49 protein-coding genes and 2 tRNA genes (1 of these 51 running past the window's edge) are annotated in these 57,377 nt (G+C 73.7%); 29 read left to right on the forward strand and 22 right to left on the reverse strand.

All coding sequences use genetic code 11. The features are described from left to right. Positions 1–671 precede the first annotated feature (671 nt). The gene (locus ACWEPX_RS13105) at positions 672–2,117 is read right to left on the reverse strand and encodes an alpha/beta hydrolase (protein WP_451897354.1); all 1,446 of its coding nucleotides are present in this window, start codon (positions 2,115–2,117) and stop codon (positions 672–674) included. 102 nt (positions 2,118–2,219) lie between these two features. Beyond that, entirely contained in the window at positions 2,220–2,930 is a 711-nt protein-coding gene (locus ACWEPX_RS13110; protein ID WP_451897355.1) for a hypothetical protein, read from the reverse strand. A 92-nt stretch (positions 2,931–3,022) separates the two neighbouring features. Here ACWEPX_RS13110 and ACWEPX_RS13115 point away from each other — a divergent pair, with 92 nt between their 5' ends. From ACWEPX_RS13115 to ACWEPX_RS13135, 5 genes are all read left to right on the forward strand, one after another. After that, on the forward strand, positions 3,023–3,298 hold the full coding sequence (locus ACWEPX_RS13115) for a DUF397 domain-containing protein (protein ID WP_451897356.1): 276 nt from the start codon (positions 3,023–3,025) through the stop codon (positions 3,296–3,298). 48 nt (positions 3,299–3,346) lie between these two features. Further along, complete coding sequence (locus tag ACWEPX_RS13120) at positions 3,347–4,099, forward strand: hypothetical protein (protein ID WP_451897357.1); 753 nt, start codon at positions 3,347–3,349, stop codon at positions 4,097–4,099. Between the two features lie 852 nt (positions 4,100–4,951). After that, positions 4,952–5,260, forward strand: coding sequence for a hypothetical protein (locus ACWEPX_RS13125; RefSeq protein WP_451897358.1), 309 nt, complete (start codon positions 4,952–4,954; stop codon positions 5,258–5,260). A 131-nt stretch (positions 5,261–5,391) separates the two neighbouring features. Continuing rightward, positions 5,392–6,987 carry a phosphoglycerate dehydrogenase gene (gene serA / locus ACWEPX_RS13130; protein ID WP_451897359.1) on the forward strand — a complete coding sequence of 532 codons (1,596 nt, stop codon included), beginning with the start codon at positions 5,392–5,394 and terminating at the stop codon, positions 6,985–6,987. Positions 6,988–7,150: 163 nt separating this feature from the next. Further along, positions 7,151–8,188: a 3-isopropylmalate dehydrogenase gene (locus tag ACWEPX_RS13135; RefSeq protein WP_451897360.1), complete on the forward strand. Its 1,038-nt coding sequence runs from the start codon at positions 7,151–7,153 to the stop codon at positions 8,186–8,188. 257 nt (positions 8,189–8,445) lie between these two features. Here ACWEPX_RS13135 and ACWEPX_RS13140 read toward each other — a convergent pair whose 3' ends face one another. Beyond that, on the reverse strand, positions 8,446–9,030 hold the full coding sequence (locus ACWEPX_RS13140) for a CGNR zinc finger domain-containing protein (protein WP_451897361.1): 585 nt from the start codon (positions 9,028–9,030) through the stop codon (positions 8,446–8,448). 70 nt (positions 9,031–9,100) lie between these two features. Here ACWEPX_RS13140 and ACWEPX_RS13145 point away from each other — a divergent pair, with 70 nt between their 5' ends. The 5 genes from ACWEPX_RS13145 (at position 9,101) to ACWEPX_RS13165 (ending at position 14,876) form a co-directional block, all read left to right on the forward strand. After that, on the forward strand, positions 9,101–9,838 hold the full coding sequence (locus tag ACWEPX_RS13145) for a class I SAM-dependent methyltransferase (protein WP_451897362.1): 738 nt from the start codon (positions 9,101–9,103) through the stop codon (positions 9,836–9,838). A gap of 45 nt (positions 9,839–9,883) precedes the next feature. Next, complete coding sequence (locus ACWEPX_RS13150; protein ID WP_451897363.1) at positions 9,884–11,878, forward strand: hypothetical protein; 1,995 nt, start codon at positions 9,884–9,886, stop codon at positions 11,876–11,878. Between the two features lie 211 nt (positions 11,879–12,089). Further along, a complete protein-coding gene (gene cimA / locus ACWEPX_RS13155; protein WP_451897364.1) occupies positions 12,090–13,718 on the forward strand; it encodes a citramalate synthase in 1,629 nt (542 codons plus the stop codon). A 57-nt stretch (positions 13,719–13,775) separates the two neighbouring features. Next, entirely contained in the window at positions 13,776–14,552 is a 777-nt protein-coding gene (locus ACWEPX_RS13160; RefSeq protein ID WP_451897365.1) for a fumarylacetoacetate hydrolase family protein, read from the forward strand. A 72-nt stretch (positions 14,553–14,624) separates the two neighbouring features. Then, positions 14,625–14,876, forward strand: coding sequence for a hypothetical protein (locus ACWEPX_RS13165; protein ID WP_451897366.1), 252 nt, complete (start codon positions 14,625–14,627; stop codon positions 14,874–14,876). A gap of 91 nt (positions 14,877–14,967) precedes the next feature. Here ACWEPX_RS13165 and ACWEPX_RS13170 read toward each other — a convergent pair whose 3' ends face one another. Further along, on the reverse strand, positions 14,968–15,543 hold the full coding sequence (locus tag ACWEPX_RS13170; RefSeq protein ID WP_451897367.1) for an NUDIX domain-containing protein: 576 nt from the start codon (positions 15,541–15,543) through the stop codon (positions 14,968–14,970). 56 nt (positions 15,544–15,599) lie between these two features. On the opposite strand from ACWEPX_RS13170, the gene ACWEPX_RS13175 reads away from it, so the two are divergent. Then, entirely contained in the window at positions 15,600–16,826 is a 1,227-nt protein-coding gene (locus ACWEPX_RS13175; protein WP_451897368.1) for a helix-turn-helix domain-containing protein, read from the forward strand. A 591-nt stretch (positions 16,827–17,417) separates the two neighbouring features. Here the strand turns inward: ACWEPX_RS13175 and ACWEPX_RS13180 are convergent. Both ACWEPX_RS13180 and ACWEPX_RS13185 read right to left on the reverse strand, forming a co-directional pair. After that, positions 17,418–18,581, reverse strand: a complete 1,164-nt coding sequence (locus ACWEPX_RS13180; RefSeq protein ID WP_451897369.1) for an aKG-HExxH-type peptide beta-hydroxylase — start codon at positions 18,579–18,581, stop codon at positions 17,418–17,420. Beyond that, the gene (locus ACWEPX_RS13185; protein ID WP_451897370.1) at positions 18,578–19,666 is read right to left on the reverse strand and encodes an FxsB family cyclophane-forming radical SAM/SPASM peptide maturase; all 1,089 of its coding nucleotides are present in this window, start codon (positions 19,664–19,666) and stop codon (positions 18,578–18,580) included. Before ACWEPX_RS13185 ends, ACWEPX_RS13180 begins: the two co-directional genes overlap by 4 nt. A 167-nt stretch (positions 19,667–19,833) precedes the next feature. Here ACWEPX_RS13185 and fxsA point away from each other — a divergent pair, with 167 nt between their 5' ends. The 4 genes from fxsA (at position 19,834) to ACWEPX_RS13205 (ending at position 26,146) form a co-directional block, all read left to right on the forward strand. After that, the gene (fxsA, locus tag ACWEPX_RS13190) at positions 19,834–20,022 is read left to right on the forward strand and encodes an FxSxx-COOH cyclophane-containing RiPP peptide (RefSeq protein ID WP_451897371.1); all 189 of its coding nucleotides are present in this window, start codon (positions 19,834–19,836) and stop codon (positions 20,020–20,022) included. Positions 20,023–20,137: 115 nt separating this feature from the next. Further along, entirely contained in the window at positions 20,138–23,857 is a 3,720-nt protein-coding gene (gene fxsT, locus ACWEPX_RS13195; protein WP_451897372.1) for an FxSxx-COOH system tetratricopeptide repeat protein, read from the forward strand. Further along, entirely contained in the window at positions 23,835–24,782 is a 948-nt protein-coding gene (locus tag ACWEPX_RS13200; protein WP_451897373.1) for a hypothetical protein, read from the forward strand. The genes fxsT and ACWEPX_RS13200 overlap by 23 nt, the downstream gene beginning before the upstream one ends. Beyond that, positions 24,779–26,146, forward strand: a complete 1,368-nt coding sequence (locus ACWEPX_RS13205; RefSeq protein WP_451897374.1) for a cation:proton antiporter domain-containing protein — start codon at positions 24,779–24,781, stop codon at positions 26,144–26,146. Before ACWEPX_RS13200 ends, ACWEPX_RS13205 begins: the two co-directional genes overlap by 4 nt. A 459-nt stretch (positions 26,147–26,605) precedes the next feature. On the opposite strand, the gene ACWEPX_RS13210 is transcribed toward ACWEPX_RS13205, so the two are convergent. The 5 genes from ACWEPX_RS13210 to ACWEPX_RS13230 form a co-directional block, all read right to left on the reverse strand. Beyond that, positions 26,606–28,774, reverse strand: coding sequence for a hypothetical protein (locus ACWEPX_RS13210; protein WP_451897375.1), 2,169 nt, complete (start codon positions 28,772–28,774; stop codon positions 26,606–26,608). Positions 28,775–28,796: 22 nt separating this feature from the next. Next, on the reverse strand, positions 28,797–29,735 hold the full coding sequence (locus tag ACWEPX_RS13215) for a hypothetical protein (protein ID WP_451897376.1): 939 nt from the start codon (positions 29,733–29,735) through the stop codon (positions 28,797–28,799). After that, positions 29,732–30,412, reverse strand: a complete 681-nt coding sequence (locus tag ACWEPX_RS13220) for a hypothetical protein (RefSeq protein WP_451897377.1) — start codon at positions 30,410–30,412, stop codon at positions 29,732–29,734. Before ACWEPX_RS13220 ends, ACWEPX_RS13215 begins: the two co-directional genes overlap by 4 nt. Positions 30,413–30,780: 368 nt before the next feature. After that, positions 30,781–31,902 (reverse strand): aminotransferase class V-fold PLP-dependent enzyme, encoded by a 1,122-nt coding sequence (locus ACWEPX_RS13225; protein ID WP_451897378.1) that lies wholly within the window; start codon positions 31,900–31,902, stop codon positions 30,781–30,783. A gap of 114 nt (positions 31,903–32,016) precedes the next feature. After that, positions 32,017–33,243: an FAD-dependent oxidoreductase gene (locus ACWEPX_RS13230; RefSeq protein ID WP_451897379.1), complete on the reverse strand. Its 1,227-nt coding sequence runs from the start codon at positions 33,241–33,243 to the stop codon at positions 32,017–32,019. Positions 33,244–33,344: 101 nt separating this feature from the next. Here ACWEPX_RS13230 and gltX point away from each other — a divergent pair, with 101 nt between their 5' ends. From gltX to ACWEPX_RS13250, 4 genes are all read left to right on the forward strand, one after another. Then, on the forward strand, positions 33,345–34,829 hold the full coding sequence (gltX, locus tag ACWEPX_RS13235; RefSeq protein WP_451897380.1) for a glutamate--tRNA ligase: 1,485 nt from the start codon (positions 33,345–33,347) through the stop codon (positions 34,827–34,829). Between the two features lie 135 nt (positions 34,830–34,964). Further along, positions 34,965–35,765, forward strand: coding sequence for an HAD family hydrolase (locus ACWEPX_RS13240; RefSeq protein ID WP_451897381.1), 801 nt, complete (start codon positions 34,965–34,967; stop codon positions 35,763–35,765). A gap of 99 nt (positions 35,766–35,864) precedes the next feature. Beyond that, positions 35,865–35,936 (forward strand) — tRNA-Gln (locus ACWEPX_RS13245). A gap of 73 nt (positions 35,937–36,009) precedes the next feature. Further along, positions 36,010–36,082: transfer RNA gene (locus ACWEPX_RS13250), tRNA-Glu, on the forward strand. A gap of 1,181 nt (positions 36,083–37,263) precedes the next feature. Here the strand turns inward: ACWEPX_RS13250 and ACWEPX_RS13255 are convergent. Then, the gene (locus ACWEPX_RS13255; protein WP_451897382.1) at positions 37,264–37,965 is read right to left on the reverse strand and encodes an IclR family transcriptional regulator; all 702 of its coding nucleotides are present in this window, start codon (positions 37,963–37,965) and stop codon (positions 37,264–37,266) included. A gap of 51 nt (positions 37,966–38,016) precedes the next feature. On the opposite strand from ACWEPX_RS13255, the gene leuC reads away from it, so the two are divergent. The 3 genes from leuC to ACWEPX_RS13270 all read left to right on the forward strand — a co-directional run bounded on the left by leuC (position 38,017) and on the right by ACWEPX_RS13270 (position 40,967). Beyond that, the gene (leuC, locus tag ACWEPX_RS13260; RefSeq protein ID WP_451897383.1) at positions 38,017–39,420 is read left to right on the forward strand and encodes a 3-isopropylmalate dehydratase large subunit; all 1,404 of its coding nucleotides are present in this window, start codon (positions 38,017–38,019) and stop codon (positions 39,418–39,420) included. Positions 39,421–39,433: 13 nt separating this feature from the next. After that, a complete protein-coding gene (gene leuD, locus ACWEPX_RS13265) occupies positions 39,434–40,027 on the forward strand; it encodes a 3-isopropylmalate dehydratase small subunit (protein ID WP_451897384.1) in 594 nt (197 codons plus the stop codon). A gap of 256 nt (positions 40,028–40,283) precedes the next feature. After that, positions 40,284–40,967 (forward strand): HU family DNA-binding protein, encoded by a 684-nt coding sequence (locus tag ACWEPX_RS13270; RefSeq protein ID WP_451897385.1) that lies wholly within the window; start codon positions 40,284–40,286, stop codon positions 40,965–40,967. Between the two features lie 277 nt (positions 40,968–41,244). Here ACWEPX_RS13270 and ACWEPX_RS13275 read toward each other — a convergent pair whose 3' ends face one another. From ACWEPX_RS13275 to cofC, 3 genes are read right to left on the reverse strand one after another with little or no spacing between them, the layout of a single operon-like run. Next, the gene (locus ACWEPX_RS13275) at positions 41,245–42,117 is read right to left on the reverse strand and encodes an NUDIX hydrolase (protein WP_451897386.1); all 873 of its coding nucleotides are present in this window, start codon (positions 42,115–42,117) and stop codon (positions 41,245–41,247) included. A gap of 5 nt (positions 42,118–42,122) precedes the next feature. Then, complete coding sequence (locus ACWEPX_RS13280; RefSeq protein ID WP_451897387.1) at positions 42,123–44,285, reverse strand: RNA degradosome polyphosphate kinase; 2,163 nt, start codon at positions 44,283–44,285, stop codon at positions 42,123–42,125. A gap of 44 nt (positions 44,286–44,329) precedes the next feature. Next, on the reverse strand, positions 44,330–44,926 hold the full coding sequence (gene cofC, locus ACWEPX_RS13285) for a 2-phospho-L-lactate guanylyltransferase (RefSeq protein ID WP_451897388.1): 597 nt from the start codon (positions 44,924–44,926) through the stop codon (positions 44,330–44,332). Between the two features lie 86 nt (positions 44,927–45,012). Here cofC and ACWEPX_RS13290 point away from each other — a divergent pair, with 86 nt between their 5' ends. From ACWEPX_RS13290 to ACWEPX_RS13300, 3 genes are read left to right on the forward strand one after another with little or no spacing between them, the layout of a single operon-like run. After that, a complete protein-coding gene (locus tag ACWEPX_RS13290) occupies positions 45,013–45,732 on the forward strand; it encodes a lysophospholipid acyltransferase family protein (protein WP_451897389.1) in 720 nt (239 codons plus the stop codon). Further along, positions 45,729–46,730, forward strand: a complete 1,002-nt coding sequence (locus tag ACWEPX_RS13295; RefSeq protein ID WP_451897390.1) for an NAD(P)H-dependent glycerol-3-phosphate dehydrogenase — start codon at positions 45,729–45,731, stop codon at positions 46,728–46,730. Before ACWEPX_RS13290 ends, ACWEPX_RS13295 begins: the two co-directional genes overlap by 4 nt. Next, positions 46,727–47,806, forward strand: a complete 1,080-nt coding sequence (locus tag ACWEPX_RS13300; protein ID WP_451897391.1) for a cystathionine gamma-lyase — start codon at positions 46,727–46,729, stop codon at positions 47,804–47,806. The genes ACWEPX_RS13295 and ACWEPX_RS13300 overlap by 4 nt, the downstream gene beginning before the upstream one ends. A gap of 18 nt (positions 47,807–47,824) precedes the next feature. On the opposite strand, the gene ACWEPX_RS13305 is transcribed toward ACWEPX_RS13300, so the two are convergent. Both ACWEPX_RS13305 and ACWEPX_RS13310 read right to left on the reverse strand, forming a co-directional pair. After that, positions 47,825–48,562: an anti-sigma factor gene (locus ACWEPX_RS13305; protein ID WP_451897392.1), complete on the reverse strand. Its 738-nt coding sequence runs from the start codon at positions 48,560–48,562 to the stop codon at positions 47,825–47,827. Continuing rightward, on the reverse strand, positions 48,559–49,161 hold the full coding sequence (locus ACWEPX_RS13310; RefSeq protein ID WP_451897393.1) for a sigma-70 family RNA polymerase sigma factor: 603 nt from the start codon (positions 49,159–49,161) through the stop codon (positions 48,559–48,561). The genes ACWEPX_RS13305 and ACWEPX_RS13310 overlap by 4 nt, the downstream gene beginning before the upstream one ends. Positions 49,162–49,501: 340 nt before the next feature. Here ACWEPX_RS13310 and ACWEPX_RS13315 point away from each other — a divergent pair, with 340 nt between their 5' ends. After that, on the forward strand, positions 49,502–49,930 hold the full coding sequence (locus tag ACWEPX_RS13315) for a cysteine dioxygenase (protein WP_451897394.1): 429 nt from the start codon (positions 49,502–49,504) through the stop codon (positions 49,928–49,930). Here the strand turns inward: ACWEPX_RS13315 and ACWEPX_RS13320 are convergent. Beyond that, on the reverse strand, positions 49,917–50,585 hold the full coding sequence (locus tag ACWEPX_RS13320) for a pyridoxamine 5'-phosphate oxidase family protein (protein WP_451897395.1): 669 nt from the start codon (positions 50,583–50,585) through the stop codon (positions 49,917–49,919). The genes ACWEPX_RS13315 and ACWEPX_RS13320 overlap by 14 nt on opposite strands. A 37-nt stretch (positions 50,586–50,622) precedes the next feature. On the opposite strand from ACWEPX_RS13320, the gene pdxR reads away from it, so the two are divergent. Further along, positions 50,623–52,008: a MocR-like pyridoxine biosynthesis transcription factor PdxR gene (pdxR, locus tag ACWEPX_RS13325; protein ID WP_451897494.1), complete on the forward strand. Its 1,386-nt coding sequence runs from the start codon at positions 50,623–50,625 to the stop codon at positions 52,006–52,008. Between the two features lie 107 nt (positions 52,009–52,115). Further along, positions 52,116–53,192: a D-alanine--D-alanine ligase family protein gene (locus ACWEPX_RS13330; protein ID WP_451897396.1), complete on the forward strand. Its 1,077-nt coding sequence runs from the start codon at positions 52,116–52,118 to the stop codon at positions 53,190–53,192. A gap of 1 nt (position 53,193) precedes the next feature. On the opposite strand, the gene ACWEPX_RS13335 is transcribed toward ACWEPX_RS13330, so the two are convergent. Then, entirely contained in the window at positions 53,194–54,816 is a 1,623-nt protein-coding gene (locus ACWEPX_RS13335) for a DAK2 domain-containing protein (RefSeq protein ID WP_451897495.1), read from the reverse strand. Positions 54,817–54,951: 135 nt separating this feature from the next. On the opposite strand from ACWEPX_RS13335, the gene rpmB reads away from it, so the two are divergent. Further along, entirely contained in the window at positions 54,952–55,143 is a 192-nt protein-coding gene (rpmB, locus tag ACWEPX_RS13340) for a 50S ribosomal protein L28 (RefSeq protein WP_189213385.1), read from the forward strand. A gap of 29 nt (positions 55,144–55,172) precedes the next feature. Here rpmB and ACWEPX_RS13345 read toward each other — a convergent pair whose 3' ends face one another. The 3 genes from ACWEPX_RS13345 to ACWEPX_RS13355 all read right to left on the reverse strand — a co-directional run. After that, positions 55,173–56,357, reverse strand: coding sequence for an MFS transporter (locus ACWEPX_RS13345; protein WP_451897397.1), 1,185 nt, complete (start codon positions 56,355–56,357; stop codon positions 55,173–55,175). A gap of 66 nt (positions 56,358–56,423) precedes the next feature. Further along, a complete protein-coding gene (locus tag ACWEPX_RS13350) occupies positions 56,424–57,095 on the reverse strand; it encodes a uracil-DNA glycosylase (protein ID WP_451897398.1) in 672 nt (223 codons plus the stop codon). Positions 57,096–57,193: 98 nt separating this feature from the next. Next, a protein-coding gene (locus tag ACWEPX_RS13355) for a GNAT family N-acetyltransferase (RefSeq protein WP_451897399.1) crosses the window boundary here: on the reverse strand, positions 57,194–57,377 show its 3' portion. Its footprint extends 290 nt past the window's final position; only the last 184 of its 474 coding nucleotides appear in the window; its start codon lies beyond the right edge, outside the window; the stop codon is at positions 57,194–57,196.

Genomic DNA, 57,377 nt, shown 5'->3' on the forward strand with positions numbered 1-57,377 from the left:
GCACCTGCCCCGGCGAGGCACCTGCCCCGGTGAAGCGCCTGCCCCGGTGAAGCGCCTGCCCCGGTGAAGCGCCTGCCCCGGTGAAGCGCCTGCCCTGGCGAGGCACCCGCCCTGGCGAGGCACCCGCCCTGGCGAAGCGCCTGCCCCGGTGAAGCGCCTGCCCCGGCGAGGCACCCGCCCCGCGGCGGGCTTTGCCGTCCTGCCGGTGCCGCATCCCGGCAAGGCACCAGCCCGCGGTGGAGCGGTCCCCTGCTTGCCCTGCCCGTGGGGCTCCTTGCGCGAATGTCCGCCCGGGTGGGGCTGGTTCCTTGCTGCTCCTGCCGGTGAGCGATCGCGGGGAGTGCCCGCCTGTCGCGGGACGGTCCCTTGCCCTGCCGGTGGCTCGTCACAGGGAGATGGCCGCCCAGAGCGGGGCGTCCCTGCTGGGCGGCTCGTCCTGGGAAGGTGTCCCACCTCGCCTTCAACCACGGCCCCCTCCCGCGTCGGCGGCCGCCCGCGGTGGGGCGGTGCCTTGCCGCCCTGCCGGTGGGTTGTCCCGGGAGGTGCCTGCCCGCGACCGGAAGCGCTCTTGCTGCGCCGGCGGGGATCCTCGCCCGGCGAAAGGGGGCGTCCCGCCGTGGTGGGACGCCCCCTTCACCTGCTCCCCGGCCGCATCAGCCGGAGCGCCCTTCTCACCAGCCGAGACCCGTGGACGGGTCGACCGCCAAGGTGGTGGTGGCTGAGGGCGGGACGGCGGGGCAGTGGGTGCCTCGCGGTGGGGTGGTGCCGTCGAGCAGGTAGCGGGTGAGGGCACCAGAAGTGCACGGGCTGCGGTCGTGCACGCCGTGGCCCCAGCCGTCGTACGTGAGCAGGGCGCTGTTGTCGATCTGGCGGGCGACGCTGGTCGCCCACTCGTGCGGGGTCGCCGGGTCGTGGGCGGAGTTCATGAGCAGGACGGTCGGCCCGCCGTTGATGTCCGTGCGGTGCTGGGGGTTGCCGGTGCGGGCGGGCCACTCGGCGCACAGGGAGATCAGGGCCCAGGAGAAGTGGCTGCGCATGGTCGGGGCCTCGCGGTTCATCATCCGCCACGCCGAGGTCCACGCGCCCTGGGAGCCGATGGTGAAGTCGTGGTCGCCGCAGAACGACGCGATCGGCAGCGGGACCAGGTCGGGCTGGGCGGCGACCCGCGGCCCCTCCGCCGACAGATCCCGCAGGGCCGTCGCCAGCTCGGCCCAGCTCGGGAGGTAGAACCCGTCGATGGTCGCGCCGATCAGCTCCATCGGCCCGATCAACGTCGACGGATCACCCGGCGCGTGCAGCTCGCCGCGCACCGAGCGCTCGTAGAGGGACGTGAACACCGCGGAGACGTCCTGCCCGTGCAGCGCGCACGACGCATCCCGCCCGCACCACGCGGCGAACTCGGCGAAGCCGTCCTCCGCGGCCCGCGCCTCGCTGGCGAGGAAACCGCGGGTCGACAGGCTGTGGTCGAACACGCTGTCGAGCACCATCGACCGCACCCGGTGCGGGTAGCGCTCGGCGTACATCTGGCCGGTCAGCGTGCCGTAGGAGATCCCGTACAGGCTGAGCTGCCGCTCACCCAGCGCCGTCCGCAGGGCATCCATGTCGCGGGCGACGCTGGCGGTGTCGACGTGATCGATCAGCGGCCCGGTGTGCTCGCGGCAGCTCTGCCCGAGTCGCTTCGCGTACGCCTTCACCTCCGCGTAGCGGGCGCCCTTGTCCGGGACCATCTCCGGCATGGCCGTGACCACGTCCGCCGCGCACACGACCGGGTGGCTGCGGTTGGTGCCGCGCGGGTCGAAGCTGACGATGTCGAACCGTGAGCTGATCTCGGCGGGCATCCGGCCGCCCGCCAGCACCGCGTTGACCCCGGAGCCGCCCGGCCCGCCCGGCAGGAACATCAGCGTGCCGACGGGGTCGACCGCCTTGCGCCGGGCGACGGCGATCTCGATGGTGCCCCGGTCCGGCCGCGCCCAGTCGATCGGCACGGTCAGCTCGGCGCACTCGACCGCGGCGTCCTCCGGGCACGGCGCCCAGTCCAGGCCGCGGTCGGCGGCGGCTGTCCCCGCGCCTGTCAACCCGATGCCTGCCACCAGCACGGCGACGGCTGCTATTCGCATGGTGTCCTCCCCGCGGATGTGGATCATCCTCGGCACCGAGTATTGCCGCGGCGCGGACCGGGGGAGGGTTCGCCGAGGTCAGCGCGGCGGACCGGGTTTCGCCTAGAAGTCCGGCTCGGCGCGCAGGGTGATCAGGGCGTGCGGGGCGAGGTCGGGGTTGAGGCTCCAGCCCGCGAACCCGCCCCACCGGATCGACTCGCGCAGGTACTCCACCAGCGTGGTGCCCGGTTTGCCCGCGACGCCCAGCAGCGGCGGGTCGGCGAGGTCGCTGGGCAGGGCGATGCGGTGGTCGCCGCCGTCGAGGTTGGCCTTGCCCAGCTCGTCGGGGGCCAGCGGGAAGGCGAAGGCGGTCTGGTCGTCGCAGTGCTCCCACTCGTAGGCCAGGGAGTAGGCGTTGCCCAGGCACAGCGGGTCGGGGAACTCCGGGCCGGGCGGCAGCGACCGGGGGGTGGGCTCGGCGTGGTAGGTCAGGTCGAGCACCGGGCAGTCGCCCGCGAACCACACCTGGCCGACCCGGCGCAGGCAGGCGTCGAGGGCCAGCGGGAGGCCGCCGATCTTCTCGGTGAGGTCGTCGACGAGGGCGTCGTCGTCGGGGGGATCGTGCGGCGGCACCAGCGGGTCGGCGGCGACCCAGCCCAGCTCGGGCAGCGCCGCGGCGATGCGCGCCACGTGCTGGGCGACCCGGATCATGGTCTCGTCGGCGACCGCGGCGGCGTCCTCGACCAGCGCGTCGGGCACCGGTCCGAGGGCGCGCAGCTCCGCCCAGACGGCCTCCCGGTCGCCGCGCAGGTACCGCCGGTAGTACGAGGTCACCCCGCTACGCTACTGAGCGCGACCGGCCTGGCGCGGGATCGACACGACCGCTGCGGTATACCTGAAACCGACCTAGCGAGGAGATTCTGCTTATGGACAGCGCCCCCATCTACGACGACAAGGCCGAGGTCCGCGGCAACCTCGACCTCACCAACGCCGAGTGGCAGCGCGCCGCCGAACCCGACGCCGACCCCGACGGCGAGTACGTCGAGATCGCCTTCGTCCCGCACACCGACGGCAACACCTACGTTGCGATGCGCAACAGCAAGTACACCGGCCCCGACGACACCGTCCTGGTCTTCACCATGTCGGAGTGGGACGCCTTCGTCGAAGGCGCCAAGGCAGGCGAATTCGACGAGCCGTGGTGACCCCATGACCGACGGCCCGGTCTGGGTCCCCCCGGAACACACCACCCCGTGGACCGAGGAATCCACCCCCACCCGCGCCCTCCACCCCGGCCGCCCCACACCCCACCCCACAGCCCCGCCCCCCGCGCCACGCCCGCCAAGCACGCCACCCCCCACCGCTGCGCCACCCCACTCGGCCGCGCCACCCCACTCGGCCGCGCCACCCCACCCGGCGGCACCAACACCCTCGGCCGCGCCACCACCGCGCCCGACCACACCCCCGGCAGCGCACCTGACCACCCCCTTGGCCCGTGCCCCGGCGACACCCTCAACCCCCGGTCCGGGCACGCCCTCGGCACCTGGCCCCGCCGCACCTTCGGCACCCGGTTCGACCGCGCCTCCGGCGGGCGGTCCGGCCGCACCTGCGGCAGGCGGTCCGGCCGCGCCTCCGGCAGGCGGTTCGACCGCACCTTCGGCACCCGGTTCGACCGCGCCTTCGGCAGGCGGTTCGGCCGCATCCCCGGCAGGGGGTTCGCCCGCACCCTCCGCCCCCGGCTCGGCTGGACCTTCGGCCGCCGGTCCGGCTGCGTCTTCGGTCGCCGGTCCGGCTGTCCCCTCGGTCCCCGGCTCGGCCGCACCTCCAGCCCCCGGCCCGGCCGCACCATCAGCGTTCGGCTCAGCCCCGCGCCCCACCACACCACCGGGAGCGCCGCAGGCCTCGCACTCGGGCACGCTGCTTCCGGTCACCGCCGCTCCGCAGCCGCCCTCCCCGCCACGCCCAGCCACGCCAGGCCCGACCCCACCTTCAGGCGGCGTGCATAGCGGTGGTTCGACGCCACCGGCCGCCAGCGCGAACGGCTCGATGCCGCCTCGGAGCGCGCTGTCCGGGGGCGGGGCGGTGCCGCCACCAGCTCCGCAGGCGAGCACCCCGTCGCCCGCGGCTGGTCTCCAGGGCAGCCCAAACCCACATGGACCGCAACCGACCGGGCCGTCCCGAATTCCCCCGTCCGGCGCGACATCCGCGAACTGGCCGCGACCGGCCGGAGGCGGGCCAGGCGGTCCGATGACCGGAGGTCCCCGGTCGCCGCAGGTCGACTCGGGTGCTGGGCAGGTGTCGCCGCGACCCAACGGCATGCCCTCAGCCGCGCCGCACCCCACTGGGGCGCATCCGTCCCCGCCGCGGCCCACCGGGACACATCCCTCCCCGCCGCGACCCACCCCGGCATCGCCGCGGTCCGCTGAAGCGCCCCCGGTTTCACGGCCCGCTGATGCGCCCCCGGTTTCACCGCGGCCCGCTGAATCCACCCGGTCTCGCCGCGGCCCACTCCAGTCCCGCCGCGGCCTACCGAAGCGCACCCGGACTCGCCGCGCCCCGCTGAAGCGCGCCCGACTCCGCCTCAGCCCAGCGGGGCGCATCCCTCCCCAACCCGGCCCGCGGCGCACCCGGCCTCGCCTCAGCCCACTGGGCCGCACCCGTCCCCGAGACCCACCGGCACGCACCCGTCCCCACCGGGCACCACCGGGACGCCCCCGTCCCCTCCGCGCACCACCGGCACGCACCCATCCCCGCCGCGCACCACCGGGACGCACTCGTCCCCTCCGCGCGCCACCGGCACGCCCCCGTCCCCTCCGCGCGCCACCGGCACGCACCCCGCCCCCGGAACCATGGGACGTATGCCGTCCGTGGCGCCTCCGCCCCGCCCCGCCGCCCCACCCCCACCCGACCGCCCGACCCCCTGGTCCGCCGAACCCGGCTTCGGCCCATCCGGCAGCACCTACGTCCCCCCACCCCCGCGCACCATCCCCCCGACCACCAGCGGTTTCGGCCCCGCCAGCGCCACCCCCGCGCCCCCACCGGAGCCCCAGCCGCAGGCCCCGTCGCAGCCGTCGGCACTCAAGCGGCCGTCCTACCTAGTGGAAGGGGACGACGACGAGATGTTCGGCAACGACACCTTCACCGCGCCCCCCGTCATCGGTGAATGAACCTGACCGGAACCTGACATGTCACAAGGGTCACCCTCCGGGTGGAACGGTTCAGCCCCGGCCATAGACTCAGATCCGGGTTACAGCGGCGTAACCGCATCCCCATTCGCACCCACCCCGGGAGACGTAGCGTGACAACGAACCGTCCCGTCGTCCTGATCGCCGAGAAGCTCGCGCCGTCCGTGCTCGACGTGTTCGGTTCCGAAGTGGAGGTCCGGCACGTCGACGGCACCGACCGGCCCGCGCTGCTGGCCGCCGTGGCCGAGGCCGATGCGCTGCTGGTGCGGTCGGCGACCCAGGTCGACGCCGAGGTGCTCAAGGCCGGCGACCGGCTGAAGGTCGTCGCGCGCGCGGGTGTCGGGCTCGACAACGTCGAGGTGCCCGCCGCGACCGAGCGCGGGGTGCTGGTCGTCAACGCGCCGACCTCGAACATCGTCAGCGCCGCCGAGCACGCCGTCGCGCTGCTGCTGGCCGTCGCCCGCCAGATCCCCGACGCGCACGCCACCCTGCAGAACCACGAGTGGAAGCGCGGCTCGTTCTCCGGCTTCGAGATCCAGGGCAAGACCGTCGGCGTGGTCGGCCTCGGCAAGATCGGGCAGCTCTTCGCCCAGCGGCTGGCCGCCTTCGGCACCACGCTGATCGCCTACGACCCCTACGCATCGCCCGCCCGCGCCGCGCAGCTGGGCACCGAGCTGGTCTCGCTCGACGAGCTGCTCGCCCGCGCCGACATCATCTCCGTGCACCTGCCCAAGACCAAGGAGACCGCGGGCCTGATCAACGCCGACGCGCTCGCCAAGGCCAAGAAGGGCGTCATCATCGTCAACGCCGCCCGCGGCGGCCTGATCGACGAGCAGGCGCTGGCCGACGCCGTGCGCTCCGGCCACGTGCGCGGCGCAGGCGTGGACGTCTTCTCCAAGGAGCCCACGACCGACAACCCGCTCTTCGGCGTGCCCGGCATCATCGTCACCCCGCACCTGGGCGCCTCGACCGCCGAGGCGCAGGACCGCGCGGGCACCGACGTGGCCCGCTCGGTGCTGCTGGCCCTGCGCGGGGACTTCGTGCCCGACGCGGTGAACGTGGCCGCCGGTGGCGTCGTCGGCGAGGAGGTGCGCCCGTACCTGCCGCTGGTCCAGAAGCTGGGCGCGGTCGTCTCCGCCCTCGACGGCAAGGCCCCCTCGGCGCTGCAGGTGATCGTCCGCGGTGAACTGTCCTCTGAGGACGTCAGCATCCTGCCGCTGGCCGCCCTGCGCGGGGTCTTCTCCGGCATCGTCGCCGACCAGGTGACGTTCGTGAACGCCCCGCGGCTGGCCGAGGACCTGGGCGTGGCCGTGGAGCTGAGCACCGAGACCGAGAGCGCCAACCACCGCAGCCTGGTCACCCTGCGCGCGGTCTACCCCGACGGCGCGGTGGTCACCGTCAGCGGCACGCTCTCCGGCCTCGCGCAGGTGGAGAAGCTGGTCGAGGTCAACGGCCGCCACTTCGACCTGCGCGCCGAGGGCAGCGTCCTGCTGCTGGAGTACCCCGAGCGCACCGGCGTGATGGGCACCGTCGGCACGCTGCTCGGCGAGGCCGGGGTCAACATCGACGCCGCCCAGATCAGCCAGACCAAGGACGGCGCGGACGCGGTCATGCTGCTGCGCGTCGACCGCGCGGTGGACGCGGCCGTGCTGGAGTCGATCGGGGCCTCCGTCGGCGCCCGCGTGGTGCGCCGCATCGATTTCCACTGAGCGCCAGGACGCGGACGGTGCCCGGTGCGGGCACCGTTCGTGTGCATCCGCGCCTGCGAAAACCACCCCTAGGGGTGGCGAGGTGCGGAGGTGGTCCGGCAAACCGGTAGCCTTCGATCGACTACCAGGCCCCCTTCGGGCCGATACCCCGGGAGGTGTGTGCATGCGGCTCGCGGTGATCCCAGGTGACGGGATCGGGCCGGAAGTGATCGCCGAGGCGCTGAAGGTGCTCGAGGAGGTCGTTCCGTCCGCCGAGACGACCCGCTACGACCTCGGCGCGGCGCGCTGGCACGCCACCGGGGAACTGCTGCCCGAATCGGTGCTCGGCGAACTTCGCGAGCACGACGCCATCCTGCTCGGCGCGGTCGGCGACCCGTCGGTGCCCAGCGGCATCCTGGAGCGCGGCCTGCTGCTGCGCCTGCGGTTCGAGCTCGACCACCACGTCAACCTGCGCCCGGCGCGGCTCTACCCGGGGGTGAAGAGCCCGATCGCCGACCCCGGCGAGATCGACATGATCGTCGTGCGGGAGGGCACCGAGGGCCTGTACGCGGGCAACGGCGGTCTGTTGCGTAAGGACACTCCGCACGAGATCGCCACCGAGGTCAGCGTCAACACCTCCTTCGGCGTCGAGCGCGTCGTGCGCGATGCGTTCGCCCGCGCGGCCGCCCGCCCGCGCAAGCACCTGACGCTGGTGCACAAGACCAACGTGCTGACCCACGCGGGCTCGCTGTGGTCGCGCGTGGTCGAGGAGGTCTCGCTCCAGCACCCGGACGTGACCGTCGCGTACCAGCACGTGGACGCCACGACGATCCACATGGTCACCGACCCGCAGCGCTTCGACGTGATCGTCACCGACAACCTCTTCGGCGACATCCTCACCGACCTCGCCGCCGCGGTGACCGGCGGCATCGGCCTGGCAGCCAGCGGCAACCTCGACATCACCCGCCGCAACCCGAGCATGTTCGAGCCGGTCCACGGCAGCGCCCCGGACATCGCGGGCCAGGGCATCGCCGACCCGACCGCCGCGGTCCTCTCGGTGGCCCTGATGCTCGACCACCTCGGCGAAACCGAGGCGGCCCGCCGCATCGAGGCCTCCGTCGCCTTCGACCTGGCGACGCGCGACCACGCCTCCCCCGGCGGCACCTACGCCATCGGCGACCGCCTGGCCGCCCTCGTCTCCTCCAACGCCAAGGCGTTCTGACCCACCGCGTCCCAGGCGCCCGTCTCCCATCCCGGGAGGCGGGCGCCTTCGCATACGGCGAAAGGTTGTACGCGCAAGCGATTCGGTGGCTGGGGGAGCGCGGCGCGAGTCAGAGGGTGCTGGGGTTGGCCGAATTGCACGCGGCGGCCGGGGTGCCACCAGGCTCGGGCGCGTTCGCAAGCGGGAAAGGTTGTGTGCACAAGCGATTCGGCGGGGTGCCCTTCACGTAAAGGTTGTGCGTGCAAGGAATTGGCGCACTATAGGGCTTCCGGGTGGCGGGATCCCTTGCGGGCGCGGAAAGCGGCGGTTTTGACGCGGTTCTGGCAGGCGGTGGAGCAGAAGCGGCGGGTGCCGTTGCGGGAGGTGTCGAGGTAGGCGCGGTCGCACGCGGGGGCGGTGCAGGTGCCCAGGCGGTCGATGGCTGCGGTGCCGAGGACGGTGGCGAGGGCGGTGGCCATGGAGGCGGCCCAGCTGGTGTCCCAGGGGGCGTCGGGGGCGTGGAAGTGCAGGTGCCACGGTTCGCCGTCGTGGCGGGCGAGGACGGGGGTCGCGTCGGTTTCGCGCATGATGCGGTTGATCTCCGTGCAGGCCGCGTCCGCGTCCGCGCTGGCGATGGCCGCGTGCATCCGGACGCCGTAGGCCGCGAGGGTGTCGGCCGCCTCCTGGGTCGGCGGGCCGGACCAGGCGGGGTTGCGCTGGCTGAGCACCTCGCCGATGGCCGCGACCAGCGCCGGACCCGTCGGCGGCTGGTACGGCCTGCCGCGGCGGCAGCCGGGGGTCACCGCGTTGACCAAGCCCAGGGCGGCGTCCACCACCACGCTTGAGTGACTGTCGAAGTCCACTTGACCAGTCACGTCCTCGTCTCATAGCTTGTCACTGTCGACATCATCGTAGACAGTTACCGGAGGGGTCATGGACACCGCGAGCGCCCGCGCCTGGCTGGATCGCTGGGATGCCCAGCAGGAACGCTACGTCCCCGACCGCGAGGAGCGGTTCCGGGTGGTGGTCGACGTCGTGGCCGCCGCGGTCGCCGGGGTCGAGCGGCCCCGGGTCGTCGACCTCGGCTGCGGGCCCGGGTCGCTGGCCGCGCGCCTGGCCGCCGCCCTGCCGCACGCGGAGATCGTCGGCGTCGACGCCGACCCGCTGCTGCTGGACCTGGCCACCAGCGCGGACCAGGCCGGGGTCCGGTTCGTCCGCGCCCACCTCGGCCGGCCCGGCTGGGAGTCCTGCCTCGACGGCCCGTGGGACGCGGTGGTGTCCAGCACGGCCCTGCACTGGCTGGAGCACGAGCAGCTGGCCGCCGTCTTCGCCACCGCCGCCGACCGGCTGCGCCCCGGCGGGGTCCTGGTCAACGCCGACAACATGCACCTGGCCGGACCCCTGCGCGCCTACGGCAACCTCGTCCGCAAGGCCCGGGCCGAGCGCGCGGGCGTGACCGGCAACGAGGACTGGGGTGCCTGGTGGGAGGCCGTCCTCGCCGACGTCGACGACGCCACCGCCGCCGAGCGCAGCGCGATGGCCATCTCCCACGACTCCGCCAGCGACCTCACCGTCGGCCAGTACACCGAGCTGCTGCTCAAGGCCAGTTTCCCCGCCGCGGGCCCGGTCTGGCAGTTCGGCGACGACCACGTCCTGGTTGCCGTGCGCTGATCTTGCCGTTACGACCCCGCCTCCACCGGCGATGCAGCGGGCAGGATGCATGAGCGGGCGCGGGCTCCTGGTGGAGCGGGGCTGTTCGGCTGGTGGCGGCGGGCGACCGCCGCCACCCTGCCGTCCCAGGAGACCGCGTCCCTCAGCGCCGAGCTTCAGGTGATGCTCGTCGAGTACCAGGCGCTGCGCGACGACGAGCGGGCCACCGCCAACAGCCAGGCCGCGCTGGCGAGCGTGTTCGTCGCCCTGCTCGCGGGCCTGTTCGCCATCCTCGTCGGCGACTGCCGGTTCCGGGCCGCCACCCGGGGCGAGGCGTCCTGCTACGAGCTGAACCAGGCCGTCTACGTCGTGGCCCCCGCGCTGCCGTTCGCGGTGCTCACCTACATCGTGATGCTGGGCCTGCAGATCACCCTGAAGAGCTTCTACCTGCGCGGGATCGAGAACGAGATCCGCAAGCAGATGACCCGCGAGCTCGACGCCATCCCCGAGGTGAGCGTGGCCTCGGGCACCGAGCTGCTGCTGGCGCTGACCAGCCCGCGCCGGGGCCGGGTGGGCTACCGCGCCATGCTGATCTTCCTCGCGGTCAGCTTCATCATCGCCATGGGCGGCTGGATGACCTTCGTGGTGGTCGAGCTGGAGGGCGTCGTCGCGCGGGTGGTGCTGCTGGCCATCTACGGCCCGCTCCTCCTGCTGCTGGTGCACGAGGGCATCGCGGGCAACCACGGCGGCCGCACGCTGCTCGGCGGCGCGGCCCGGCGGCTGGCCCGCAGCCCCGAGTACCCGAGGCTGTCCCGGTTCGCCCCGGACCCGGCCCGGCGCACGGGCAGACGCACCTGGCCCTACCTCCTGCTGCCGCGTCCGGCCGATCTGGTCAAGTGGCTGTTCGTGCCGATCGCCGCGGTCGTCGGCGTGCTGCACGGGGCAGCCGACCCCGCCACGCGCGTGCCCCTGCCGTGGGCCGTGGCGACCTGGTTGGTCTTCGAGTACCTGGTCTACCAAGCCAGGTACCAGTGGAACGACATCCGGGGCGTCGGCGACGACATGGCGCACCCGGCCGCAGCTGCACGGTCGAGGCTGCCCGCAGGGGACCGGGGACCACGCGCGGCGGTGCTGATCAGCGCGGTCGTCGCCCTCGTCCGGCTCGCGCTCGCCGCCGTCTTCGCCCTGGTCATCGCCCCACCTCAGGTCGCCCACCTGCTCGCCCTCGCCGCCGCGGCGGTGTGGGCGCTCGCCGCGGTGTACGAGTGGCTGCGCGCCCGCCGCGCCGGGTGGGCGCTGTGGCTCGTCGTCGGCGGCGGGTACGCCATCCGCACGGCGGTCGGCCTGGCGCTCATGGGCCTGGTCCCGAGCGGCGACGGCCTGCGGCCGTTCCTGGCGTACGTGGTCGCGGCGTGGGCCTTCGGCGTCGTCTTCGTGACGATGACGTGGGTGATCGAGGCCGTCGGCCACTGCTTCGGCGTCCTGCCGGGCGGGCTCGTCCACCCGGGGCAGCCGCTGTCGGGCAAGCCCCACCTGCTCCGCCTGCTCCCGCTCGCCGGGATCCGGGCAGGCGTGGGCGCGGCGAACAGGCCCAGCGCGGCCAGCCAGCGCCCGCTGGACCGCCGTTGCCCGGTCCTGAGCCCGTGGAACCTCGCGCTGCTCGTCGCCCTGGCGGCAGGCGCCGCCGCCGCAGCGCCCACCGTGCGCGCGTCCGCCTGGCTCGCCCTCGCGGTCGCGGTCCCGGCGATCGCGGTCGTCCTGCCCGCAGGAGCCCTGGCGCGCTGGCTGGCCGCCGCCTGCGTGGTCCTGATCGCGGGCGGCGCGGGCGCGTGGACGCTGGAACCGGGCGGGGCGGTCGGCCTCGTGGTCACCGTCGCGCTGTTCCTGGCGGTCTACTGCGGATTCCGCGGATTGTCTTATGTGGATCTGACCGGGTTCGTCCCCGCGCTGCGGGCCGTCATCGCCGTCATCGCCCGCCTGCCCGTGCGGGCGTTGCGGTTTGCGGCGCGCTGGGCGGTGGGCAGGCGCACCTGGGACCTGCTCGCCGGCCGGGAACCGTAGCCCTTCCACGATCTGGGAGCACCTGCCCGTGCGTTGGACGGGCGCGGACGGGTGTGGCACCATCGTCGCCGTGGCCGACTTCGTCGTGATCATTATTGACGAGCGCGCTGGCTAGCCGAAGCACTCCCGGCCCCAGCGCGCAGACCTCTCGCATCCTCAGGCGGGGGGTCTTTTTGTTTCCCGGCCACCGACCCATCACCTAGGAGCCCACGTGACCCGCACGACGCCCGCAGGCACACCGCTCGGTGACGCCTTCCACGTGTACGACACCACGCTGCGCGACGGGGCCCAGCGGGAGGGCATCTCCTACTCCGTCGCCGACAAGCTCAACGTCGCGCGGCTGCTGGACGGGCTGGGCGTGGGGTTCATCGAGGGCGGCTGGCCGGGCGCGCTGCCCACCGACACCGAGTTCTTCGCCAGGGCCGCCGCGGGCGAGCTGGACCTCAAGCACGCCGCCCTCGTCGCCTTCGGCTCCACCCGCCGCGCAGGCGCGAAGGCGCACGAGGACCCGCAGGTCAGGGCGCTGCTGGACAGCCAGGCGCCGGTGATCACGCTGGTCGCCAAGTCCGACCGCCGCCACATCGAGCTGGCCCTGCGCACCGACGTCGCCGAGGCCGCCGCGATGGTGTCCGACACCGTCGCCTTCCTCACCGGCGAGGGCCGCCGGGTCTTCCTCGACGCCGAGCACTTCTTCGACGGCTACGCCTTCGACCCCGACACCGCCCTGCGCGTGCTCGACGCGGCGGCGACCGCGGGCGCGGACGTGGTCGTGCTCTGCGACACCAACGGCGGGCAGCTCCCGCTGGGCATCGCCGACACCGTCGGCGAGGTCGTCGCCCGCACCGGCTTCCGGGTGGGCATCCACTGCCAGGACGACACCTCCTGCGCGGTGGCCAACAGCATCGCGGCCGTGCAGGCGGGGGCCACCCACGTCCAGTGCACCGCGAACGGTTACGGCGAGCGGGCGGGCAACGCCGACCTGTTCGCCGTGATCGGCAACCTCGTGACCAAGCTCGGCAGGCAGGTGCTCCCGACCGGGGCGCTGGCCGAGCTGACCCGGGTCTCCCATGCCCTGGCCGAGATCGCCAACATCGCACCCGACTCCCACCAGGCCTACGTCGGGTCGTCGGCCTTCGCCCACAAGGCGGGCCTGCACGCGAGCGCGATCAAAGTCGACCCGGAGCTCTACAACCACATCGATCCGGGCGTCGTCGGCAACGACATGCGGGTCCTGGTCACCGAGATGGCGGGCCGGGCGAGCCTCGAACTCAAGGGACACGAGTTCGGGCTCGACCTGGCCGCCAGGCCCGACGCGCTGGGCAGCTCCCTGCGCCGGGTCAAGGAGCTGGAGGCGCGCGGCTGGTCGTTCGAGGCCGCCGACGCCTCCCTGGAGCTGCTGCTGCGCGCCGAGTTGGACGAGCGCGCGCACGTCCCGTTCGCCCTGGAGTCCTACCGGGTCATCCTCGACCACGCCGCCGACGGCGCCGTGGTCTCCGAGGCCACGGTGAAGGTGCTCGTCGGCGAGCAGCGCGTCATCGCCACCGCCGAGGGCAACGGCCCGGTGCACGCCCTCGACGCGGCCCTGCGCCAAGCGCTCGCCCCGCACCTGCCCTGGCTGGACGAGGTGGAGCTGACCGACTACAAGGTCCGCATCATCAACCGCGGCTCGGCCCACGGCACCGATGCGGTCACCCGCGTGCTGGTCGAGTCCTCCGACCACGAGCGCGAGTGGACGACGGTGGGCGTGCACGGCAACATCGTCGAGGCCAGCTGGCTGGCCCTGTGCGACGCGCTGGCCCACAAGGCGATGCGCGTGGCGCGCGTGGGCGCCGCCCGATAGGTGTCCGCACCGGACCGGGGCCGGGCCGCCCGCCCGGCCCCCGGCTAGGGTTGGCGCGTGCGTATCGCTCGTATTGCCCATCCAGAAGGTGTCGCGTTCGTCGCTGTCGAGGGGGCGGGCGACGACCTCGTCGCCGCCGAGATCGCCGACCAGCACCCGTTCGGGCCGCACACGTTCACCGGCAGGCGCTGGCCGCTGGCCGACGTGCGGCTGCTGGCCCCGATGCTGCCCCCGAAGATCGTCTGCGTCGGCAAGAACTACGCCGACCACGCCGCGGAGATGGGCGGGCAGGCCCCGGCCCAGCCGGTCATCTTCATGAAGCCCTCCACCGCGGTGGTCGGCCCCGGCGCGGCCATCAAGCTGCCCGCCGACTCCGCGCGGGTGGACTTCGAGGGCGAGCTGGCCGTGGTGTGGGGCCCGCGCCCGATGCGCGACGTCCCGGCGGCGCGGGCCGCGGAGTTCATCCTCGGCTACACCATCGCCAACGACGTCACCGCGCGCGACCAGCAGCAGGCCGACGGCCAGTGGACCCGCGCCAAGGGCCACGACACGTTCTGCCCGCTTGGCCCGTGGATCGAGACCGAGGTCGACCCCGCGGACCTGGCCCTGCGCACCGAGCTGGACGGCCAGGTCAAGCAGGACGCGCGCACCTCGCTGCTCATCCACGACGTGCCCAAGCTGGTCGAGTGGGTCTCGCGGGTGATGACGCTGCTGCCCGGCGACGTCATCCTCACCGGCACCCCCGCGGGCGTCGGGCCGCTGCGTGCGGGGCAGACCGTCTCGGTGACCGTCGAGGGCATCGGCACGCTGACCAACACCGTCGCCCAGCGCTGATTACCGTCCGTGGTCGGATGCCGTCCGATCGGGGAATCGTAACGCCCGGGCCCGCTGGCTAGCGTGCAGTTCGTGACCTCTCCCGAGATGATGGCGGGCATCGCCCAGCGGGCGCGGGTGTTCGCCCCGCGCCTGTTCGCCGTCTACGGACCGTTCCGCAAGTCCAGCGGTGCCCTCATCGTCTGGGGGATGGAGTTCGCCCGGCCGACCAAGGTCCTGGCCTGGTCCTCCGACGGCGCGATGTGGAGCGGCGACACCGCGGAGGGCCTGCTCCGCTCGATCTCGGTGATCTGCGACGCCGAGCTCGTCTGGCTCAGCGACTAGGAACTGTCCCGCTTTTGCCCTTGTCTGCCCGCCCCCGTTGGATAGCGTGGCGGCTTGAGCGTCCGCGCCAGGGGTGAGGAGCGGGATGGCTTCAACGACGGTTGCGCCGCAGCGCGGCGCGCAGCAGGGCATAGGCGCTGGCCGCGTGCGGCACCTGGTCCTTCTCCACGAGCGCCACGGCCTCGGCGAAGGGCAGGCGGACCACGTCGAGGTCGGCCTCGCCCGGCTCCAGCGCCTGCGGGCCGGACCGGGTGAGCCCGGTGGCCAGGAACACGTGGTCGACGTGGTTGCTCAGGCTGTCCGCGCCGTGCACCTGGCCCAGCGTCTCCCAGTGCGCCGCGGCCAGGCCGGTCTCCTCGGCCAGCTCGCGGCGGGCCGCGGCCAGCGGGGTGGTGTCGGTGACGTCGACCCCGCCGCCCGGCAGCCGCCACTGCCGCGTGCCCCAGGTGTAGATGTACTGCCGCGTCAGCACGACGCGGTCCTCGTCGTCGATGGCCAGCACGGTCGCCGCGCCGGGGGCGACCACGTGGTCGTAGGTGTCCTGCGCGCCGTCGGGCCGGATGACGTCGTCCCTGCGGACGGCGAAGTATGGCCCCCGCACCAGTTCCCGGGTCTTCAGGAGCCGCCAGGGCCGGTGGTCGGCGGCGTTCTCGCGCGTGGTTGCCATGCCGCAATCGAACCAGCCGCGGCCCGCTCCGGCATAGATGCGGCGGGTGGAACGTCATGAGCGAAGCGGGCGATCTGCTGCGCAGGATGCGTGAGCGCAAGGGCATGTCGCTCAACGCCCTCGCGCGGGAAGCCAACTACAACAAGGGATATCTCAGCAAGATCGAGAACGGCGAGCGCCCGCTGGGCATGGACAAGGCCCGCCACCTCGACCGCATTCTGGAAACGGACGGCGTGCTGGTCCGGGCGCTCACCCCGGCCCCGGAGCCGCCCCGGCCACAACCGGACACCGACGACGCGCCCTGGAGCCTGGTCCTGGAGCCCGGCGGCGGGGTCAGCTACGCCCCCGCGGGCCACGACGGCTTCGCCGCGACGACCGTCGTGCCCAACAGCTGGGTGCTCGACGACCAGACGCTGGAGCTGTTCGAGGCGCAGTTCGAGCACCTGCGGATGGTCGGCCACCGGGCGAGCCCGGCGTTCGTGATCCCCGACCTGGTGACCAACTACAGCAAGCTGCGGGCGCTGCTGCGGGTGGAGGCCGCCCCGGAGCTGATGCGCCTGGCGTACCGCTTCGCCGAGTACGCGGGGTGGATGTTCCAGGAGGCGGGCAAGCCCGACATGGCCCGCGCGTGGACGGCGAAGGCGGCCCGGATGGCCGCCGAGGTCGGCGACGCCGCGCTCAACGGCTACGCCCTCGTCCGCGCCGCCGAGATCGCCCTCTACGACGGCGACGGGTACTCGATGGTGGAGCTGGCCCGCCGCGCCGCCGCGGCGGAGGGCTCCACGGCGGCGGTCCGCTCGCTGGCGGCCCAGCGGGAGGCCCAGGGCCACGCCCTGGTCGGCGACCTGACCTCCTGCCTGTCCGCGTTGGATGCCGCCGCCCGCTGGGAGGAGGCCGCCGCCACCGAATCCGGCCCCCGCTTCGGCACCACGAGCCTCCCGGACCCCATCGCCGTCACCCGCGGCTGGTCCATGCACAGCCTCGCCCGCAACGACGAGTCAGCCGAACTCCTGTCCGTCGAACTCGACCGCATCCCCCCGACCGCGATCCGCTCCCGAGTCCGCTTCGGCGTCCGCCTCGCCCTGGCCACCGCCGAACGCGGCGACGTCGAAGCCGCCTGCGCCCAAGTAGCCGCCCTCACCCCCGACGCCAAACGCACCGACAGCGCCACCATCCGCGTCGACCTCCGCACCCTGTCCACCGTCCTCGCCAAGCACCCCACCAACCCCGCAGTCCGCGACCTCCGCCCCGACCTGGCCACCCTCCTCCGCATCCACCGCTGACCCGAGTCATCCCGGCCGTGCGCGGTGGTGATGCCAGCAGTGCGATGCGGCGACCCCACGCCTGCCCGCCTGTTCCGCGGTCTGGGCCGAACGGGTCCACGGCCCGCCCGGAAACGGGCCGACGTGCGGACCGACGGTCCGCAACCGGCCATCGCGGCACGAACCGCACAGGTGGCAACGCCGGCAGCGCGACCTGCCGGGGCTGGCTGTCCGTGGCCGAATAGGCCCGCAGCCTCCGCCCCGGAACCGGCGAACCTGCCTCGTATTCGCCGCCGAAGCCGGGGCGGCACCGCTCCTTGCCGCCCGGATCGTGCCCAGCCCCGGCAACGCGCCGTGGTGCGCGCTTGGGCGGCTGTCCTGCGAGCCGGATGGTCGCGCGGCCTGCGCGCAGAAGGAAATTCCCGCCGACGCCGATTCGCGGAGTGCTCCGCGCCCACCCGCCCCCGCGAGCCGCTGGTCCGCGACCCTCGCGCGGGCCTCGCTGAACTGCTCCGCGTCTGCTGTTGGTTCCCTCGGAGCCTGGCGGGGCCCAACTCGCTTGGCCGCTAACCCACGGGTCGGCCGGTCGCGTCTTCGCTTGGCGAGACCTCTTCACGCCGGGGTGTGGTGTGGACGGTCGGTGTGGTGCCAGCGGTGGCGGTGGGTTGTGTTCGCGCGTGCGGCGTAGGTGATGGCGTTGGGGTGGGTGGGTTCGGTGGTCCAGGTGAGGAGGGTGCGGGCGATTCCGTCGACGAAGCGGCGGCCCAATGGGGTGAGGTCGGGGCCGGACAGGAGGGTGCAGGCGGCGGAGAGGGTGGCGGAGCGCCAGCGGGTGTATTCGTGTTCGGCGCGGCTGCTGGTGGTGCGGCGGGCGCGCCAGAAGCGGGTTACGCCCAGGAAGGCGTAGATGCCGTGGAGGAGGGCGGCGGCGGGGCGGGGGTCTTCGCGCCAGGGGGCGTAGTAGCGGGTCGGGCCTGGGGTGGTGAGCTGGTGCAGGTCCATGACCGCCGCGAGCTTCGCGTGCTGCAACTCGTGCACCAGCGTGCACGCCAGTGTCTCCGCATCGGTGTTGAACGTCAGGAACACGCAGCCGAGGGCGTCGGTGACGGTGGAGCTGTTGGCTTGGCCGCCGCGGGATCGCGTCGGGGTGAGGGTGGTGATGAGGGTGGCGAACTCGGCGGCGGCGACCGGGTCCGTCGTGGTGAGCACGCGCCACGCCGAGCGCAGCAGCGCCGAGCACGCGCCGACGTCGACGTCGGGGGACTGGTCCAGCGGTGGCAGCAGCGCCGCGGGGAGATCCGTGATCGTCAGCTCCACCCCGCCCAGCGACACCACCGGCGCGGCCGTCCACCGCAACCGGTCCGTCCGCCACCGCCCCGCCACCGGCCCGTCGAGCCACCCCAGCGACGGCAGGAACCCCGAATCCGTCGCCGGAACCTCCACCTCGACCACCACCCCGGCCCGGATGGCGGCGGCCGCGGCCGCGAACGCCAACTCCGCAGGCCGCACCGCGCCCCGCACCGCGGCCACCGCCCACGCCCCCACCGCCGGATCGTCGAGCACCCGCTCCACCGCCGCGGGAGCCCGCCTGCGCACCGCGGCGAGGACCCGCCACGCCTGCATGGCTGACTCGTCCCGCCGGAGGACGTCAGCAATGAGGACGAGCGTCGTGCTGCGCCTGCCCCGCACCAGCAGGCGCGCGACCTCAGCCCCACCCCCACCGCCTGCGAGCGCATCGATGTCCGCTGGCGTGAGCGCGATCAGCGGAAGGCTCACCGCAACCGCCGCAGGTCGGCGGTGAGCCGGTCGCGCACGTGCGTGGTGAACCGCAGCAGATCCGGGCAGTACACCGACGGGTTGTCGAACCCCGTGCCCGGCGCGAACCGGTGCGCGGGCTGACCGCCGCCGCAGACGGCGAACACCGGGCACGCGAAGCAGGTGGCCGACGGCGGTCGCACCGGTAGGGCGAGCACGGCGTCGAACGGGTCGGCGTGCACGCTCAACCCGGTCGCGCCCGCGCCGGGGAACGCCACCGCCAGGATGTCGGAGCGCTCGACCGAGCCGTCGGTCTCGATCACCACCTGCGGCGACGGCTCGGTCCCCAGCCCCTCCAGCGGCGACGAGCCGCCCAGCCACAGCGCCGCCACCGCGTCGAAGAACCGCACCGCGGGCCCGGGATCGGCGTACCAGCGGTCGAAGACGGCGATCAGCCAGTCGGCGTAGGGCGTCCCGGCGCCGGTCCGCCCCGGCGGCGGCGCGGCCCAGGTCCCGTGCGGCAGCAGGAAATCGATGACCGGCGGGTCGTAGCCCGCCAGCGCCGAGTACGTCTCGATCGGGTCGTTGGCCAGGTCGACCACGCACAGCAGCCCGGCGAACAGCTCGCGGCGCCGCGCCAGCAGCTCCACCGCGGCGCGCACCCGGTCGTGGCTGCCGCGGCCCGCGGCCGTGCGGCGGTGCCGGTCGTGCGCGGCGGCGTCGCCGTCGATGCTGATGCCGACCCGGATGCCGTGCTCGCCGAACAGATCGAGAAACGCGCGATCCAACCGCATCCCGTTCGTCTGCGCGGTGATCCGCGTCGCCGCCGGGATGCGCGCGCGGGCCGCCGTGGCGAGGAAGTCGATGAATGCCGGACCCGCCAATAGCGGTTCCCCGCCGTGCAGCACGATTTCCACGGCATCGAGCCCGTGGGCGCAGGCGTGCTCGGCGATCCGGTCGACCGCGGCGGTGGCCGTCGCCCGGTCCATCGCGGCCGGGCGGCCCCGCCAGCGCTGGTCCGCCCCGGTGAAGTAGTAGCAGTAGTCGCAGGCCAGGTCGCAGCGCCCGTGGATCTTCATGACGAACTGCCGCAGCGGCTGGGTCACGGTCCCCCTTCCGGCGCGGTCGGGCAATTCCCGCGCCCCCGCTTCCATGAAACAGCGTCAGAACCGCGTGCGCCGTCGGCCGAACGGGGTATTCGGCACCCGGGGCCCGGAAAACCGGTAGCATATGTTTGCGCGCTTGTTCAATCAATTGGACAAAAAGGGGACAGATGACGTCGGAGAACACGACACCGGCCCCCGATCCCGGTGCTGGCGGCGGCCTGCTCGACGTGAGCGGCATCGACCTCGACGACATCGCCGCGCTGCCGGATTCGGTTCTGCGCTCGGCCCTGCGCCGCGTGCTCGCGGGCCGCGCGGCGCTGCCGGACCGCTTCGCCGCTTTCCAGAGCTCGCTCTAGCCCGATTGGGCCGATCGAGTGATCCACTGCACCCGGCCGAACGAATCGCGCACGGGCGCGATAGGAAGAACGAGGTGTGCGCCGGGTGAGTGGGAGCGAGATGGGCGGTCGGCCAATGGAAACCGGGCAAACGAGAGTTTCGGTCGTTTTCCCGGCCTCGGCCCGCTGCGACCACGTCGACACGACCGCGAATCTCGCCGCCGTGCTCGCCCGCGGCGGGCGCCACGTCCTCATCATCGATTTCGCGGGCGCCGACCGCCGCGTCCGCGACTACCTCGCGGTCTTCCCGGCCGAGACCTCTCCTTGCCCCGACCGGCTGCGCATCGCCGTGCGCGAGGTCGCCGTGGACCGCTCGGCGGTGGTCGGCGAGATCTGCCGCTTCGACCTGCCCGGCGACCCGGCGGGTTCGGTGTCGGCGCTCAACATCGGCACGCTCCCGCAGCGGCTCGACCTCGCCCGCATCGACCCGGAAGCCGTTGCCGCGCTGCGCAGCCGCCTGCTCGACAGCGGCTACGACGACGTGCTCGTCGTGCTGCCCGAGGACACCGGCACGCGCGCCGAGCCGCTGGCCGCCGTCCTCGCCGACGCGGTCCTGCTCGCCTTCGGCCCCAGCGAGCGCGCCGTCGCCCGGGCCGTCGAGGTGGCGGGGCGCATCCGCGCGGCCACCCCGATCCAGGTGGACGTGCTGCCGGTGCTGGCCAGGGTGCCCGCGGGCGACCGGTCGTCGCCGCTGATCGCCCGGGTGCGCTCGGACGCCAACGGCATGTTCGCCGTGCTCTTCGCCGAGCAGGCCGAGCGCGTGCCGGACCAGACCTGCGTCGAGCTGCCGCTGACCCCCTACGCCGAGTCCTCGCCGATCCTGGCCGTCGTCGCCGAGGACGCCACGACCCCGCTGTGGCGCGAGTACGCCCGGCTGGCCACCTGGCTCACCGGCCGCGACGGCTGGAAGGCGATGCCGCCGCACATCCGCGCGGGCTACCGGTGGTCGTGCGGGCTGGACGGCGACCCCGGCATCCGCCCGGTGGTCATCGCCGAGCGGCCCGACACCCGCGAGTGGGTTCCGTGGGTGCGCACGCAGATCATCCGCGCGGGCGGCACGGTCGTCGGCTCCGCCGACGCCGCGCCCGGCATGCCCGTGCTGCTGCTGCACCGCGACGACGAGGACGAGGTCGCCGTGCCCGCCGTCGTCAGCGCGCCGGAGACGACGCTGGTCCCGGTCACCGTGCCCGACCGCGACGACGCGGGCGCCCCCGACGCCTTCGCCGGTGCGGCGAGCCAGGCCGAGGTGTTCCGCATCCGGCTGCTCGCGGCGCTGGGGTTCATCGGCCCCAGCCGCGTCCCCGAGCGCGCGCCGACCCGCTTCCCCTGGTCCACCCCGATGAACCGGCACCTGCCGGTGACCGGCGACCTGCCCGACGTCGACGACCCCGACCTCGTGGCGCTGCGCGAGGCGCTGGTGCTGCCGACCGGAACCCGGACCATCGCGCTCGTGCACGGCGGCCCGGGCTCGGGCAAGAGCACCCTCGCCCGCGCCTACGCCGAGCACTACGCCTGGGACTACCAGGGCGTCTGGTGGCTCTCCGCCCGCGACCGCCGCTCGCTGCTGCAATCGGTCGCCGACCTCGCCGCGGTGGTCGCCCCCGGCGACACCGTGTCCAACCAGTACGGCAGCACCCGGTCGCTGACCGCGGTGACCGCGCCGCGCGCCTGCCGGTACCTGCTGGTCTACGACGGCTGCGACGACCTCGACGTGCTCGCCGACGGGCTGCTGCCGCCCGAGGACGGCGACGTGCACGTGCTGGTGACCTCGCGCGCGACCGGCGGCGCGGTTCCCATCGACCACCGCGTCGCGCTGGCCGCGCTGCACCCGTCGCAGTCGGCCGCCCGGCTCACCGGCCGCGTCCCGGACCTGACACCCGCGGCGGCCGTCGCGGTCGGCGACGCCCTGGGCCACACCCCGCTGGCCGTGCGGCTGGCGGGCGCCTGGCTGGACGAGACCGCGACCCGGCTGCGTGCCGAGGGCCACGACGCGGTCGGCGCGGCGCGCGCCGCGCAGGCCGAGCTGCTCGCCGCGCTCGCCGAGCGGGCGCAGCACGACGCGGTGACCGCGATCGTGTCCGTCATCGTCGACACCCTGCTGTCCGAGGCCATCGACCGCGAGACCGGTGGGATCGCCCTGGGCGAGGTGACCGTGCTGCTGGCCCGCTGCTTCACCGCGCTGGCCTCCAGCGGCATCGGCCTGGAGTTCGTCCAGTCCAAGGAGTTGGCCCGCGCGCTGGCGGGCCGGGTGGGCCGGGCCGCGCGCGAGCTGTCGACCGACGCGGGCCACATCGACCGCGCGCTGCGGCTGGGGGAGCGGTACGGCCTGCTGACCGTCGACTGGGGCGCCAGCGGCGTGGTCCGGGTGAACCGGGCGATCACCGTGGCGCTGGTGGCGCTGGCCGGGCAGGCGGAGGCCGACGCGATCGCGGCGATGGTGCTGGCCGCGCTGGCCGAGTTCGCGCCGACCGAGACCGCCCCCGAGCACACCCGCAAGCGCTTCCCGCTGCTCCTCTGGCACGTCGAGGCGTCCGGGGCGCTGCGCAGCACCGACGACCAGGTCCGCCGCTGGCTGGTCAACCAGGTGCGCTACCTCTACGAGCAGGACGTCAAGGCCATCTCCGAGGAAGCGCTGGTGCACGGCGAGCGGCTGCTCGCCGCCTGGGACCAGGCGGGCATCCCGGCCGGCGACCCGCTGCGGCTGCGGCTGGTCGTCCAGTTGGCCAACCTCGCCCGCGCGCTCGGCGACCGCGACCGCGCCCGCAAGCTCGACGTGGAGGCGCTGGACCTGCAGAGCGACCCCTACCGGGCGGCCTCGCTCGGCGCGCTGGCCGCCGCCCGCGGCCTCGGCGGCGACGACCGGGGTCTGGGCCGCTACCTCGACGCGCTGGCCACCGACCAGCTCGTCTGGGCGGGCACGGTCCGGGAGCTGGGCGAGGACCACCCGCTGACCCGCAGCGCCGCCAACAACCTGGCGACCTCGCTGTACCTGTCGGGCAACACCCAGCGCGCCCTGGCCCTGGAGCGGCAGAACCACAGCAGGCTGGTGCGCCTGTTCGGCGAGCGCCACGAGCGCACCGACTGGTCGGCGGTGCGGATCGCCACCTACCAGCGGGACCTGGGCCTGGGCGATTCCCGAGCCCGGCTGGCGAACCTGGTCTCGACGCTGCGCTCGCGCCCGGGCCGCGAGCGGCTGACCCTGATCGCGCAGTGGCAGTGGAGCATGGTGCTGCGCGACACCGGCGAGCTGCGCACCGCGACGACCATCATCACCGAAGCCCTCGACGGCTTCCGCGCGATGCTGCCCGACGCCCACCCCGACATCACCGCCGCCATGCTGACCAGCGCGTCGATCACCCGCCGCTCCGGGCACCTGCCCGGGCAGGCCGAGGCGATGGCCCGCCAGGCGCTGGCCCGCCTCGACCACCGCGACTTCGGCGAGACCCACCCGATCCGGGCGCTGGCCGGGCTCGGCCTCGGCCTGGCCACCGCGGCGGCAGGCGGGCACGCCGCGGGCGTCGAGCTGGTCGAGCGGGCCTACGAGATCCTGCTGGGCCGCTTCGACCGGGCGCACCCGTGGACCCTCGCCGCCGCCATCGACCTCGCCGTGCTCACCGCGTCCGGCGGCGACCTCGCGGGCGCCGCGGAACTGGTCGAGGAGGTCTTGGAGGACCTGCTGGACACCGTGGGCCCGACCCACCCGTACGTCGCCGTCGCCGGGCACAACCTCGGGCTGGCCCGCAGCGGCGCGCGGCGGAGCTGGAGGGAGATCGATGTCGACATCCCGCACACCTGACCAGGCGCTCTGGGTCAGCCCGCGGGTGGACGCCGCGGACGCCTACTTCGCGTCGGTGCGCTCGGCCTGCGCCCGGACCCAGGCGGACCTGCCCGAGCTGGCGTACCTGGCGTACCTGCGCAACGGCGTCCCGCTGCTGCGGTGCGGGCGCGGCGAGGCGGGCGACGTCGCAGGCGGGACCGGCCTGGCGAGCGCGTTCACCGTGCTGGCCAGGCAGATGGCCTACCACGTGCAGGTTCTCGACGCGCAGTTGCAGAAGGCCCGCACCGGCAGGCTCATCCGGACCGTCCTGCACACCGACGGCCACGCCCTGTTCTACGACATGGTCCGCCCGGGCGAGGAATTCCTCGGCGTGGTGCCGCAATCGCCCGCGGTCGCGGCCGGGGACCAGGCCATCGCCGCGCTCGCCGAGCACTTCCGGGTGCAGGCCGGGTTGCGGCCCGCCAACCACGGCTCCTTCGGCCAGGCGTGCGCCGGCCCCGCCCCCGAGGTGCCCGACGGCGGCGTGCAGGACCGCATCCGCGCCGTCGTGCGGCCCGACGGCCTGCACTTCGTGTCCTATTGGGTCAACGGCAGGCGCGAGGAGGTCGACCACTGCTTCGACGTGCCCGACCTGACCTCCCCGCGCATCGTCGACGCCGAGTCCGAGATCAGCCCGCAGGAGCGGCTGGACTTCCACCTGGCCTTCGCCCGCAGGCTGCACGCCCTGGCCACCGACCTCAAGCAGACCAGCGGCGGCGCGCTGCGCGGCAGGCTCAACCGGGTCGTCCTCGACGTCGAGGCCGGGGCGGTGTTCTACGTCCGGCTGCCCGCCCAGCGCTACCTGACCGCGGTGACCCTCAACCAGACCATGGTCGCCTTGGCCGACGACACCGTCACCCGCCTGGCGCAGACCCTGCGCGACCCCGAGCGGAGCCCGGCGTGACCGGAAGCCTCCGCGCGGCTCTGCTGCTCACCGTCGCCGCCACGGGGTGGTTCGTCGCCGAACAGCTCGGGTGGCAGGACGTCACCGCGTCGCCGGTCTACGCCTGGGTCATCACCGCCCTGCTCGGCACCGGCCTCTACGCCGCCGCCTACGGCATCGACCTCCGCGAGGCCCGCACCCACCTGCGCACGGTCATCCTCGCCGTCACGGTCGGTGTGCTCGCCAAGGTCGCGGTCATCGCCGCGATCCTGGTCATGTTCTTCGGCGACACCCGCATGATCCTGCTGGCCGTCGCAGTAGCCCAGATCGACCCGCTCTCAGTCGCCGCACTGCGCCACCGCAGCAACCTCTCACCCGCCGCGTCGTCCCTGCTCTCGGCCTGGGCCTCCTTCGACGACCCCATCACGGTGCTGCTGACCGCCTACCTGGCCGCCTTCGTGCTCGGCGACGGCGGCCTGGGCATGCTCGACACCGGCTTCAGCGCCTTCCTCACCAACCTCGGCCTCAACCTGCTGCTGGCCGTAGTCGCCTTCATCCTCTGGCGATCCTACGAATCCCGCCGCGCCGCCCGCCCCGAGCCCACACCCCCGCAGCGCCGCCGCGACTCCGGTGCGGAGCCAACCCCCCGTCAGCGAACGCTGCTCCGCCGCGATGCCAGTGCGGAGCCAACCTCCCGCCAGTGGACGCTGTTCCGCCGCGGCTCCGGTGCGGAGCAGGCACCCCGCCAGTGGACGCTGTTCCGCCGCGATGCCAGTGCGGAGCCGACCCCCCGCCAGCGAATGCTGTTCCGCCACGGCGCCCCTGCGGAGCAGGCACCCCGCCAGTGGACGCTGTTCCGCCGCGGTGCCCGTGCTGAGCCGACACCGCGGCAGCGGACGCTGCTCCGCGTGGCCGCGGTCGTCATCGTGCTCGCCTTCGCCACCATCGCGATCTCGTTCGCGCTGCTGCTCTCCCTGGCCTTCATCGGCCTGTTCGTCCGACCTGGCATCGACACCACCATCGACCGCATCGCCGCGGTAGCGCTCTACGGCGCCACCTTCGCCATCGGCATGGTCCTCGTCATCGACCGCCCCACGGTCCTGGCGGGCATCGTGCTCGGCGCAGCCGCTTTCTTCGCGCAGTTCCTCATCGCCCTGCTGCTCCCCGCCCGCGGCCTATCCGCCACCGACCGCCTGGGCCTGGCTTTCGCCCAGCAGAACGGCCTGACCGCCATCGTCCTCGCCCTGCTGCTCGAACCGGCCTACCCCAGCGCAGCCGGAACAATCGCCTTCGCCGTCATAGTCATCAACACCCTCCACGCCACCGCCACCGCCCTACGCGCCATACCGATCAGAGCCGCCCTAGTACCACGCCCAGAGCCCTGACCGCCCCGATTGCCGTCTGCCGCTCCGAACGGCCCTTCCCAGCAAGGCGTGACCGCGTGCGTGTCAATGGCTCGCGTGGCGTGGCAGCGGCGTTGCAGGCCGTTCCGGTCAGGTGCGCCCCTCGTGCCACGCCCGGAGCCGCGACCTTCCGGCTGCTGTTCGACTCGGCCTCGCCGGTTGCGGCGGAGGTGGTTGCTGTGCGGTCCCCGGTCAGCTTGGTGTGGTGTCGGCGGTGCAGGCGGTGCGGAACGAATCTGCTCGTGCTGCGCCCAGAGCCGTGACCCTCACGCCTGTCGTCTGCTGCTCGAACGGCTCTTCCCGGCAAGGGGCGGTGCATGGCGTGGCAGCCGCGGTGCGCGGCCGTGCCGGTCAGGCGCGCTCCAGCGCCGAGCCCAGTGCCCTGATCCTCAGGACCAGCCCACCTCGGTGCCGCCGTGGCGATAAGCGCGGGCGTTGCTGTCAGGTGCGCTCTCGGGCTGCGTCCAGGGCCGCGTCCTTGACCTTCACCGCGAACCCGGTCAGCGTGGTGATGGCCAGTTCGACCGGTGTGCTCGCGCCGATCTCGTCCGGGTGGGCGTCGGCGGCCAGCGGGGCCAGGTCGGTCAGCGGGACCCAGTCCTCCATCGCCTGGTACGCCTCGCAGATGGCGGCCAGGGCGTGTTCGTCGCCGGACTCGTGGAACCAGCGGGCCATCCGCTCGCGGAACGCGCGCAGGAAGCCCGTGATGATCGTCGCCGCGCCGACGGCCTGGCGCGCGCCCGGCTCGAAGAGGGCCGACCGCAAAGCCGCCGCGGCGTCGTAACCGCCGCGGTCGAACGCCGTCCGCACCCGCGGTTCCACCGCCAGCAGCGCCGCCACCCGGCTCTCGGCCAAGGTGAACAGGTCAGCCACCTGGTCCGGCAGGTCGGTGTCCGCGCGGGGTTCGTCCGGCCGGGCCTGCACCAGCAGGGCGACCTCCTGCGCGATGGCCTTCGGGCTCAGCTCCCGGGCGTGCGCGCCGGTGGCCAGCAGCGCCTTGATCTCCTCCAGCGAGCGCGTGAACTGGGCCATCGCGCCCTGGGGGAGCGCGCCCGCGACCGGACCGGCGGCCAGCGCCGCGCTGAGGTCGGCGCGGAAGGTCGTGCGGCGCACGATGGGCTCGGCGTGCAGGGCCTCGCGGATGGCGACGAGCGCGGAGTTGCTGGGCGTGCCCACCGTCACCAGCGTGATCGGCCGGTCCGGCTCCTGGGCGCGCACCGCGGCCACCCATTCGGTGAACTGCCGGATCTCGGCCTCGGCGAGCATCGCGCGGGCCACCAGCACGGCGAAGTCCCCGTCGCGGTGCCCGGCGGCGATGCGGAACTCCGCCCAGCGGTGGGCCTCCAGCGGCAGCGTCTGCTCCTGCCACAGCTGCCAGCCGTGCTGCGCGGCGATCTGGCGGATCTCCTCGACCACGGTGTCGAACGTCGGCGGGGTGAGCAGGCTCGCCGCCTCGTACAGGATCTCGTGGGTGATCTCCCGCGGCGGCCCGCCCGCCTCGTTGGCCAGCGCGAAGGCCCGGTGCAGCAGCCGCACCACCTGCCGCGGGTTGCCCCGGGTGAAGTCGCGGATGGTGCGCTGGGTGTGCTCGGCGAACGGGGCGAACCGGCGCGCGCCGAAGGTCCGCTCGTGCGAGCGCAGGATGAACTCCACGATGTCGTTCTCGGTGAACCCGCCCAGCTCCACGTGCTCGCCGATGCGCTCGCGCACCTTCGGCCCGAGGCTGTCCATCAGGTCGGGCAGCCCGCACAGGATGAAGCACGCCCCCGACCGCTTCGCCGTCTCCAGCAGGACGCGGAACGCCTCCATCAGCTGGTCGTGCGGGGTGTCGCTGCGGGCGAAGATGTCGCTCATCTCGTCGATGGCGAGCACGAACTTCTGGTCCCGCCCGCCCAGCACCAGCGCCAGCACGCCCAGGGCGTCCAGCGCGGCCAGGTCGTTGTCGATGCGCCGGTGGATGCGCCGGTTGCGCAGCGCCACCGGCGGCTCCTCGCCGTTGAGCCAGTCCCACACCGGGTCGGCGAGCCGCTTGTCGCGCATCAGCAGCGACAGCGCGGTGGTGAAGTCGGGGTTGTCGGTCACCGCGGCCAGGTTGTCGTGCACGCGCCGGTTGACCGCGCTGGAGAGCACGTCGTACTCGCGCTCGACGTCGCTGGTGTCGGCGCGGCGGGCGAGCGCGGCGTGCGGGACGTCGTTGGCGGCCAGCTCGGCCTGCACGGCGTCGGCGTAGTACTGGCTGACCTGGCGGACCAGCTCGTCCTTGGTGACGGCCTTGAGGAAGTTGCGGAACAGCGCGAGGAAGCCGTCCTCGCCCGCGACGACGTACAGCGCGCGGCCGGGCTCGCCGATCTCGGCCAGCGCCGTGTCCACCATCCGGACGAGCAGGTGCGTCTTCCCGGTCCCGTAGTCGCCGGAGACCACGATCGTGGTCCCGTCGCCGCGCCGCCCGCCGCCCGCGAGGTAATCCAGCAGCGGCGCGAATACGCGGTGGTGCGCGGCGGTGTCGACGTTGGTTTCCACGCCGTTGGGGTCGTGCCCGATGAGCGCGGTGTCCGCGACTGCTGTCGAGCGGAACGGATTCCTGCGCAACGCTTGTCCGCCGGTGCTCATCTTTACCGCCCTCGCCGTCGCATCATCGCCCGCCTAGGGCGCCCGCGAAATCGACATCGGTCACGACGTCGGCCTCGGTGTAGTTCACGTTAGCGTCCAACCGCGTTTGGTACGCCGTGTAGCACAACTCCTGCACCCGGCGGATGGAGTTGGAGTGTTCGGCGAGGTACGCGAGGCCGGACGTGTCCACGCTGGGGAAGATACCGGTCGCGGCGCTCCTGGTCAGGCGATCGTCGACGAACGCCCGGATCTCCGCGGCGGAGATCGGTTGCACCATGACAATCACCGGCGGCGCCGAATCCGCGGGCACCCGATAGCGCAGGTGATCGAGGTGGTCGCCCTGCAGGGAACTCGTCTCGCCCACGAAAAGCACCCCCGCGCTGGTGGCCGAGAAGGCGTAGCTGGTGATTTCGTCGACGAGATCACCCGGTGTCGGCAAGCGCACAATCACCGCGGTGCCCGGGTGCAGCGCTTCATGCAACCTTCGCAAAGCCCACAGGTAGCCCTTCTCGCGCCCGGCTTTCTCCAGCGCCTCCACCACGTCGCCATCCACGACTTTGCGGGTGCCGAGGACGTGGAACAGCTCGTTGCACACCGTTTTGATGCGCTCGGCGATGGAGAGCTGGTTGGACAGGTCGAACGGCGAGGGCAGCACCCGCTCCAGGTTCTCCACCACCACCCGCTCGACCACCCCATCCAGCGCGGTCACCAGGTGGTGGACGCAGCGGTTGACCATCGCCGTCTTCCCGCACCCGGAATCGCCCACGACCAGCAGGAACCCGCCGCGCTCCGGGATGTTCCCGACTTCGTAGCCTGATCGGAAGGCGTGGAAGGCCGCGTGTGCCCCGCCCACGTCGACGTACAGGTGGGCGTGGGTGTCGTCCTCGTGCGGGCGCAAGGTGCGCACCGCGCCGAACTCCACACCGGGCAGGGCGAACGGGTTGAGCGGCTCCCGGTTCATGCGGCCGCCTTGTCCGGGTCGCGCCGCCGCGGCCGCAGCAGCCCGGCGGCGACCCGCTGCACGCCGTCGTGCAGCTCGGCGAGGCGGGCGCGGACCTGCTTGGCCCGGCTCTCCTTGTCCACCACCCAGCCGGAGGTCAGCTCGTCGATGCCCAGGTCGCCCGCCACCATCCGCTGGTGGCAGGCCCTGGCCAGCGCCCACCCGGGGTGCTCGGCCTTGGCCTCGGCCAACCGGACCGCGAGGGTCGCGTGGGCCGACCGCAGCCGCTCGACCGGGCGCTCCCCGGTCAGCACGTGCGCGTAGTGCTGGGCGGCGGAGTCGAACTCCGCCAGCGCGGCCCGCAGCCCGTCGGCCTGCTGGCGGCGGCGCGTGCGGCGCTCCTGCAGGAACGCGGCCAGGTAGGTGAGCACGGCGGCGGCCAGCGCGGTCAGGAAGGGCAGGACGTCGGCGAAGACCCCCGGCTGCGGCTTGGCCGACTCGAACAGCGCGGTGCAGGTCTCCTCGAACGCCCGCCGATCCCGCTTGCGCCAGGCGTCGAGGTCGGCCAGCGCCGCGGGCTCGGCCTTGCCGAGCGCGATCGCGGCGCTGCGCAGCTCGGGCCGCTGCTTGTCGGCGAGGCAGTAGACGACCTGCGCGTCATCAATGGCCACCGCGGGCGCGGCGAACCCGATGAGCATGGCAGCGACAGCGACCCCTGCGCCCGTTGCGCGGCCCACCGTCACCCCCGCTGCCCGACATGTCGGCGATCAACTCTACCGATACGACGGTCGACCACCGGGACCGTTCGTTACCCCCAACACCCAATCGGCGTAGCCCCTCCACCCACCCGACAAGCCCCTGATGCGGCGCTGATCCATTGCCGATACGAGACCGCCGCCACCGACACCTCCCGCACTGCCCTAGCCACGCCCCTGGAGCAACGCCCCCCCATCCACACCACCACCACCACCGACACCTCCCGCGCCGCTCGGCGGTGGGGGGTGCGTTGTCTCCGGTGCGTGGGCAGGGCGGCGTGGGAGGAGTTGCCGGTGGGGAGTGTGGTCCGTTAGCCGCGGTGCGCGGCCAGGGCGGTGCGGAGGGCGTCGATGGTGGCTGGGGTGGTGGTGGCGTGCGGGGAGAGCCGGATGCGCCCGGACCGCACCGACGCGGCGACGCCGTGCTCCCGCAGAGTGGCCGTGACGCCCGGCAGGTCCGCCACCGCGAAGCTGAGGATCCCCGCGCCCCGCGCCACGACCTGCCCGCCCGCCGACCGCACCACGTCATCGATCCACCCCACCCGCTCGGCGATCCGGGCCTCGATGGCGGCCACCCCCACGCCCTCCACCAACTCCACCGCCGCCGCCAGCGCCCCCGCCGCGAACGGGCTCAGATGGGTGATCTTCAACATCGCCGCCGTGGCATCGGGCTCGTGCACGGCGTCGTCGAACACCGTCGCGTCCCGCGCCCCCGCCCAACTGGTCACAACCGGCTCCAACCGCCCCAGCGCCCGTTCCGACAAGGCGGCGAACCCGGTGCCCCACCCCGCCCGCAACCACTTCTGCCCACCCGCGACCAGCACATCCGCGGCCCCCCAGTCCGCCTCCACCGCCCCGAACCCCTGGATCCCATCCACCACCAGCAGCCGATCCCCCACGATCTCGCGCAGTGCCCCCAGGTCCATCCGATACCCGCTGCGGTAGTCGACCGCGCTCACGGTCACCACGGTGATCTCATCCGTCAACGCCCCCGCGATGGCCTCCGGCGTCGCAGCCCCACCCAACCACTCCACCCGAATCCGCCCGGCCTGCTCAGCCCGAGCCCACGGATAGGTGTTGGCGGGAAAGTCGCCAACCGGCACCAAGACCCGCCCCCCAACCCCGAAAGCGGCCTGCACCAGCCCCAAGCTCGTATTGGGCAGAAGCACCACCCGCTCCCGCCCGACGCCGAGCAGCCGCCCAACCGCATCCCGCGCCCGATCGTCAGCCCCCATCAACTCATCCACCGTCGACACCCCAGCCCCCGCAGCCCGCCCCATCAACTCCGCAACCACCCCCACCACCGGCCTACTCGGCGGCCCGAAGCGGGCGAAGTCGAGGTAACCAACGGACTCATCGAACTGCGCCAGGTAGTCGTCCACGCCTCCACTACTACCCGCAGGCCCCCGAACCTGTTCTGGTCCGGGGGCCATGGGGGCAGCAACGCAGGCCCGGCGAGAAGGATGGTTCCCACGAAACTTCGCTTGGCCAGCGCGTCAGCGCTGACAGGCGGCCGAGCCGACCAACCCGACCGTCGGCCCCGAGCCTCAGCGCCGGGCAAAGGCCGGGGTTGGCTCGGTGCGGAAGCCGCGGCCCAGCACGAGCGCCGGGAGGCGGCGCAGCCGGGGGACGCTGCTCAGCAGCCGCACCGGCAGCGGCAGGCGATCCGCCCTGGCGACCTCCACCTCTCCCCGCACGACCGGTCCGATCGCCCCCCAGTGCAGCAGGCGCTGGACGCCCTGCAGGACCGCCGTCGGCAGCAGCCTGCGCCGCCGGACCGCGTCGAGGTCGGCGCTGGTCAGCGTGCCGTGCTTGAGCTTGGGGGCCAGCAGGCCCGCGGCCGCGATCGCGTCCTGGACGGCCAGGTTGATGCCGACGCCGCCGACCGGGGACATCGCGTGGGCGGCGTCGCCGATGCAGAGCAGACCGTCCACATGCCACCGGCGCAGGCGGTTGAGCTTGACGTCGAGGACCTTGACGTCGTCCCAGGACGACAGGGCGTCCACCCGGTCGAGCAGCCACGGCGCGCCCTCGCCCATGTCGCGGACGATCTGGCCGACCTCGCCGCGGCGGGCCGCGCGGTCGGCGCCCTTGCCGATGAGCACCGCGCACTGCCAGTACTCGCCCCGGTCGAGCATCACCGCGGCCCGCTGGGCGGTGATGTTGCCCACCACGCCCGCCGGGTCCGACTCGTGCCGGGGCAGGCGGAACCACCAGACGTCCATCGGCGTCGCCCACTCCTTCGGGTGCAGGCCCGCCGCGGCGCGCAGCAGCGAGGAGCGGCCGTCGCAGGCGACCGTCAGGTCCGCCCGCAGCTCGCCCGTCTCGCCCGCCGCGGTCCGGTAGGTCACCCCCGCGACCCGGCCCCCCTCGCGCAGCAGCCCCGTCGCCTCGGTCTGCATGCGCAGGCTGAACGCCGGTTCATCGCAGGCCGCCCGCTTGAGCAGGTCGAGGAAGTCCCACTGCGGGACCATCGCGATGTAGGGGTGCTTGCCCTTGAGCTGGGACAGGTCGCCCACCTGCAGGATCTGCCCCTTGTACGGCACCCCCACCGCGTCGATCCGCCGCTGCGGGAGCTTGGCGAAGTCCGCCCCGAGCCCGAGGTCGTCGAGCAGGTCGAGGGTCGGCGGGTGCACCGTGTCGCCGCGGAAGTCCCGCAGGAAGTCCGCGTGCTTCTCCAGCACCACCACCTCGACGCCCGCCCTGGCCAGCAGCAGCGCCAGCACCATCCCCGCGGGCCCGCCCCCGACCACGCACACCGTCGTCCGTTCCATGAGTCCCCCTCCAGCTTTTCAACGGTAGTTGAATAACTTCAGGATGCACCCGGACGTCCCGGCGGTCAAGGCGTCGCGGCGGCGATACGCTCACCACTGCCATGACCACGCCAAACGCAGACACCCCAGTCCGGGCCCGCTTCTGCCCGTCACCCACGGGCACCCCGCACGTCGGGCTCATCCGGACCGCCCTGTTCAACTGGGCCTTCGCCCGCCACGCAGGCGGCGACCTCGTCTTCCGCATCGAGGACACCGACGCCGCCCGCGACACCGAGGAGAGCTACGCCGCGATCCTCGACGCGCTGCGGTGGCTGGGCATCGATTGGGACGAGGGCCCCGAGGTCGGCGGGGACCACGGCCCCTACCGGCAGAGCCAGCGCCAGGACATCTACCGCGACGTCATCGCCAAGCTGGTCGACGGCGGCGAGCTCTACGAGTCGTACTCCACCCCCGAGGAGGTCGAGGCCCGCCGCCGCGCCGCCGGGCAGGACCCCAAGCTGGGCTACGACAACGCCGACCGCGACACCAGCGCCGAGCAGCGCGCCGCCTACCGCGCCGAGGGCCGCGAGGCCGTGCTGCGGCTGCGGATGCCCGACCGCGACATCACCTTCACCGACCTGATCCGCGGCGAGATCACCTTCCCGGCGGGCAGCGTGCCCGACCCGGTGCTCGTCCGCGGCAACGGCCAGCCGCTCTACACCCTGGTCAACCCGGTCGACGACGCCCTCATGCGGATCACCCACGTGCTGCGCGGCGAGGACCTGCTGCCCTCCACGCCCCGCCAGATCGCGTTGTACGAGGCGCTGGAGCGCGTCGGCGTGGCCGAGTTCACCCCGCACTTCGGACACCTGCCGCTGGTGCGCGGCGAGGGCAACAAGAAGCTGTCCAAGCGCGACCCGGAATCGGACCTGTTCCACTACCGGACCCGCGGATTCATCCCCGAGGGAATGCTGAACTACCTGGCGCTGCTGGGCTGGTCCATTGCCGACGACCGCGACATCTTCACGATGTCGGAGATGGTGTCGGCATTCGACATCAGCCGCGTCAGCCCCAATCCCGCGCGTTTCGACCTGAAGAAGGCCGAGGCGATCAACGCCGAGCACCTGCGGGCGCTGCCGGTCGAGGAATTCGTCCGCCGCTCGGTGCCCTACCTGGTCGCCGAGGGCCTGCTGCCCGCCGAGCCCACGGCCGAGCAGTTGGCCACGCTCACCGCCGTCGCGCCGCTGGTGCAGGAGCGGGTGATCGTGCTGTCGGACACCGCGGGCATGGTCCGCTTCCTGTTCACCGACGACGCCGAGTTCGCCCCCGAGCCGGAGTCGGCGGCCAAGGCGCTGGGCCCGGACGCCCAGCCCGTTGTGGACGCCAGCATCCAAGCCCTTGCGGCACTGGGGGAGTGGACGACCCCGGCCATCGAGGCCGCGCTCAAGGCCGCGCTCGTCGACGGGCTCGGCCTCAAGCCGCGCAAGGCGTTCGCGCCCGTGCGCGTGGCCACGACCGGGCGCACGGTGTCACCGCCGCTCTACGAGTCGCTGGAGCTGCTGGGCCGGGAGTCCACCCTCACCCGACTGCGCAACGCGCTGCCGTAACGACACGCCGACGACCCGCGATATAGGCCCGTTCATCGGCCTTGTCGCGGGTTGCGGCGCTTGACCGAAAAAGATCTCGAAACACCACCCGAGCAGACGAGTCCCGATCGCCGATCGGCGATCTAATCTGCCGTAATGACTTCTGCGCGGGCGCCTTTCCCTGCCGTGACGCACGCCAACCGGGCGGCGGTCCCGGCCGCGCTCCCGCCAACGATTCACGCGATCTGCCTGGATGTCGACGACACGGTGATCGATTTCACCGGCTCGGCCAGAATGGCACTGCTGGAATTGACCGGGCGCGACGACCTGTGGGCCGACTGGCAGGCGATCACCGAGGACCACAGCGCCCGCGCCATCGCCGGTGAGTTCGATCACGACACCATGCGCCGGGTCCGCACCAAGGCGTTCCTCGACGCCCAGGGCGCCGACTTCGACGAGGCCACCGTCGCCGTCCTGGAGGACCGCCGCCGCGACCGCATGGCCCACCTCGGCCGCGCCTTCCCCGACGCCGCCCGCACCCTGGACTGGCTGCGCGCGGCCGGGCTCAAGATCGCCGCTGTGACCAACGCCTCACACCCCGACCAGCGCGCCCGCCTGGCCCGCGTCGGCCTCGCCCGCTTCTTCGACGCCGTGATCAGCGCCGGAGCCCTCGGCGTCGCCAAGCCCGACCCCGCGATCTTCCACACCGCCTGCGCCCAGCTCGGCGTCCCCCCGGCCCGCACCATGCACGTCGGCGACCGCATCGACCTCGACGCCCGCGCGGCCACCGCGGCGGGCCTGCACGGCGTCTGGCTCGACCGCAACGCCCGCCCGACCCCGGCCGAACCCGGCATCCACGTCATCGACAGCCTCGACGACCTGCCCACCCTCCTGGTCACCGAGTTCCGCACCCCGACCGTCACGACCAGCGGCGGAGTGCCCGCACCCCGCGGATAGACCCCCTGATTTCCGGATCGGCGGGGTCGTGGTCTAACATCTTCCCTGACAACGCGCCGGGTCGAACAGCGCAAGCTGCGAGGTCGGGTACGAGGTCATTGGGGTATGGTGTAATTGGCAGCACGACTGATTCTGGTTCAGTTAGTCTAGGTTCGAGTCCTGGTACCCCAGCGGAAAGCCTCCAGAAGCCCTCTGGTAAGCTTCCCCCAGCAAGACAGCAAGACCAACTGAATGGAAAGTCCACGGCCCCGTCGTCTAGCGGCCTAGGACGCCGCCCTCTCAAGGCGGTAGCGCGGGTTCAAATCCCGTCGGGGCTACGTAAGATCTGGGAGATCCCTGTCACCGGAATGCGGTGACGGGGATCTTTCGTCATTGCATGTGGGGGGCGACCCCCCACACCCCCACGGTGCGGAAGCTCACGACTCGGCGTGAAGGCCGATTCCGTTCGATGGCGCTTCGCTTCGCTCGCTTGTGGGCTGGGGTTCGGGTCGGTGCCTTCGGCTTCGGGGGCTGTCTCGCCGGCGCGCTTGGCGGCGACTGTCCATTCCATGCGGATCCGCTCGCCTCGCCGTCCGCCAGACCGCCCCATCCGATCCCGACCCGCCCCGCCGTTCGCCTGTCCGTCCCACCCGTTCCCGGCTGGCTTTGCCGTTCGGCTGGCCGTCCCACCCGTTCCCGACCTGCCTCGCCGTCCGCTTGGCCGTCCCACCCCGTTTCCGGCTCGCCTTGCCGTTCGCCAGGCCGTTCCGCCCGATCCCGGCTGGCTTTGCCGTTCGTCAGGGCCGTCCCATCCGATCCCGACCTGCCTTGTCGTTCGGCTGGCCGTCCCACCCGTTCCCGGCTCGCCTTGCCGATCGGTTAGGTCGCTCCATCCCGTCCGAGCCCGATCCGGCTTGCCGTTCGGCAGGCCGTCTCGTCCCATCCGATCCCGGCTCGCCTTGCCGGTCGGCTGGCCGCTCCTTCCCGTCCGCGCCCGACTCGGCTCGCCGGTCGGCGGGGTGGGCAATCCCATCCCAGCCCCGATCCGGCTGCCGTTCGGCTGGTCGTCGCAACCCGTCCGGCCCGGTTCGGCTGGCCGTCTCAATCTCACCCGTTCCCAAGCCGCCTTGCCGTTCGGCTGGCTGTCCCAGCCCATCCGAGCCCGGCCCGGCTTACTGTTCGGCTGGTTGTCCCCAGCCCATCCGAGCCCAAGCCGCCTTGCCGTTCGGCTGGCTGTCCCAGCCCATCGGATCCCGGCCCGGCTTGGTGTTCGGCTGGTCGGCTCAATCCCACCCGTTCCCGACTTGTGCCGGTTCGGCTGGCCGTCTCGTCCCATCCGTTCCCGGCTCGCCTTGCCGGTCGGCTGGCCGCTCCTTCCCGTCCGCGCCCGACTCGGCTCGCCGGTCGGCGGGGTGGGGCAATCCCATCCCATCCCATCTGCGCCGAAACCGTCGTGCTGTGGGGCGCGTGGGATTGCGGGTTGCCTCCGGTGGCGGGGGTGGGCCACCGGAGGCGGGGGTTAGAGGCGGTTTTGGAGGGCGTCGGCGGCGGCTAGGAGGTCGGCGGCCCAGCGGGCGCCGGGGCGGCGGCCCATGCGGTCGATGGGGCCGGAGACCGAGACCGCGGCGACGACCATCCCCGAGGTGTCGCGGACCGGGGCCGAGACCGAGGCGACGCCGGGTTCGCGTTCGGCGACGCTCTGGGCCCAGCCGCGCCTGCGGACCTCCAGCAGGCCCCGCTCGCCGAAGACGGCCTCCTGCAGGAGGCTGCGCTGGGTCGCGGGGTCGGCCCAGGCGGCGAGGACCTTGGCGCCCGAGCCCGCCGTCATCGGCAGGCGGGCGCCCACCGGGACCGTGTCGCGCAGGCCGCTCGGCGGTTCCGCGGAGCTGATGCAGATGCGGTACAGCCCGTCGCGGCGGTAGAGCTGGACGCTCTCGCCGGTGCGGTCCCGCAGGCGCGGCAGCACGGCCGCCGCCGCGTCCAGCAGCGGGTCGGTCGCGCCGCCCGCCAGCTCCGCCAGCGCCGCCCCCGGCCGCCAGCGCCCGTCCGAACCCCGGCGCAGCAGCCGGTGGACCTCCAGGCCCACCGCCAAGCGGTGGGCCGTCGCCCGGGGCAGGCCCGTCTTCCCGCACAGCTCCGCCAGGCCGCACGGCTCCTTCGCCACCGCCTGCAGAACCGCCATCGCCTTGTCCAGAACGCCGATGCCGCTATGCTGTCCCACGTCTCGATACTACTTTCCCGTCATATGGGATGTCCAGCAAGTGGGAAGCAGATGCCTAAGACGCTCGCCGAGAAAGTCTGGGACCAGCACGTCGTCCGCCGCGGTGACGGCGCCGAGCCGGACCTGCTCTACATCGACCTGCACCTCATCCACGAGGTGACCAGCCCGCAGGCCTTCGACGGGCTGCGGCTGGCCGGTAGGCCGGTGCGCAGGCCCGACCTCACCATCGCCACCGAGGACCACAACGTCCCGACCGTCGGGATCGACCTCCCGATCGCTGATCCGGTCTCCCGCACCCAGGTCGAGACGCTGCGCCGCAACTGCGCGGAGTTCGGTGTGCGGCTGCACCCGATGGGCGATGCCGAGCAGGGCATCGTGCACGTCGTCGGCCCCCAGCTCGGCCTCACCCAGCCGGGCATGACGGTGGTCTGCGGCGACAGCCACACCTCCACCCACGGCGCGTTCGGCGCGCTCGCCTTCGGGATCGGCACCTCGGAGGTCGAGCACGTCCTGGCCACCCAGACCCTGCCGCTGCGTCCTTTCAAGACCATGGCCATCACCGTCGTCGGCGACCTGCCCGCCGGGGTCACGGCCAAGGACCTCATCCTCGCCGTCATCGCCCGCATCGGCACCGGCGGCGGCCAGGGCCACGTCCTGGAGTACCGGGGCAGCGCGATCGAGGCGCTGTCGATGGAAGCCAGGATGACCATCTGCAACATGTCCATCGAGGCGGGCGCCCGCGCCGGGATGATCGCCCCGGACGAGACCACCTTCGCCTACCTCAAGGACCGCCCGCACGCCCCCAAGGGCGCCGACTGGGACGCCGCCGTGGCCGCGTGGCGGGAACTGCGCACGGACGAAGGCGCCGAGTTCGACGCCGAGGTCGTCATCGACGCCGCCACCCTGGCCCCGTTCGTGACCTGGGGCACCAACCCGGGCCAGGGCCTGCCGCTGTCGGCGTCGGTGCCCGACCCGGAGTCCTTCGCCGAGGAGACCGACCGCGTCGCCGCAGAGAAGGCGCTGGCGTACATGGGACTGACGCCGGGCACCCCGCTGCGGGAGGTGAGCGTCGACACGGTGTTCCTCGGCTCGTGCACCAACGGCCGCATCGAGGACCTGCGCGCCGCCGCGGAGGTCCTGCGCGGGCACCGCGTCGCCGACGGGGTGCGGATGCTCGTCGTGCCCGGCTCGATGCGGGTGCGCGCCCAGGCCGAGGCCGAGGGGCTCGACGCGGTCTTCACCGCGGCGGGTGCCGAATGGCGGCAGGCGGGCTGCTCCATGTGCCTGGGCATGAACCCCGACCAGCTGGCCCCCGGCGAGCGCAGCGCGTCCACATCGAACCGCAACTTCGAGGGCAGGCAGGGCAAGGGCGGGCGGACCCACCTGGTGTCCCCGCTGGTGGCCGCGGCCACGGCCGTGCGCGGCACCCTCTCCTCCCCGGCCGACCTGAACTAGGAGCTGACCCCTGATGGAGCCGTTCACCAGCCACACCGGCGTCGGCGTGCCGCTGCGCCGGTCCAACGTGGACACCGACCAGATCATCCCGGCGGTCTACCTCAAGCGGGTCACCCGGACCGGCTTCGAGGACGGCCTCTTCGCCGCCTGGCGGGCCGACGAGGGGTTCGTGCTGAACCAGGAGCCGTACCGGGCGGGCAGCGTGCTCGTCGCCGGGCCCGACTTCGGCACCGGGTCCTCCCGCGAGCACGCCGTGTGGGCGCTGTCGGACTACGGCTTCCGGGTGGTCATCTCCGCCCGGTTTGCCGACATCTTCCGGGGCAACGCGGGCAAGGCCGGGCTGCTGGCCGCCGAGGTCGACCAGGCCGACGTCGAGCTGCTGTGGAAGCTGCTGGAGGCCGAGCCCGGCACCGAGGTCACCGTGGACCTGGCGGCGAAGACCGTCACGGCCAAGGACTTCACCGCCCGCTTCGGCATCGACGACTACACCCGTTGGCGGCTCTTGGAAGGGCTCGACGACATCGCCCTGACCCTGCGCCACGAGCAGGCCATCGGCGCGTTTGAGCAGGCCAGGCCCAAGTGGAAGCCGGTGACGACCCCGGTGTAGCCCCCGGCCGACAAGGGGGCCGGAACCCTCGACCAGACCCGGCATTCCGGCCCCCGAACCCCTCTCGAATAGGCTCCGCACCCGGTCCGCGCGACCCCCTAAGAGCCCCGAACCACCCCCCGGTTGGCGAACCTCGGGCGGTTCAAGGAAAAATTAGGGCGCGTCGCGTGGAAATTGCGCGTCCAAAGGAATACGGTGACGTGAAGGTCGGCCCATGGGCCGTAACGGCTGTGTTGTCTCAACGGAGGACTGAAGCGTGAACAAGGCCCAACTCATCGAGGCGCTTACGGAGCGGCTGGGCGACAAGAAGGCCGCAGGCGCTGCGGTCGACGGTCTCGTCGACGTGATCGTTCGCACGGTCAACAAGGGCGAGAAGGTCAACATCACCGGGTTCGGCGTCTTCGAGAAGCGCGCCCGCGCGGCTCGCACCGCCCGCAACCCACGCACGGGCGAGACCGTGAAGGTGAAGAAGACCAACGTCCCCGCCTTCCGCGCGGGCACGATGTTCAAGGAGGTCGTCAGCGGGGCGAAGAAGCTGCCGAAGGTCGCCACGGCCAAGGCGGGCGCCCGCACCACGACCCGCGCCGCGGCTGGCACGGCCACCAAGGCCGCCACCACCCGCAGCACCACGACGCGGACCCGCGCCGCGGCCGCGAAGCCCGCCGCCACCAAGGCGGCGACGCCCCGCGCGACCAAGGCGGCCACCACGGCCAAGGCCCCCGCCAAGACCACGGCGGCGAAGACCACGGCGGCGAAGTCGACCTCGACCCGCGCCACCAAGGCGACCACCGCGGCCAAGGCGCCTGCCAAGACCACCGCGGCGAAGACCACGGCGAAGGCCACCACGGCCAAGGCGACCCCGGCCCGCAAGACGACGTCCGCGGCGGCGAAGGCCCCCGCGGCGCGCACCACCAAGCGGACCTCCGCCGCCAAGAAGTAGCGCCGGTGGTCTCGTCCGGCTCCGCCCGGACGAACAACCCGCGAGAGCCCCGCACGCAGGCCACGTGCGGGGCTCTCGGCCGTTTCCGCCCCTTCCGGTGGGCCCGCCCGATCGGCGCCCGTTGCCGTCCCGGGCGTCCTCGGCAACGCCCGCTCGATTGCCAATGCGCGGGCTTCGTATCCGCTATCCGGCCCTAGCCCGCGCTATCCGTGACCATCCGACAACGGCTGGCGCATAGCGGGGTGCGCACTAGTCCCTGCGGCGGAATGGGGACCGGTCACGGCCGCTGGGGTCGGGGTTCGTAATGGGCGCTGACCAGCTTGTCGCCTTCCAGGGCGAGCACCCACGCGCTGCCCTTGTGGGAGCGGATGCCTTCCACTCCGGACTCCACTCCCAGCGCCGCGAGCAGGCCCGGGATGACGCCGCCCTGGCTGCACACCACCGCCGTGCCCGGCTCGGCCGCGATCGCCAGCAGGCGGCCCAGGGCGGCCTCCGGGTCGGCGGTGTAGCCCGCTTCGGCCAGGGCGGGCTCCGGGGTCACCGGGCAGCCCAGCCGTTCGGCGAGCGGGCGCACGGTGTCCAGGCAGCGGGTGTTGGGCACCGAGTGCACGCGGGACGGGCCGAACAGCGGCAGGAAGCGGTTCAGCGCGGCCACCTGGGTCCAGCCCCGGGGCGACAGCGGGCGCCGCTCGTCCGGGCCGTCCCACTCGGAGCGCTCGCCCGCGTGGGCGTGGCGGACCAGCAGCAGCGTCGCCGCCCGCGGGGCCACCGCGTACGCGGCGAGCACGTCGCGGTCGTGGCGGTAGGTCAGCCGCCGGTCCGCTTCGGCGACCGGCAGCCACACCAGCTCGTCCACCTCGTCATTGCTGCGGAAGTCCCCGGAAACCGCTCGGGCGGCGAAGTAATCCACCGTCTTGTCCGAATCGCCCACCCGGTAGGCGACCTGCCCGAGGTGCCGGCCGAGTGCGGCGTGGTGGCCGGTCTCCTCCAGCACCTCCCGCACCGCCGCCTCGGGCACCGTCTCGCCCGGGTCCAGCTTCCCCTTGGGCAGGCTCCAGTCGTCGTAGCGCGGGCGGTGCACCACCGCCACCCGCACGCCGTCGTCATCATCAGGGCGCCACAGAACCGCCCCCGCCGCTGCGATCGCCATCCCGGTCAGTCCCTCGACCGGTGCCGGAGCAGCATCTCGGTCTGGTGGTCGCGCACGTCCTCGGTCTCGGCGGGCGACGCGGTCCAGTCGCCGTTGCCGGAGAGCACCCAGCACCGCGTGGCCGGGTCCATCGCCGACTCGAAGATGCGCACCAGCTGCGCGGTCAGCCGCGGGTCGGTCACCCGGACCATCACCTCCACCCGACGGTCGAGGTTGCGGTGCATCATGTCCGCGCTGCCGATCCAGTGCTCGTCTGCGCCGACGAACCAGACCATCCGGGAGTGCTCCAGGAACCGCCCGAGGATCGAGCGGACCCGGATGTTCTCCGACAGCCCCGGGATGCCCGGCTTGAGCGCGCAGATCCCGCGCACCACCACGTCGACCGGCACCCCGTGCTGGGAGGCCCGGTAGAGCGCGTCGATGACCTGCTCGTCCACCAGGGAGTTCACCTTCAGCCGCACCCCGGCCGGGCGGCCTGCCCTGGCGTGCTCGATCTCGGCGTCGATGCGCTCGACGATCCCGCGCCGCACGCCCTGCGGGGCGACCAGCAGGCTGCGGTAGGTGTCCTGGCGGGCGTAGCCGGTGAGGACGTTGAACAGGTCGGTCAGGTCCGCGCCGATGGCGGGCTCGGCGGTCAGCAGGCCGATGTCCTCGTAGAGCCGGGCGGTCTTGGGGTTGTAGTTGCCGGTGCCGATGTGGCAGTAGCGGCGGATGGTGGAGCCCTCCTGCCGCACCACGAGCGCGGTCTTGCAGTGCGTCTTGAGCCCGACGAGGCCGTAGACGACGTGCACGCCCGCCTTCTCCAGCGTCCGCGCCCACTTGATGTTGGCCTGCTCGTCGAAGCGCGCCTTGAGCTCCACCAGGGCCACCACCTGCTTGCCCGCCTCGGCGGCGTCGATGAGCGCGTCCACGATGGGCGAGTCGCCGGAGGTGCGGTAGAGGGTCTGCTTGATGGCCAGCACGTGCGGGTCGGCGGCCGCCTGCTCGATGAACCGCTGCACGCTGGTGGAGAACGAGTGGTACGGGTGGTGCACCAGCACGTCGCCCTCGCGCAGCCGGGCGAAGACGCTCTTGGGCGTCTCGCCCTCGGCGAAGGCCGGGTGCGTCACCGGGACGAACGGCGGGTCCTTCAGCTCCTTGCGGTCGACGTTGTAGATGCCCCACAGGCACGACAGGTCCAGCAGGTCGCGCACCACGACGACGTCGTTCTCGTGCACGTCCATCTCGCGCAGCAGCAGCTCCAGCATGTGGTCGCTCATGTCGTCGGCGACCTCCAGCCGCACCGGCGGGCCGAACCGCCGCTGCGCCAGCTCGCGCTCCAGCGCCTTGAGCAGGTCCTCGTCGCGGTCCTCCTCGACCTCCAGGTCGGCGTTGCGGGTGACCCGGAAGGCGTGCACCTCGATGATCTCCATGCCGGTGAACAGCATCCCCAGGTGCGCGGCGATCAGCTCTTCAAGCGGCAGGAACACCGCCGTGCGCTCGTCGGGGCTGCGGTCGACCGGGACCAGCCGGGGCACGTTGTCGGGCACCTTGACCCGGGCGAAGCGCGGTGTGCCCTCCTCCGGGTTGCGCACCGTGACGGCCAGGTTCAGCGACAGCCCGGAGATGTAGGGGAAGGGGTGCGCGGGGTCGAAGGCCAGCGGGGTGAGCACCGGGAAGACCTGGTCGCGGAAGTAGATGGACATCCGCTGGGACTGCTCGGCGGTCAGCTCGGCCCAGGTGGCGATGCGGATGCCCGCGGCGGCCAGCTCCGGGCGCACGTGCTCGGCGAAGGTCAGCGCGTGCTGCTCGACCAGCTCCTGGTTGCGCTTGGCGATCCAGGCCAGCTGCTCGCGCGGGGTCATCCCGTCCGCGCTGCGCACCGACAGCCCGGTCTCCATCCGCCGCTTGAGCCCGGCGACCCGCACCATGTAGAACTCGTCGAGGTTGGAGGCGAAGATGGCCAGGAACTTGGCCCGCTCCAGCAGCGGCTGGGAGGCGTCCTCGGCCAGCGCGAGCACCCGGGCGTTGAAGTCCAACCAGGACAGTTCCCGGTTCAGGTAGCGGTCGTCGGGCAGGTCGGTGACCACCGGCGCGCGGGTGGCGGCCGGGGGCGCGGCGGGCACGCCGCGGGGCTCGGGCGCGTCGGCTGCTGGGGCGGTCGTGCGTTCGGTGCTCACGTTTCGCATTCTGCGCCACGATCGCGGCCGGAGCCCATCAGAAGTGTGAATTCTCAGGTCAGGGTCGCGGTGTGCGGGCCCAGGCCCAGGGCGGCCGCGGCGGCGAGGTCGGCCGGGGTGTCCACGTCCTGGCGCAGCGCGGTCAGGCCGAAACCGACCGCGACGGCGGTCTCGGCGTGGCGGGCCGCCGAGCCGGGGCCGAACCGCGGGGCCAGCGGGCCGCCCGCGGCCGACAGCAGCGCGACGGTGCCGGTGCCCGCGTGGTCGGGGACGTAGGCGCGCCTGCCAGCGGCCTCGGCGGCGGCCGCGTCCAGGTCGGCCGGGCGCAGGGCGGGCAGGTCGGCCTGCAGCGCGGCCACGACCGAGCCCGGGTCGCGCTCGCGCAGCAGCCGCGCGCCGAAGCGCAGGGCCGCGTTGAGCCCGGGCAGGCCGCGTTCGTCGACGCACTCCGCGCCCGTGCCCGCCAAGCCGTCGACCACCCGCTCGTCCTCGCACACCACCAGCACCGCCCGCACGCTCGCCGCGGCGAGCGCGGCGGTGACCGTGTCGCGCACCACAGCCAGCACGAGGCGGCGGTGGTCGGGGTGGGCGCCGCGCAGGCGCGACTTGGCCCGGTCCAGGTGCTTGACCGGGATGACGACGTCGACCACGCCGTTGATCCTGCCACCCCCGTCTGGACCCCCCGCGCGGGCGCAAGCCAGACTCTCCTGTCAGCACCGACGCAGAGGAGGACCGGGTGGGCAGGCGCGAGAAGAGCGGCTTCTGGGTGATGGCGGCCGCATCGTTCTTCTACCCGCTGAGCTGGCTGGGCAAGCGCACCTACCGGGGCGCGGAGAAGATCCCGGCCACCGGCGGAGCGCTGCTGGTGATGAACCACGTGTCGCACCTGGACCCGCCCAACGACGCGGTGTTCGTCCACCGCAACCGGCGGGTGCCGCGGTTCATGGCCAAGGACAGCCTGTTCAAGGTGCCGGTCTTCGGCAAGATCCTGGCCGGGTCCGGCGGCATCCCGGTCTACCGGGGCAGCACCAGCGCAGCCGACAGCCTCAAGGCCGCGCACGCCGCGCTGCGCGAGGGCAAGCTCGTCGTCATCTACCCCGAGGGGACCATCACCAAGGACCCGACCGGCTGGCCGATGCGCGCCCGCACCGGGGTCGCCCGGCTGGCGCTGGAGAACGACGTGCCGGTGCTGCCCGTGGCGCGATGGGGGACCAACGACATCTGGAACGGCTACTCCAAGAAGTTCCGGCCGTTCCCGCGCAAGCAGGTCTGGACGGTCGTCGGCGACCCGGTGGACCTCTCGGCCTACCGCGGGCAGCCGGTGACCAACCAGCTCCTGCGGGAGGTCACCGACCTGCTGATGACCCGGGTGCGCGACCTGCTCGCCGACATCCGCGACGAGCCCGCCCCCGCGGAGTTCTACAGCCCCGGCTCCCGCCGCGAGGCCGACCAGTGAGCGTCACCGTGCTCGGGGCGGGGTCGTGGGGGACGACCTTCGCCAAGGTGCTCGCCGACGCCGGGCAGGACGTGCTGCTGTGGGCGCGGCGGCGCGACCTGGCCGAGGCCATCGCCGCCGACCGGGAGAACGCCGAGTACCTGCCCGGGGTGGCGCTGCCGCCGTCGCTGCGCTCCACATCGGACCCGCGGGAGGCGCTGGCCGGGGCGTCGGTGGTGGTGCTGGCGGTGCCCAGCCAGTCGCTGCGGCACAACCTGACGGCCTGGCGCGGGCTGCTGCGCCGGGACGCGACGCTGGTCAGCCTGGCCAAGGGGATCGAGCTGGGCACGCTGCGGCGGATGAGCGAGGTCATCGCCGAGGTCTCCGGGTTCGGCCCGGAGCGGATCGCGGTGGTGTCCGGGCCGAACCTGGCCAAGGAGATCGCCGCCGAGCAGCCCACGGCGACCGTCATCGCCTGCCCCGACCACGACCGCGCGGTCGCGTTGCAGCAGATGTGCACCACCGGCTACTTCCGCCCCTACACCATCACCGATGTGGTGGGCTGCGAGATCGGCGGGGCCTGCAAGAACGTCATCGCGCTGTCCTGCGGCATGGCCGCGGGGCTGGGCTTCGGCGCGAACACCCTGGCGACGCTGATCACCCGCGGCTTGGCCGAGACCGCCCGCCTCGGCGCCGCGCTCGGCGCTGACCCGATGACGCTCAGCGGCTTGGCCGGTCTGGGCGACCTGGTGGCGACCTGCTCGTCGCCGCTGTCGCGCAACCGGACCTTCGGCGAGCGGCTGGGGCGCGGGGAGACCGTCGCGCAGGCGCAGGCCGCCCAGCACGGCCAGGTCGCCGAGGGCGTGAAGTCCTGCTCCTCCATCCGCGAGCTGGCGGCGTCGCTCGGCGTCGAGATGCCCATCACCGAGGTCGTGCACCGGGTCTGCCACGACGGCTTCCACCCCCGGGAGATGGCGGGCGAGCTGATCGGCCGCAAGACGAAGCCGGAGCGGTCGTGACCGGCGACGGGACCCGCTGCGTGCGTGCGGGGCTGCCCGCGGAGGTCCCCGGCACGCCCGTGCCCCCGCAACTGGTCCTGGCGTCGCAGTTCCACCTCTCCGACGCGCCCACCGCCGACTTCTACGGCCGCGCGGGCAACCCGACCTGGCGCGCGCTGGAGTCGGCGATCGGCGACCTCGACGGCGGCACGTGCCTGGTCTACCCCTCCGGGATGGCCGCGGTCGCCGCGCTGCTGCGCACCGCCCTGGCCCCCGGCGACACCGTGGTCGTCCCGTCCGACGGCTACTACCTGGCCCGCCGCTACGCCCACGACTTCATGTCCCTGACCGTGCGCGAGCACCCCACACCGGACATGGCGGATGCCGATTTCACCGGTGCCCGGCTCGTCCTCATCGAAACCCCGTCCAACCCCGGGCTCGACGTCTGCGACATCGCCGCCGTCGTGGAGCGCGCGCACGCGGCGGGCGCGCTCGTCGCGGTGGACAACACGACCGCGACCCCGCTGGGGCAGCGGCCGCTGGACCTGGGCGCCGACTTCGCCATCGCCAGTGACACCAAGGCCCTGGCCGGGCACAGCGACGTCGTGCTCGGGCACATCAGCGCGCGCTCGGCCGGGTGGGTCGAGCGCCTGCTCGCCGAGCGGACCACCTCCGGGGCCATCCCCGGTCCCTTCGAGACCTGGCTGGCCCTGCGCGGGCTGGCCACGCTGGACCTGCGCCTGGCCCGCCAGGCGGAGAACGCCGCCGCCCTGCACGCGGTCCTGCGCGAGCACCCGCGGGTCAGCGGCCTGCGCTGGCCGGGTTCCCCCGACGACCCCGCGCACGCCTTGGCCAGCAGGCAGATGCGCCGCTTCGGCGGCGTCCTCGCCTTCGAGCTGGAGTCGGCCGACGCCGCCGCGGACTTCCTCGCCCGCTCGACCCTGATCGCCTCGGCGACGAGCTTCGGCGGCGTCCACACCACCGCCGACCGCCGCGAGCGCTGGGGCGACGCCGTCGCCCCCGGCCTGCTGCGCCTGTCCTGCGGCTGCGAGGACACCGCCGACCTCGTCGCCGACGTCCGCGCCGCGCTCGGCTGAGCGCGGTGCGGACCGGCCCTAGGTCAGGTCCATCTCCATGATCGGCTCGGTGGACGGCTCGGCGGAGCCGCCCGCCGGTTCGATCGTGATGCCCACGTTGGTCGCGCCCGCGACCTCGCCGGTGGTGTCCAGGATCGCCGCGCGGCCCTGGCTGTCCGGGGTGACCAGGCCGATGGAGTGGAACGGGGTGTCCCCGCCCATCAGCCACACCTGGTAGGTCTTGCCCTCCGGCGCGGCCGGGACGCCGTCGGCGAGCAGCAGCAGGTCGCCGCGCTCGCGGGAGTACACGACCGTCCCGGACAGCCCGCCCGCGCTGCCGCTGATCACCTCGGCGTCGCCAGCGGAGAGGATGCGGGTCATCGCCGCGGTCTGCGCGCGGGTCTCGCCCAGGTCCGAACGGGCCTGCGCCAGCAGCACGCCGAGCGACACCGAGACCACCAGCAGCACCGCGGCGGCCAGGCCGAGCACGCGCACCGGCCACGGCGACCGGACTGCGGGGGCCGCAGCGCCGTCGGAGCCGATCGGGGGGAGCTGGCGGGTGGTGCGGATCCGCGCGAGCACCGCGGCCTTCATCGCGGGCGGGGGAGCGGCGGCCACGGCGTCGCCCAGCCGGGCGGCGGTGGCCTGCAGCTCGGCGACCTCCTGCGCGCACGCGCCGCACTCGGCCAGGTGGCGCTCGAAGGCGGCGCGCTCCGGGCCGGTGATGGCGTTCAGGGCGTAGGCGCCGGTCAGCGCGTGGATGTCGGCGCTGGTCACCGGGTCACCCCCAGGCAGTCGCGCAGGCGGATCAGGCCGTCGCGCAGTCGGGTCTTGATGGTCCCCAGCGGGGTGCCCAGCAACTCGGCCACCTCGCGGTAGGTCAGTCCTTTGTAGTACGCCAGCTCCACGGACTCGCGCTGCAACTGCGTCAGCGAGCCCAGGCAGCGGCGCACCTGCTCGTGCTCCAGCCGGGTCTGCACCTGCTCGGCCACCTCGTCGAACGGGCGGGCGGCCTCGCGGCGGTGGGCGCGCTCCTCGCGGTCGGTCGCCGCCTGCGCCGAGCGCACCCGGTCGACGGCGCGGCGGTGCGCCAGCGTGAGCACCCAGGTCATCGCCGAGCCGCGCTCGGGGGCGTAGCGGGCGGCGGTGCGCCACAGCTCCAGCATCACCTCCTGCGCCACCTCCTCCGACTGCGCCGGGTCCCGCACGATCCGCCGCACCAAGCCGAACACCGGCCCGACCACCATGTCGTACAGGCGCTCGAAGGCCGCTTCGTCGCCGCGGGCCACGCGGTGCAGCAGGGCGGCGGCGGGATCGGGCGCGGGGGCCGATCCGGTCTGGGGCACGCCGGACAGCCTCCGCGCGCGGTCGACCATGTGCTGCTCCCGTCGGGTTGGCGGAAAGAGTGGACGCACCCTTTCATTCGCCGCGCGGGCCACGGCGGCTTGGTGTCCCGGTTGCCGGTGTCCCGATTGCCGGTGTCCCGGTTGTAGCTGTCCCGGTTGTAGCCGTCCCGGCTGTTGCTGTCCCGGTTGGTGCTGTCCCATCGGGTGGACCGCGTTGCGACCGCAGGCACCGTCTGCTTTCCTGCTTCCCGTGTTGACGCGCGGTGGCAGCGACCGGCGGGGTCCGATCGACCTCGGCCGGGCGGCCAGCGCGCTCTGTCTGGGTCGGTGAACGCCTCGCCTGTTCATCCGACTATCCAGAGAGAGTCTCATGTTCGCCGTGCCACCGAACACCGTCGCCCTGGGCGGCACCCCCGACACCGCCCACCCCGTGCTCATCGCCCGCGGGATCGCCGCGGACCGCACCCGCTGGGCGCACCTGCTGCGCTACGACCCCGACGAGCGCTTCGCCGCGCTGGTCGAGCGGACCCTCGACCAGGAGGTGTGGCTGCTGAGCTGGCTGCCCGGCCAGGCCACCGACCACCACGACCACGGCTGGGCCAGCGGCGCGTTCACCGTCGTCTCCGGCACGCTGGTCGAGCGGGTGGCGGGCGTGGAGCGCGCGCTGTCGGTCGGGCAGTCCCGCGTCTTCGGGCCCGGCTACGACCACCAGGTCCGCAACGACTCCCCGGACCCGGCGGTCAGCATCCACGTCTACCGGGGCGAGCGGCCCCCGCGCGGCGGGTTCACCGTGTCCTGACGTGCTCGGGCACCGCGCGCGGGCTGCGCAGGTCCGCCGAGGGCACCGGGTCGCCCCAGCGCTGCACGACCGGCAGCACGCCCGCCCACGCGGCGTCGGCGGCGATGTCGTCGTCCTCGTCCTGCGGGTCGCCCGCGCGGACCTTGACGCTGGCCTCGGTCAGGTCCAGGGCCAGCACCAGGGTCGCGGCGAGCTCCTTGGCCGTCGGCTGCCGGGCGTGGTCCCAGGAGCCGGGCGCGAGGTGCTCGGTGAGCACGCGCAGGGCGTGCAGCTTGGCGGCGGGCTCGGTGACCGGGCGGGCCTGGCCGTGGACGACCGCGCAGCGGTAGTTCATCGAGTGGTCGAAGACCGAGCGGGCGTAGACCACCCCGTCGAGCAGGGTGACGGCGACGCAGACGTCGGTGGCCGCGCGCAGGCTGCGGGCGCCGGTGGAGCCGTGCAGGTACAGGGTGTTCCCGTCGCGGCCGTACCCGGTGGGCAGGACCAGCGGGGCGCCGTCGACCACGACCGCGAGGTGGCAGACGAGGCCCGCGTCGAGGACCTGGTGGAGCACGGCCCGGTCGGTCACCGCGCGGGCCTTGCCGCGCCGGATCGTGCTGCGGTCGGTGGGGGACAGGTCGGTCACGGGGTCGACCCTATTGCCGTCGAGTGGCATCCTGCTAGGGCCACGTCCCTGTTCGTCGAGGAGGCCACTGGTGGCGGAGAGCCCCGCGCTGCCGGTGCGCGTCGACCGCACCTGCGGCACCCCGCTGGCCGTCCAGCTCGCCGACGCCGTGCGCGCGGCCGCGGCCGACGGGCGGCTGCGCGCAGGCGACCGGCTGCCCTCCACCCGCGCGCTGGCCGCGCAGCTCGACGTCAGCCGGACGGTGACGGCGGCGGCCTACGAGCAGCTGCACGCGGAGGGCTGGATCGCCGGGCGGCACGGCTCGGGCACCTACGTCACGACCGCGCCGCCGGGCTCGCCCCGGTCCCGCCCGCGGCGGCCGCGGGCGGGCGCGCCGTCGGCGCCGGAGGTCGACCTGACCCCGGGCTCGCCGTGGGTGGGCGGCATCGACCGGGCGGCGTGGCGGCGGGCCTGGCGCGGGGCGGCCGAGATCGCGCCGCTGCCCCGGCCCCAGCGCGCGGGCCTGCCCGCCTACCGCGCGGTCGTCGCCGAGCACCTGCTTCGCCACCGCGGCCTGCCGGTCGACGACGGCGAGTCGGTGCTGGCCACCGGCGGCACGACGGCCGCGGTGGCCGAGCTGGCCGCCGCCGTGCTGCGCCGCGGGGACACCGTCGCGGTCGAGGAACCCGGCTACCAGCGGGCGGTGGCCACCATGCGGACGGCGGGCCTGCGGGTCGTCCCGGCCCCGGTCGACGGTGACGGCGTGCTCGTCGACGCGCTGCCCACGGCCGTGCGCGCGGTCTACTGCTCCCCGGCCCACCAGTACCCGCTGGGGCGGCGGATGTCGGCGGCGCGGCGGGTGGAGCTGGTCGACCGGGCCCGGCAGGCGGGCTGGCTGGTGATCGAGGACGACTACGACGGCGAGCTGCGCTACGACGTGGCCCCGCTGCCGCTGCTGGCCGCCCTGGCCCCGGACGTCGTCGTCCACCTGGGCACGACCAGCAAGATCCTCACCCCGTCGCTGGGGGCGGGGTGGATGGTCGCCCCGCCGCCGGTGGTCTCGGCGGTCCTGGAGCACCGCGACCGCACCGGCATCAGCCCGTCCCCGGCAGGCCAGCTGGTGCTGGTCGAACTGGCCCGCAACGGCGACCTGGGCCGCCACCTGCGCAAGGTCCGCCGCGAGATGTCCGAGCGCCGCAACCTGCTGGTCGACGCCCTGACCGCCGCGGGCGTGCCGTTCCTGGGCGACGACGCGGGCGCCCACCTCGTCATCCCCCTGCCGTCGGCCGCCGCCGAGTCCGCCTTCATCGCCGCCGCCGCCCGCCACGGCCTGCGCCTCGACGGCCTGGCCCGCCACCACAACGCCAAGGCCACCCGCTTCGGCATCGCCCTGGGCTACGCGGCCTGCTCCCGCGACCAGCTCGAATCCGCCCTCCCCGTCCTGGCCGCGCTCTACGCGGCGGGCCCGCGCTGAGCGGCTTTCACCCGGGCGGGCGGTTTGGCCCCGGACGCGCGCGGCCGGACCGCGCCGGGGGCTTGCGATCGGCGGGGCGTTCGGCCATCCGGGTAGGGTTCGAGGCCATGGGCAAAATCAGGGTCGCGGTGGTGTTCGGCGGGCGCAGCAGCGAGCACGCCGTCTCGTGCGTGTCCGCGGCCAGCGTGCTGGGCCACCTCGACCCGGAGCGGTTCGAGGCCGTGCCGGTGGGCATCACCCCGCAGGGCCGGTGGGTCGCCGGGCCCGAGGACCTCGACCGGCTGCGCATCTCCGGGCGGACGCTGCCCAGCGTGACCAGCGGGACGGCGTTGACGCTGCCCGCCTCCTCCAGCGACATCGTGCTGCTCGAACCCGGCCGCGAGGGCGAGGTGCTGTCCGGTGTGGACGTGGTCTTCCCGGTCCTGCACGGCGCCTTCGGCGAGGACGGGACCATCCAGGGCCTGCTGGAGATGGTCGGCCTGCCCTACGTCGGCGCGGGCGTGCTGGCCAGCGCCGCGGCGATGGACAAGGGCTTCACCAAGAAGGTCCTGGCCGCCGAGTCCCTGCCGATCGGCCGCTACGTCGACCTGCCCCGCCACCGCGCCGACCTCACCGACGCCGAGCGGGAGCACCTGGGCCTGCCGGTCTTCGTCAAGCCGTCGCGCGCGGGCTCGTCCACCGGCATCACCAAGGTGACCGACTGGGCCGACCTCCCCGCCGCCGTCGGGCACGCCCGCACCATCGACCCGAAGGTCCTGGTCGAGGCCGCCGTCGTCGGCCGCGAGGTCGAGTGCGCGGTCCTGGAGTACCCCGACGGCCGCGTCGAGGCGTCCCAGCCCGCCGAGATCCGGCTCAACGACGGCGTCGACTGGTACGACTTCGAGGCCAAGTACCTCGACGTCGGCGACCTCGACATCCCGGCCAAGCTCGACGACGCCGTCACCGAGCGCGTCCGCAGCACCGCGATCGCCGCCTTCCGCGCCCTCGACTGCCAGGGCCTGGCCCGCGTCGACTTCTTCGTCGCCGACGACGGCGAGCTGATCATCAACGAGGTCAACACCATGCCCGGCTTCACCCCGACCTCGGCCTACCCGAAGATGTGGGCGGTCACCGGCGTGGACTACCGCACCCTGGTCTCCACCTTGATCGACACCGCCCTGGCGCGCGGCGCGGGCCTGCGCTGACTCACTCCACGCCGAGCACCAGCACCGCGTCCGGCTGCCCCGCCCGGTGGACGGCCAGGTCGGCCTCCGGGCGGGTCGCGCGCAGGTGGTCGGCCAGGGCGGCGGCCAGGCTGTCGGGCGCGGCCTCGCCCAGCAGGGCCGTGACGAGCTCGCCGCCCGCGGCCAGCATCCGGTCCACCACGCCGGTCGCGGCCCGCGACACCGCCGCCGGGCTCGCCGGGCCGGGCTCGATGAGGACGACCTCCCCGTCGGCGAACCCGAGCACGTCCCCCGCCGAGCACGGGCCGATCCAGGTGATCGCGTCCGACGCCGCGACCACCACCTCGCCCCGGCGGGTCGCCGCTGCCGCCTCGGCCATCGCCACCACGTCGTCGCCTGCGCGCCGCCGCGGGTCGTGGACCGCCAGCGCCGCCAGCGCCTGGACCGGCGAGGCGCACGGCACCACCACGACGTCCTGCCCCGCGGCCACGGCCCGCGCCGCCGCCTCGTCCGCCGTCGCGGTCAGGTCGGGATGGCCGGGCAGGACGGTCACGTGCGCCGCGCCCGTGCCGGTGATCACCTGCAGCAGCTCGTACGGCGTCGGCGGCAGGCCGTCGTCGACCCGCAGCACCGCCACGCCCTCGGCGAGGAACAGCTCGGCCAGGTCGTCCCCGCGCACCGGGGCGACGACCGCCCGCTCCCGCACGAACCGCGCCGGGCCGTCCGGGACCGCGTCGGCGAAGCGGGCCACCCGGATGCGCCGCGGCCTGCCCGCGTCGATGCCCGCCTCGATCGCCGCGCCGATGTCGTTGCAGTGCACGTGCACCGCCCACAGCGAGCCGCCGTCCCCGGCCACCGACACCGAGTCGCCCAGGTCCTCCAGCACCAGGCGCAGCTCGTCGGCCGCCGCGGCGGACGCGCCCTCCAGCAGGTACATCACCTCGTACCCGTACAGCTCCGAGCCGCCCTCCCGGGCCGCGACGACCGCGGTGTCCGGCGGCCGCAGCGCGCCGTCCACGCGCGCCGCCGCCGTGCTCACCGGCTCGCCCGCGACCACCGCGACCAGCGCGTCGAGCAGCACCACGACCCCGCGCCCGCCCGCGTCGACCACCCCGGCCTCGGCCAGCACCGGCAGCTGCCCCGGCGTCTCGTCCAGCGCGGCCGCGGCGGCCCGCGCCGCGTTCAGCGCCACGTCGTGCAGCGAGTCCCCGGACACCCGCGCCGCCGCGGCCAGCACGGTCAGCATGGTCCCCGGAGCGGGCTCGGACACCGCGGCTCGCGCCCGCTTCGCGCCCTGGCCCAGCGCCGCGAGCAGCCCGCCCGCGTCCAGCGCGTCGGCCGACCACGTCGCCTCGGCCATGCCGCGCAGCAGTTGCGAGGCGATCACCCCGGAGTTGCCGCGCGCCCCGGCCACCGCGCCCTTGGCCAGCACGGTCAGCGCCGCCCCCGCCGTCGACCGGTCCGCCGACGGCGCGCGCAGCAGCGCCTCCAGCGCCGCGCGCAGGGTGTGCAGGAGGTTGGAGCCGGTGTCGCCGTCGGCGACGGGGAAGACGTTGATGCGGTCGATCAGCGCCCGGTGCGCGTCCAGCGACTCCACGCAGGCCGCCGCCCAGCGGCGCACCTCGCCCGCGTCCAGCGCGTCCAGCACCCGCCCGCTCCTTCCGTCCGGGGCAGACTAGCCCCGGTTTGGAGCCGGGAACACCGACCGGCTACCCTGGGACGACCGCTCGGGCCGCCGTGTCCGGGCCTGTGTATCGCAACCCTCGAAGGAGTGTCTGACGTGGCTGCCGTGTGCGACGTCTGTGGCAAGGGGCCAGGCTTCGGCAAGTCGGTCTCGCACTCCCACCGGCGCACCAACCGCCGGTGGAACCCGAACATCCAGACCGTGCACGCCAAGCTGGGCATCTCCCAGCGGAAGCGGATGAACGTGTGCACCTCGTGCATCAAGGCGGGCAAGGTCGTCCGGGGCTGATCCCAGACTTTCCAGCGGCGCCGGTGGCTTTAGGCCACCGGCGCCGCTTTCGCGTCCGCGGCCCGCAGGGCCAGCAGGGCGGCCACCCCGGCGCACAGCGTCATCGCCCCGGCGAGCAGGTAGGTCGGCCGCGCCCCGAGCAGGCCCACGACCGCCCCGCCGAGCACCGTCCCCAGCACGTTCGCCCCGACCAGCACCGCGCCCGCCGCGGCGAACGCCCGCCCGCGCAGCCGCTGCGGGCTGCGGGCCCGCACGATCCCCTGGTTGGTCACGCTCTGCACGCCGTTGGCCGCCCCGCCGACGACGTAGCCGACCGCGGCGGGCGCGGTGACCGGCAGCGCGGCGGGCACCAGCAGGCCCAGCCCCATCACCGCGCACGCCGTGCCCAGCCCGAGCAGCAGCGCGCGCTGGCTGGTCAGCCGCACGGCCAGCCGCGCGCCCGTCAGCACGCCGACCATCCAGCAGGTGTGCAGCAGCCCTAGGGTGACCGCGCCGCCTGCCAAGACCTCGGTGACGTAGAAGACGGTCGCCACGTCGACGAACATCACGCCCAGGCACGCCACCGCCAGGCACAGCGAGGCCACCCGCAGGACCGGATCGCCCATCAGCAGCCGCAACCCTGCGGTGGCCGCTCCGCGCTCGGCGGTGCGCGCCTGCCCGCGCGGGTCGCGTTCGGCGCGCACCAGCGTCAGCAACGCCGCTTGGAGCAGATAGGTCCCCGCGTCCACGTACAGCGCGTCGCGTGTGCCGATCGCGGCCACCAGCAGCCCGCCTGCCGCCGACCCGGCCAGCATCCCCGTCCCGCGCGCGACCCCCAGCCACGAGTAGCCGCGCGCCGAGTCGTCCTCGCCGCAGATCACCGGGACCAGCGCCGCGGCCGCCGGGTTGACCACCGCCGTGCCGCAGCCGAGCACGACCAGCGCCACCAGGATGAGCGGCACGCTGTGCAGCGCGGTCGTCACCACGAGCACCGCGCCCGCCTGCAGGAGCTGGCCCGCGATCATCAGCCTGCGGTTGGGCAGCCGGTCGACCAGCAGGCCCGCCAGCGGCGCGGCCAGCGTCACCGGGACGAACTCGGCGACCAGCACCCCGACGACGGCGTAGGTCCCGGAATCCTTGACGTGCAACAAGAGCACGATCAGCGTGGCGGCGGTCCCGAACAGCGACACGGCGGTGCCGCTCGCCACCAGCGCCAGGTCCCGGGTACCCCGCACCCGTGCCAACCTAGCGGCCGCGCGCCCGCCGGTGGCCGGGATTCACCCGCACAGCCGCAGGGGGCGTCAGGGCAGCTTCCAGTCCACGGGCGCCGCGCCCTGCTCCTCCAGCAGCGCGTTGGCCCGGCTGAACGGCCGCGAGCCGAAGAATCCCGCGCTGGCCGACAGCGGGCTCGGGTGCGCCGACTCGATCACCGGCACCGAGCCCAGCAGCGGCTTGAGGTTGCGGGCGTTGCGGCCCCACAGGATCGCCACCAGCGGCCCGCCGCGGGCGGCCAGCGCGCGGATCGCCTGCTCGGTCACCTGCTCCCAGCCCTTGCCCTGGTGGGAGTTCGCCTTGTGCGGCTCGACGGTCAGCGCCCGGTTGAGCAGCAGCACCCCGTTCTCCGCCCACGGCGTCAGGTCGCCGCTGGAGGGCGTCGGGTGCCCGAGGTCGGCGCAGTACTCCTTGTAGATGTTGATGAGGCTCTTGGGCGGGGCCACGCCCGGGGCCACGGAGAACGACAGGCCGACCGCGTGGCCCGGCGTCGGGTACGGGTCCTGGCCGACGATCAGCACCCGCACCTCGTCGAACGGCTGCTGGAAGGCGCGCAGGACGTGCTCGCCAGCGGGCAGGTAGCGCCTGCCCGCCGCGATCTCCTCGCGCAGGAACTGACCCATGCGCGCGATCTGGTCCTCGACCGGCGCCAGCGCCTTCGCCCACCCGGCTTCGACGATCTCGCTCAACGGCTTCGTCACGCCGGAGAACCCTACTCAGCCCGGTCGCCGCGGCATCGCCCGGTGGATCTCAATCCCGGACGCGCAAGCCGCGCGGCCTAGGTGATCCCCGCTCGCCTTCACACCGCGGTCTGCGCCCGCAGCGGCTTGCCCAGGTGGATCGCCAGCGGGGCGTCCGCGTAGTGCCCGAACGGCGTCACCCCGGTGTAGCCGGAGCTGCGGTAGAGCGCGACCGCCTCGGGCTGCTTCGAGCCGGTCTCCAGGATCAGCTGCTCGTGCCCGGCCGCGGCCGCGGTGGCCTCC

This window comes from Actinokineospora sp. NPDC004072, from assembly GCF_053604195.1.

Bases quoted from the DNA above. Each gene is read 5' to 3' on its own strand.
- ACWEPX_RS13170 (WP_451897367.1), bottom strand. From the start codon at position 15,543: ATGGCAACCACGCGCGAGAACGCCGCCGACCACCGGCCCTGGCGGCTC.
- ACWEPX_RS13145 (WP_451897362.1), top strand. From the start codon at position 9,101: ATGGACACCGCGAGCGCCCGCGCCTGGCTGGATCGCTGGGATGCCCAG.
- ACWEPX_RS13175 (WP_451897368.1), top strand. From the start codon at position 15,600: ATGAGCGAAGCGGGCGATCTGCTGCGCAGGATGCGTGAGCGCAAGGGC.
- ACWEPX_RS13275 (WP_451897386.1), bottom strand. From the start codon at position 42,117: ATGGCGATCGCAGCGGCGGGGGCGGTTCTGTGGCGCCCTGATGATGAC.
- ACWEPX_RS13280 (WP_451897387.1), bottom strand. From the start codon at position 44,285: ATGCGAAACGTGAGCACCGAACGCACGACCGCCCCAGCAGCCGACGCG.
- ACWEPX_RS13105 (WP_451897354.1), bottom strand. From the start codon at position 2,117: ATGCGAATAGCAGCCGTCGCCGTGCTGGTGGCAGGCATCGGGTTGACA.
- ACWEPX_RS13210 (WP_451897375.1), bottom strand. From the start codon at position 28,774: ATGAGCACCGGCGGACAAGCGTTGCGCAGGAATCCGTTCCGCTCGACA.
- gltX (WP_451897380.1), top strand. From the start codon at position 33,345: ATGACCACGCCAAACGCAGACACCCCAGTCCGGGCCCGCTTCTGCCCG.
- ACWEPX_RS13315 (WP_451897394.1), top strand. From the start codon at position 49,502: ATGTTCGCCGTGCCACCGAACACCGTCGCCCTGGGCGGCACCCCCGAC.
- leuC (WP_451897383.1), top strand. From the start codon at position 38,017: ATGCCTAAGACGCTCGCCGAGAAAGTCTGGGACCAGCACGTCGTCCGC.
- fxsT (WP_451897372.1), top strand. From the start codon at position 20,138: ATGGAAACCGGGCAAACGAGAGTTTCGGTCGTTTTCCCGGCCTCGGCC.
- ACWEPX_RS13220 (WP_451897377.1), bottom strand. From the start codon at position 30,412: ATGCTCATCGGGTTCGCCGCGCCCGCGGTGGCCATTGATGACGCGCAG.
- ACWEPX_RS13230 (WP_451897379.1), bottom strand. From the start codon at position 33,243: ATGGAACGGACGACGGTGTGCGTGGTCGGGGGCGGGCCCGCGGGGATG.
- ACWEPX_RS13320 (WP_451897395.1), bottom strand. From the start codon at position 50,585: ATGCCACTCGACGGCAATAGGGTCGACCCCGTGACCGACCTGTCCCCC.
- leuD (WP_451897384.1), top strand. From the start codon at position 39,434: ATGGAGCCGTTCACCAGCCACACCGGCGTCGGCGTGCCGCTGCGCCGG.
- ACWEPX_RS13330 (WP_451897396.1), top strand. From the start codon at position 52,116: ATGGGCAAAATCAGGGTCGCGGTGGTGTTCGGCGGGCGCAGCAGCGAG.
- ACWEPX_RS13215 (WP_451897376.1), bottom strand. From the start codon at position 29,735: ATGAACCGGGAGCCGCTCAACCCGTTCGCCCTGCCCGGTGTGGAGTTC.
- ACWEPX_RS13200 (WP_451897373.1), top strand. From the start codon at position 23,835: ATGTCGACATCCCGCACACCTGACCAGGCGCTCTGGGTCAGCCCGCGG.
- ACWEPX_RS13150 (WP_451897363.1), top strand. From the start codon at position 9,884: ATGCATGAGCGGGCGCGGGCTCCTGGTGGAGCGGGGCTGTTCGGCTGG.
- ACWEPX_RS13135 (WP_451897360.1), top strand. From the start codon at position 7,151: ATGCGGCTCGCGGTGATCCCAGGTGACGGGATCGGGCCGGAAGTGATC.
- ACWEPX_RS13125 (WP_451897358.1), top strand. From the start codon at position 4,952: ATGCCGTCCGTGGCGCCTCCGCCCCGCCCCGCCGCCCCACCCCCACCC.
- ACWEPX_RS13240 (WP_451897381.1), top strand. From the start codon at position 34,965: ATGACTTCTGCGCGGGCGCCTTTCCCTGCCGTGACGCACGCCAACCGG.
- fxsA (WP_451897371.1), top strand. From the start codon at position 19,834: ATGACGTCGGAGAACACGACACCGGCCCCCGATCCCGGTGCTGGCGGC.
- ACWEPX_RS13115 (WP_451897356.1), top strand. From the start codon at position 3,023: ATGGACAGCGCCCCCATCTACGACGACAAGGCCGAGGTCCGCGGCAAC.
- ACWEPX_RS13310 (WP_451897393.1), bottom strand. From the start codon at position 49,161: ATGGTCGACCGCGCGCGGAGGCTGTCCGGCGTGCCCCAGACCGGATCG.
- ACWEPX_RS13225 (WP_451897378.1), bottom strand. From the start codon at position 31,902: ATGGCCCCCGGACCAGAACAGGTTCGGGGGCCTGCGGGTAGTAGTGGA.